This window comes from Lactococcus muris, assembly GCF_042849115.1.
GTDB lineage: Bacteria > Bacillota > Bacilli > Lactobacillales > Streptococcaceae > Lactococcus > Lactococcus muris.
In genome coordinates this window covers 1-47,522 of sequence record NZ_BAAFQO010000016.1, presented here as the reverse complement: position 1 = coordinate 47,522, position 47,522 = coordinate 1, and the positions used below count along the sequence as shown (strand labels likewise).

Here is a 47,522-nt window from a genome sequence, read left to right as displayed (position 1 = left end):
ATGGATGAAGTACCTTCTGAAACCATTGATAAATATATTGAAAAACTTAATCTAAGACCAAAAAAGGTCTTGGGCTGGAAAACACCTTATGAAATCTTTTTTGAAGAGGTGTTGCACTTAACTTGACTATTCAAGAATGAAAAATTGGAAAAAAGTAACACTTTTCGGCACAGCAGCCTTAGCTGCACTAACATTGGCGGCTTGTGGTAAGGGAACGAGCTCTGCAGAAGAAGGTAAAAAGCTAACCATTGGTTATTGGAAAGGTTCTGATACCGAAAATGCAACCCTCGATAAGATGATTAAACAATTTGAAGAGGAAAATGATGTGGATGTTATCCCTAAAGTTTATACAGATATCACCACACAGTTACCAACAGATCTTTCGGGCGGTACAGCACCAGATGCTTTCTATATTGACTCAGCTTTCTTTCCCTACTTATAAGAGCAAGGTGTGTTGAATGATCTGTCAGATGTCATTAATAAAGATGAGTTCTATCCAACGATTGCAAGTGCTTTTGAAGCGGATGGCAAGCCTTATGCTGCAGCAAAAGATGTTTCCACATTGGCGCTTTATATTAATAAAGATATTTTTGCAAAAGCGGGGATTGATCAAGCCAGCATTCCAAAATCCTACGAAGAACTGGTCAAATGGGCACCGGAAGCCCAAGCTAAAATTGATGCGGCATACGGTAAAGGTAAAGTCTATCTGATTAACCAAAATGCCGATTTGGCACGCACATGGCCGTTCCAAACAGCGCGAGGTACAGCACCGATCACGAAAGATGGAAAATCTGATTTGGCTAATCCAGATTCGATAGCAGGTCTTCAAACGATTGTTGATTTGTTTAATGCGGGTGCAGCAGCAACGCCACAACAGGTTGGGGCTGGCGATGAAGGCGCTGGGTTTGCGACAGGGAAATTTGCGATGACCCTGACTGGAAACTGGAATTACAAGGTTTATTTGGATGAATATAAGGATCTGAACTTTGATATTATCCCTAACCTGACTTATCAAGGCAAACCGAGGACTATGCAATTTACTGTTGGATGGGGCGAATATAAAAATACCAAGTCTAAAGAATTGGCGGATAAATGGATTCAGTTTGTGACCGGTAAAGAAGGAATGACAACATGGACAAATGGTGTTGGAACCTTGGCGACTCGTCCAGATATAGCTGAAGGATCAGCTTTCTTGAAAGAGAATCCGCGCTTACAAGTTCACCAAGATTCGATCAAATTTGCAACAGCATGGCAGTCAGGTACTAACTTAACAACCGTTCAAAATGCTTTTGGAAACTTTGTACCGACAGCTTTTAAAAAAGGTGCAACTGCAGATGATTTAAAAACATCAATGGAAAAAGCAGATAAAGAAGCCAACAGTAAAATTAGTCACTAATTAATATTTGGACAGTCAGTAGAAAATTTGAGAGTATCAGAGTTCTGGTACTTTCATAAGATTTACTGACTGGAGGAAAAACTATGGAAAAACAAAAACGTACCAAGAGCCAGATTTCAGAAATGATTCAGGGCTATGGCTTTATCACACCCGCATTGTTAATCATTTTAGTCTTCTTTGTTTTGGCAATTCTTTTCGCTGTATATTTATCCTTCAATGATGTTAATCTCATCATGCACACTTATGAGTGGAACGGCTTTAGAAATTATCAAAATTTATTTCAAGACAAGCAGCTGCTCCGTGCTCTGCAGAATACAGGATTCTTTGCTCTTGTCGTTGTGCCTGTGCAAACCATCATTGCCTTAGTCATTGCTTATATTTTAGCTTCTAAAGGGATCAAAGCTAAGAAAATGTTTCGGCTCATTTATTTCTTACCCACTTTGACTTCAAGCGCCGCCTTGACACTGATTTTCATGTTTGTCTTCAACCTCAATGGGCCGGTTAATGGCTTTCTCGAAAGCCTCCACTTGATTGATGGACCGATTAACTTTATCAATGATACAGACTGGACATTGAAAGTGATTATGGTGATGAATATTTGGTCTACTGTGCCTTACTTTATGACCATCTACCTCGCTTCACTGGTTGATTTACCAGAGGTCATGTACGAAGCTGCTGAAATTGATGGAGCCAATGCCTTCCAAAAATTACGTTATATCACGATTCCTTATTTGCGCCCGATTACGACTTTTGTCTTGCTCACGGGTATTATTGGAACCTTCCAAATGTTTGACCAAGCTTATATCTTCTCTGGAGGTACAGGAGGACCCGAGAATTCAACCTTGACAGTTAGTCTCTTGATTTTCCAATACGCTTTTGGTCAACAGAATCAAATGGGATATGCGGCTGTCATTGCGATTATGCTTGCGATAATCATCTTCGTGGTTTCACGAATCGCTGAAAAATTGAATGGGGGAAATGGGCATGAGAAAAACTAAGAAGCAAAAAGCTCTGAAAATCTTACTTTATACTATCTTGATTATCTATGCTTTCATCACTTTCTATCCATTCATGTGGGCAGTAGCGGCATCATTTAAACCCTTAGCCGAAATCACATCAGGAAATTTATCGCTCTGGTCTGATAATTTTACCTTGGAACAGTACCAATATCTCTTTGATCCTATTTCAGGTTCTCTCTTCCCACAGTGGTTGATGAATTCCATTATTATTTCTGTTATAGGTACAACGGTGAATCTTTTCTTAAATACAATGGCTGGTTATGCCTTAGCGCGTCTCCAATTTCCCGGACGTCAACGCATTTACTATGGCATTTTAGCGATGATGATGGTTCCAACGCAAGTCCTCCTAATTCCGAACTATTTGATTATCCACAACTTGGGCATGATGGATTCCTTTGCTGCTTTGATTTTACCTATGGCAATCAATATTTCCAATATTTTTATGATGCGTCAGTTTTTCTTGAATTTTCCTAAAGATGTTGAAGAAGCTGCACGTATTGATGGCTTGTCACGGGTAGGAACTTTCTTTCGCATTGTTATGCCCTTGGCCAAACCATCCATTGCAACACAGGGTGTTTTCGTCTTCATGGGCTTTTGGAACAATTTCCTCTCGCCAATGCTTTATTTGAAAACACAGAGTAAATTTACGCTAACTGTAGGTCTTCAAATGTTACAATCTGCCGACCAAGGGGGACAGATGTGGAACCGCGTGATGGCAGCTTCAATCCTCACGATTTTACCCATTATCCTCCTCTACATCATCTTTAACCGTTACTTCTTACAAGGGGTACGTATGGATGGGGAGAAATAAAAACGAGGATGAATAAATAATGAAAAACTTTGAATTACGACTTGAGGACTTGGGCAACCATTCTTCAGGAAATATTGAAACACTCTTCGCACAAGCTAATGGTTTTATGGGGATACGTGCCAGTGAACCTATAGCTACAGCACAAGCTACGCCTGGTGTATTCGTTAATGGGTTTTATGAAACACATGAAATCATCTATGGAGAGAACGCTTATGGTTATGCTAAACATCATGAAACAATGATAAAACTGTTTGATTTACGTCGAATTGATATCGAAATAGATGGCGAAGAACTTGAAGTTTTAAAACATCAGGAGCGCTGCCTAGATATGCAAACAGGTTTACTTCATGAAAAGTTTGTCTATGAAACAGCATCAGGGAAACAGATTATGCTGACTTTGGAATCTTTTGCAAGTCATGCAGATCGACAGGTTTATGCCCAACACTGGACGATATCAGCACTGAATTTTTCTGGTCAGGCTAAGATTACGAAAAAGGCACGGTTGATTCAACCTCAAGCAGATAAAGTGTTTGATCCACGTGTGCGTGAAGCCAGTACAAAAATGCGCCAAGAAGGGAATTGCTATCAAACTTTAAACAGTCAATTGAAAATATATGTTAAATTCGATGCCTTTGAAGGGACAGTTGACTTAAGAGAAGGTCAGGATGTTACACTGACACAGCTTTACCAAATTTCGAAGACCAATCATTTTGAGCCTCACTCTTATGAGGCATTGAAAAAGCAACAAGTTGAAATCTTTGCTGCTTTTTGGGAGAGTTCCGATATTGAAATTAATGGGGATGATATGTTGCAAAAAGGCATTCGAGTGAATCTTTTTCATCTGTTTAATTCTGCTGGGCGTGATGGAAAGACAAACTTTGGAGCGAAAGGTCTGACAGGTGAGGGATACGAGGGGCATTATTTCTGGGATACTGAAATGTACCTGCTGCCTTTCTTTATTCATACGCAGCCAGAACTAGCTAAGCAACTCCTAGCCTATCGTCTACATATCCTGCCTGCCGCACAAGCGCGAGCAGCAGAACTTGATTTTAAAGGTGCTTTATATCCTTGGCGGACAATTTCAGGTCAAGAAACCTCAGCCTATTTTCCAGCAGGAACGGGACAAGTTCATATCAATGCAGATATTGCACACGCTTTTAAACTTTATCACGAAGTCACGGGCGATGATGCCTTTATGGAAACAGCCAAATCAGTTATTTATGAAACAGCCAACTTTTGGTTATCTTACGGTTTCTTTTCAAACCGAGGTTTTGAAATTCATGAAGTGACTGGGCCGGATGAGTATACAGCCCTAGTTAATAATAATTACTATACGAATAAGATGGCCCAACAAAATTTGAAATACGCAGCCGAACTTGCTCGAAAATTTGGTGATGAGGACGAGAACAGTCAACTTTGGGATGAAGCTGCTCAAAAGATGTATTTCGTACCTGTCAATGAAGCTGGGATTACGCCGCAAGATGAATCTTTCCTGACGAAAGAAATCTGGAATTTTGAAGATACGCCTTCAGAAAAGTATCCTCTCCTCCTCCACTACCATCCGATGAAAATCTATAAGCATCAAGTCTTAAAGCAGGCAGATACTTTACTTGCGCATATGATTTTTGCCAACGAGACAAAGAGTGAACAAATGGGGCGTGACTTTGATTACTATGAACCTCTGACCACCCATGACAGTAGCCTGTCCCGTGCGGTTTATGGCGTTGTTGCGAGCCATTTGGGTCGTCATGATTTAGCTTATGAATTCTTTAAAGATGCTGCTACAATGGATTTGACTGACCTACAGGGAAATGCGAGTCATGGCATTCATGCTGCCAATATGGGTGGCTCTTGGCTAGGCTTAATCTATGGCTTTGCAGGTTTGCATCGTACATCTGAGGGTTTTTCAGTTAAAAATAATCTCCCACAGGCGATAAAAGGGCTGAGATTTAAGATTAAGTTCAAAGGCCAAACTAAAATATTTGAGATTGGAGAAATCGCGCATGTTTAAAGCAGTTTTATTTGATCTTGATGGAGTGATTACAGATACTGCAGAACACCATTATCAAGCATGGAGAACTTTAGCGGAAGAACTGGGGATTGAAGGGGTCAATCGCACATTTAATGAGCAACTCAAAGGCGTTTCACGTGAGGATTCATTGAGAAAAATATTGTCTTTAGGGAAGCGAGAAAATGACTTCTCTGTGGAAGAATTTGCCAGACTAACGAAACGGAAAAATGACAACTATTTACAGATGATTCAAAAAGTCAGTCCAGCAGATGTTTATCCAGGGATTTTAGAGTTGCTGCAAGAATTAAAGGACAGCGGCATTAAAATTTCCTTGGCTTCAGCTTCTAAAAATGGTCCGATTCTTTTGGAGCGCATGGCATTAACCCCTTATTTTGATTTTATAGCAAATCCAAAAGAAGTTGCAGCCTCAAAACCAGCACCAGATATTTTTCAAGCAGCAGCAGCGGGAGTGGGTGTTTCCACAGATGAAGCCATTGGAATTGAGGATGCCCAAGCAGGAATTTCAGCCATTAAAGCAGCGGGAAGTTTGCCTGTTGGCGTAGGATGCAAAGAGGAGCTAGGTTCTGACATTGCTTTAGTTCCCAGGACAGACTTTTTAACGTTAGCCTATTTAATGGAGATTTGGGAGAAAAATAAAATACTTAATTAAAAGTATCACAGACTGTAGACAAAGTGGATTTCGCTTTGTCTATTTTTATGGGCAAAAGTGATAAAAAGGAGGTAAATAAGCCTTTTGGGGGGTGTCTTAATGCCTTACTGACAAGATAATACTGCTCAAACTGTATTTAGTCTTTTAAGCCTTGTTGAGTCAAGGCCGCTATTTACAAGCGATTCCCAACAAGGTGGACTTCAATTTTATTCATGATTTAGTCCAACCTCACGGCTACTTGATTAAAAGTATCTTTTTATTTGTATTTTGCTTTAATTTGTCAAAAGTATTTGACATTCATTAGCAATGGTGACAATAGTTAAAAGTGTTAAAATAGTAGTAGTCAAAAATTTAAGCGTAAGAGCTCTTGATTTTTCGGGAAAATGTCCACATCAGGAACAAATGACACCGTTTCTGCTGATGGGAAATCAAATAAATGCTTTTACATAAGGACTTTTATCATGAAAAAAACTATGGATGGGAACATGGCCGCAGCCCATGTGGCGTATGCTTTCTCTGAGATTGCAATGATTTACCCCATTACTCCAAGTTCGCCAATGGCAGATTATACAGATGCTTGGTCGATATCAGGACGAAAAAATATTTGGGGACAGACTGTAAAATTAAGTGAGATGCAGTCAGAGGCAGGAGCTGCTGGAGCTCTGCATGGTGCCATAAAGGCGGGAGCCTTGGCAACGACATTTACGTCTTCTCAAGGCCTTTTGCTCATGTTGCCCAATATGTACAAAATGGCGGGAGAACTCCTTCCAGGAGTTATTCATGTCGCTGCGCGTGCTATAGCTACTGGGGCACTTAATATTTCGGGAGATCATTCGGATGTCATGGCCGCACGTTCGACAGGTTTTGCCATGCTGGCGGCCTCCAGTGTTCAGGAAGTTATGGATTTATCAGCTGTGTCACATTTGACAAGCATTGAGGCTTCCCTGCCTTTCCTGAACTTTTTTGATGGCTTCCGCACCTCACACGAAATACAAAAAATTGATGTGCTAGACTATGAAGATTTAGCAAAATTGATCAATCAGGAGAAGCTTGCAGCCTTTCGTGACCGTGCAATGAATCCCGATCATCCCACTGTTTCAGGAACCAATCAGAATGCGGATATCTATTTCCAACAACGTGAAACAGTTAACCCTTATTACGATGAACTTCCGTTTCTTGTCCAAAAGTATATGAAAGCAATCAACAGGTTGCGGGGGACAGATTATGATTTGGTTGACTACTATGGTGTACCAGATGCAGAGGAAGTCATTGTAAGCATGGGGTCTGTTGCAGGTACAATTAAGCAAACAGTTGATTATCTCAATGCTCAAGGGAGAAAAGTCGGTTTTCTTAATATACACCTTTACCGTCCTTTCCCTTCGGAAAACTTCTTGGAAAAATTACCTCAAACAGTAGAGTCAATCGCAGTGCTTGACCGTACTAAAGAAGCGGGAAGTAATGCTGAACCTCTCCTACTGGATGTTAGGGATGTACTTTTTGATTATGATATCTCAGTAAGCGGTGGACGATATGGTATTGGGGGGAAAGATACGCGGCCCGAGCATATTTTAGCTGTTTTTGAACATTTGCGAAATAAAAAAGTCACCAAGAGCTTCACCATTGGTATAGAAGATGATGTAACAAAGCTGTCTTTACCTATCCAAGATAGTCTTGATCTTACCTCACCATCTACCTATCAAGCAAAATTTTGGGGATTTGGTTCAGACGGTACTGTAGGAGCAAATAAGGCTGCAATCAAGATTATCGGAGACAACACAGATAAATATGTTCAAGGTGCTTTTGAATATGATTCAAAAAAATCCGGCGGACTCACAGTAAGTCATTTACGCTTTGGTGATCACCCGATTCAGTCAGAGTACATGATTTCCCATCCTGACTTCGTTGCATGCCATAATACAACATACGTCCGCCAATATGACTTGCTAAAAGGCTTACGAAAAGGCGGTATTTTCCTTCTCAATACAGGCTGGACAGATGAGCAACTTGACCGTAATTTGCCAAGCAAGTTAAAACATTATATTGCAGAAAATAATATCCAGTTTTATAGCATTGATGCGGCAAAGATTGCCCAAATGACAGGACTAGGGCGGCGCATCAATACAATCATGCAAGTGGCTTTCTTTAAGCTTGCAGAGATAATGCCTTTTGATAAGGTTTATGAGATTCTTAAACAAGATGCACAAAAATATGCGCGAAAATCACCTGAAATTGTAGCGCAAAATCTACAAGCCATGGAAGAAGCCTTGACGCATCTTCACAGGGTAAAAGTACCAGAAACTTGGGGCTCAGTCGAAGTGGCAGAAGCAAAGGCAGTCCAAGCAGAAACTGCGCGTAAGCGATATGTTTTTAATTTCCTAGATAAGGTCAATGCCTTTGAGGGAGAGCAGCTGACTGTGCAGGATGTAGCTACTAATGTCACTGCTGGAAGTAGTCCCTTAGGCATCTCGGCCTTTGAAAAACGTGGTATAGCTCTGGAAGTTCCTGAGTGGAATGGGGAGGCTTGCATCCAATGTAATGAGTGCTCCTTTGTTTGTCCACATGCGGCTATTCGTCCTTTCCTTGCAGACGAAGATGAATGGAATGTAGCTCCAGAAGGCTTTCAGGTTATGGATTATCGGGGTAAAGACGGCCTCAAGTATCGGATTCAGGTTTCAATTGAAGATTGTACCGGTTGTGGCCTTTGTGTAGAAGCTTGTCCTAAAAAGGGAGAAGCACTTAAGATGGTATCTTATGAGAGTCAAAAAGAGCAAGCTGTAAACTGGGCTTTTGGAATGACACTCAAGCAAAAGGAAAACCCAGCTCGTCCCGGTACGGTCGCAGGTACGCAGTTTAATCAACCGCTCTTTGAATTCTCAGGGGCTTGTTCAGGTTGTGGTGAAACACCTTATATCAAACTTTTGACTCAGATGTTTGGGGATCGCATGATGATTTCCAATGCTACAGGATGTTCATCAATTTACGGTGGAACGCAGGCTGCGCCCTATACAACTAATGATGAGGGGCAAGGTCCCGCTTGGTCCAACTCCCTTTTTGAAGACAATGCGGAGTATGGTTATGGCATGTGGTTTGCCAGTCAAACCCGGCGTCAAAAACTTGCTGAGACCGTTAAATCTGCCTTGCCAGAAATGTCTGAAAACTTAACGGTTCTAGCTAAAGATTGGCTTACACATTTGGATGACTCTGAAGGAACGCGCGCGCGTGCTGAAAAATTCAAGGCTTTATTAAAAGAGGAAAAAGAAAAATCAGAAGTCCTGCAAGAAATTTATAAAGAGAAAGACCAGTTTGTTAAACCTACACAATGGATATTTGGTGGTGATGGCTGGGCCTATGACATTGGTTTTGGTGGCTTAGATCACGTTATTGCAAGTGGTGCAGATGTGAATATTCTGGTCATGGACAATGAAGTTTATGCTAATACTGGGGGACAAGTTTCCAAGGGCACGCCAGCTAGTGCTATCGCACAGTTTGCTTCTGGCGGGAAAGTTGCCGCTAAGAAGGATCTAGGATTTATGGCTATGACTTACGGCAATGTCTACGTTGCTCAAATAGCCAGCGGTGCCAATATGATGCAGACCATCAAGGCTTTCGATGAGGCAGAAAAACATAAAGGACCTTCACTAATCATTGCCTATACACCTTGTATCGCACACGGCAACTATGAAGGAATGAGTAAAGTTCTTGATGAGGCAAAAGCGGCAGTAAATAGTGGTTACTGGCAGCTTTATCGCTATAATCCAGTACTTGAGGAAGCAGGAAAAAATCCACTCACTTTAGATTTCAAACGCCCAGACTTTACAAAAGTAAGAGAAGTTCTCATGAAACAATCGCGTTTTGCAAACCTTATGAAAGTCAATGCAGAGCAGGCAGAACTGCTCTATGCAAAAGCAGCAAGTGATGCAAGGAAAAAATTCCTAAGGTATGCACGTGTATCAGGGGACTATGATAAATTTATAGAACGGGAAAGCAAGAGCTCTGGTACGAAAGTTGAGAGACCCGTGCGTGAAAAAAGAGAACGTAAAATGCGTCCCGTGGATCCTGAACGTGAAGCAAGACGTGTGGCAAGAAAGGCGGCACGTCTTGCTCAGGAGTCGAAATAAAAAGAGGAACAGCGACAGTAGGGCGCTGTTTTTTCGTGAGATGTTGAAGAGGGGAGAGAATTATAGAAGGGGGAGCACTAATTTATTTGGAAAAGTTTGAAACTCCTAATATATCAGATAAGAGCCGCTTTTCTGCTTTTTTTGTTATAATAGAAAAGAATAATTCAGTAAGGAGGGTAGTATGTGAGTGATTTTAGTCAAATCTTTAATCTTGATTTTTGGCAAAAAATACTGGAACTCAATCAGTCGCCTTTGCGCGTCATCATTTCGATTATTGACATCGCCATTGTTAGCTTTTTCCTTTATTTAGCTATGCGTTTTGTCCAAGGAACGAAGCTGGTTAGTCTGGTACGCGGTGTTATCATTTTTGTGCTTATAAGAATAGTCGCAGGTCTAATAGGACTGACCACACTGGAGTGGCTACTGAACCAAGTGATTACTTACGGAGCCATTGCCGGTGTTATTATCTTCCAGCCAGAAATTCGCAGAGCTCTAGAAGGCTTAGGGCGCACACCAAATCGTCTATCTGCAGGTCGTGCTAAGTCAATAAACAGTTACATCGATGCCTATGAAAAGTCTTTTTCCTATATGTCCGAACGTAAAATCGGTGCACTGATTGCCATTGAGCGGACACAAACTTTGAGTGAATATGCCTCGACAGGAATCAGATTGGATGCGGATATCTCTAGCGAACTGATTATCAATATCTTTATTCCTAATACGCCTTTACATGATGGAGCTGTCATCATTCAAGACGACAAAATTGCTGTAACTAGCGCCTATCTCCCCCTAACTGAAAAAATGGGTATTTCGAAAGAATTTGGTACACGTCACCGAGCAGCTATCGGTCTTTCAGAGGCTTCAGATGCTCTAGTGCTTGTAGTGTCAGAGGAAACCGGAGGAATATCAATTGCCTATAATGGTGAATTGTATGCAGATATTTCAAAAGAAGTATTCCATGAAAAACTCACTGCTATTTTAGGACCAGAAGAAACAGGAGGCAAAAAATAATGAAAAATAATTTTTTCGCTTCAAAGCTTTTTACAATATTAGCATCAATTTTCTTTGCAGTTATTTTGTTTTTTAATGCTAGTTCCGTTGCCTTGAGAAATCAAGGAAATTCGACTACCGGAGAGGTTTATGCGACGACCATTTCCAATGTTCCCATTGAGCTTAAGTATAATACGGACGAATACTTTGCTAGTGGTTACAATAATACAGCAAATGTCTATTTGACCAGCTACAATCGCGTGCAAATCAGTACGGAAGAAAATCCAGATTCGCGCAATTTCTATCTTGTCGTGGATTTATCCAATGCCAGAGAAGGAACGGTCACAATGCCTGTTCGGATTCAGCAGCTTCCCAATGGGATCAATGCACAGATTGAACCGACGACCTTGACGGTTCGCTTAGAGAAAAAAGCCAGTGCAGAGTTTAACGTTACACCTGTGATTGAGGAAGCTCAACTGCCAGAAGGTTTTAAAGTTAACGATATAAATCTGAGTCAAGAAAAAGTTAAAGTAACAGCGGGAGAGAGCAGCATTAAGCAAATTCATGCTATTCAGGCGGCCTTGCCAAGTGATGCTTACCTGAACGATGATTACTCTGGTACAGTGACATTGCACGCTGTTGATGCTGATGGCAAATTACTTCCTGCACAAATCAGTCCTGCCACAGTTCAGATGAAAGTAAGTGTAGAGAAGCCTTCGAAAACAGTTCCTGTTCATGTGAAAAAAACAGGGACCATGGATCAAAGTCTCTCGGATATAAAAACGTCACTTTCGCATAAAACAGTGACGATTTCAGGAGAACAAAGTGCTCTGGATAAAGTTGATAGCGTAGATGCGACAGTAAGCATATCTGGCGTTACGCAGAAAGAAACAGTGAATGTTGATATCCAAGCAGATGGAGTAAGTGTTAAACCGAGTCAAGTAGAAGTCACATTGACTCCGGTAAAAAAATAGTTGAGTGAAAAGGAAAGAAAAATAAAATGGGTAAATATTTTGGAACAGATGGTGTTCGTGGAGAAGCAAATGTGGAATTGACGCCAGAGCTGGCTTTTAAGCTTGGGCGGTTTGGAGGCTATGTTCTTAGTCAGCATGAAGTTGGAACGCCTAAGGTGTATGTTGCGCGTGATCCACGTATCTCTGGGCAAATGCTTTCTACAAGTCTAATATCTGGGCTTTTATCTGTGGGGATTGAAGTCTATGACTTAGGCGTTATTGCCACACCAGGTGTTGCCTATTTAGTCCGTAAAGAAGAGGCTTCTGCAGGAGTAATGATTTCTGCGAGTCATAACCCAGCTTTGGACAATGGGATTAAATTCTTTGGATCAGATGGTTTTAAACTTGACGATGACAAAGAACTAGAAATTGAAGCGCTAATTGATGCAGAAGAAGACAAGTTGCCTCGACCATCTGCTGAAGGGCTTGGTATTTTACATGACTACAATGAAGCTGTTCGTAAATATCAGGCATTTCTGAAAGCAACAGCTGAGGGTGATTTTGAGGGCTACAAGGTTGTATTGGATACAGCCAATGGTGCTGCATATACATCAGCTCGTGCCGTTTTTGCGGACTTAAATGCAGAGTTAACAGTGATTGGTGAAAATCCAAATGGTCTCAACATTAATGAAGGTGTTGGCTCTACTCATCCAGAAAAAACAGCAGATACAGTGCTGGAAACGGGGAGCGACATTGGTCTGGCTTTCGATGGAGATGCAGATCGCCTCATTGCAGTTGATGAAAAAGGTCAAGTAGTAGATGGCGATAAGATCATGTTTATTGTCGGGAAATACTTGCTTGAGCGAGGACGATTGGTAAAAGATACCGTTGTAACAACTGTAATGTCTAACCTCGGTTTTCACTTAGCGCTTGAAGAATCTGGTATGAACTCTGTTGTGACTGCTGTAGGTGACCGTTATGTTGTTGAAGAAATGCGTAAAAACAATTACAATTTTGGAGGAGAGCAGTCAGGTCACATGGTCTTCTTGGATTATAATACAACAGGAGACGGTCAACTTTCAGCCATTCAACTTTTAAAGGTAATGCGTGAAACAGGGAAAAAGTTATCAGAATTAGCCGCCGAAGTAGCTATCTATCCACAAAAATTGGTGAATGTCCGTGTGGCAAATAATGCTGCCAAAGAAGGGGCAATGGATATCCCAGCCATTCGCGAAGTGATTGCAAGGATGGAAGAAAAAATGAATGGCAAAGGCCGTATCTTAGTGCGTCCAAGTGGGACAGAACCTCTTCTTCGCGTTATGGCAGAAGCTCCAACCGATGAAGAAGTGAACGATGTTGTTGATACAATTGTTGATGTCGTGAAAGAAGAAATTGGTGTAAAACTATAATGAGATGTTTTCACCGTGTGTAAAGTTAAACGATTTATAGCGTAGAGACTCCTAGCGGGTCTCTTTTTTATAAACTGTGGTATGATGTCTAACTTCTTTCACGCAAGAAGATAGGCTATGGGGCTATTATTAAATACTGTAACCACGCTGTTGACTAAATTACTTAATGTGACTAGTGAAGTTAAATGTGTTACAATTAAGATAAATGAAATAATAGGATGATATTTTAAGCGTAAATATTGATGAGCCATAACAAAACGTAAAAGAGGAAAAATGATGTTTGGTAACAGCCGCAGAGAGAAAGTGCCCCTTGAAGACAGTAAACTTTATGCACCTATGGATGGTGAAGTCTTTGAACTAACAAAAGTTTCCGAAAATATTTTTGCTCAAAAACTAATGGGTGAGGGCTATGCTATTGAACCAACAGCTACAAGTACGACAGCGAAAATATACAGTCCTGTAAGTGGAAGAGTGACTATTAGCCAGGGGCATGCGGTAGGATTGCGCCGAACAGATGGTCTTGATATTTTCCTACATATCGGCATTGATACTGTGAGTTTAAATGGTGAACCTTTTGACATAAACCTGAAAATTGGTGATTTTGTCAAAGGGGGTGAAAAAATTGGGAGTGTGAAGTGGTCCGAGATACAAAAGGCTAACCTCCCCTTGACGACCACTGTTTTGATCACAAATACGGCTAAAGCTTTGGAAGATTTGAGTATGAACTATGGCTTCGCATCTGGGGCAGAAGTTGTGGGGGAAGCCAAGGCTAAACAACCTTAGAGCTTGGTATAGGTGCTCTTTGTTTGTGAGAAAAAGGATAGCTTCGAAGAAAGATGAAGCATGTAGGCGATGCATGGGATATGCAAGAGATTGAGGGGCTCTTGCATTTTTTGATTTTACAAGATTACTGAATCCCTGCTTTCTCATCAAACACTCATTTCATTTGACTTTTTTTTTTTTTTAATACTATAGACTCAGAAAGTAAACGTAACATTAGAAATGTATTTGTAACGAAAAAACAAAAGAATAGGTTACGTCAAAGGAGGAGTTTATGACACCAGAAAAGAAAAAACAGCGGCGGCTGCGCAACCTTGCACTCCTGTCGCTCTTGTTACTCGCAGTAGGCGGCACCTTCGCCTTCCAAGCCTTCAACCAGCGGGCCATCAATGACCGGCTGAATGACGTTCAAGTTAATGTCGGTGGTCGTGTCCACGACTACTACAACCGGGAGACAGAAAACAAGGATGTCTTCGTAGAAAACTATGGCGAACGGCCAATCATGGCACGGATACGTCTATCCGAGTTCCTAGAAACCCGACAAACGGGTGAGATGGACTTCACGCCCTTAGTTTCTGGCAGTCAGCGCGACCAACTTGACAGCTGGACCACCTGGATTCCAAGCTCAGACAATATAAATGTCCGTGCAAATGTTGGAAACTCTGATGCCTTCAACCGTTACTCACGCTTGACCTTTGGCTGGAGTCGTGAAGGAGAATTCGCTCCTTGGTATATGCCCACCTTCAACCGTGATAACTTGGACCTGATGACAGCTGCTGCAGGTCATGCCCGAGACTATATTGCAGGTGGCGGAGCGACAGATGGCGTTACGGATGGTGCCACTCATCCCGGTGCTGGAACTGATGCTTACTGGTCTGAAAATGATGAATACGAGAATGGCAGCCAAGGAACGACTTGGCCAGGAGTCATAGCTACCCATACTGCAGCTCAGAACTTGCAGCAACAGCGGGCACCTATGACTATCGAGCAGTGGAACAATCTACAAGACTATCAAAAAATTGGTGATTTCTGAGTTATTGACCATGAAACAGGTTGGGCCTATTGGGCCTCTCTACTAGAGCCAGGTCAAGCGACTTCTTACTTGTTAGATGCGGCAGAAATGCTGGATGCCATTGAAGATACTGTCTTTAACGGCTCTTACTACTACGGTATCCATGTGGACAGCGAACTTATCAGTCCGGGCGAAGAATTTACAGATGAGGCAGGTGCTTCGGGTAACTTGGCTGACTTCCTCACAGGTATCAGAAACAACGCGATGGACGGCGAGGGTTCTAATCCCCGTGCTGATGTAGACTCTCCACCATCAGCCTTTAACTTTGATGCTATGCTTCCTGGTCGTGTCTTCACTATGGAAGGGGAGCAGTACCGTTACTTAGAAGATATGGGTAATGGCAATCACATGATTATTCGCAATGAAGCAATTCGTTATGTTTCTTGGGAAGAGCAGAATGATGAGCTGGTTTCTTGGTACGCGGGACTTGATGATGAGGTGAAGGCTATGGTTCGTCCTGTCAATGTTCCTGCGCCAGAGAGTGTCCCTGATGTCGCGGATGGAGCTGTTCAGTGGAATCCAGACTATGGCCTACGTTTCCTGCCTTCCAACTTTAATGAAGCAGCATTAGGCGCTGTGGTCAATGATGTGACGACTATTGCGAGCACTGGTTCAGGCCGTGCCTTTGCCCTTTCTTTGGCAGATGTGGTGCGCTTATCAGGTCCTGAACAAGGCTTCCAAAATCATGCAGGACGTGTAGGAGCTAGAAGCAGTTTCTGGTGGTTACGTACTCCTGCAACATTAGATCTTGCTTGGAACGTGCGCCAACGTCAGATGGGACAACTCATTCCTTCTCCTGTTACAGATTTCCCAGGCACAGGAGGCGTTCGTCCTGCTTTAATCATCAACCAATAACATTAACAGCAAAAACACTCTTTTCGACATAGAAAAAGAGTGTTTTTTATGGTGCATCAATTTTGAGAATTAAGTGAAACTATAAGGAAATGCAAACTAGGTGAAAAGGCTATTTTGTATAAGCTTGACAAGCAAAAATGTCAAGTAGAACTTATTGTTCTATTGCAGAGAACCCGCGCTGAAATCAACTAGGTCAGCAATTTTTTGTTTTGTACATTTTTTAGAATAAGTCCGTAGTGAGCTTTTTATTTGATTTTGAGATATTTAGAGTTGCTGATAGAGTAGAAAACAAAATGATGAAATAAGAATGTGAGAAAAGAAACCTTTAGTATCAATGGGTATTTTAATTGCTGTACGCATTGTTATTATTTTAGAGATTGGAGGGAAGCTTTATATGGATAAGAAACAATTTTAGGATGAAATGCTAAGCGTGGTGACGAGTGAGGAAGCCAAAAAGGAGATAGAGTGAGGACTGAAGAATCTATAGCAAAAGGCCTTAATACCAGAAGGGATAATTAAATCGTATGAGATTGATTATGAAAGTATCGGGCATAATCCTATGGGGGATTATGTCTGATGTGATTGTAAATAATGATGATAAACTTAGAGTCTATAATACGTTAGTCAAAGAGTGTCTACTGGAAATTTGGCAACTGCTGGTGGTGGAAATAGATCTGCCTTAGAGGAGTTGCTAACAGATAAGAAGAAATAAATTGACATATTCAGAACTATGTTATAATGAATACTATGAAATTAAAAGTAAATGAAGAGGAGATGCTAGCCTTTGCCGAGCATTTGGGCAGCTTCTTTCAAGCACAGGATGTTCTTGTGCTGACAGGTGAACTTGGTGCGGGAAAAACGACCTTTGTAAAAGGCTTAGCGATAGGTCTGGGCATTCACCAGATGATTAAGAGTCCAACTTACACCATTGTCCGTGAATATGATGAAGGGAAACTTCCCCTGTATCATATGGATGTTTATCGTGCAGGTGATGATCCCGATAGCTTTGATCTTGATGACTATCTTTTTGGTGATGGTGTTTCAGTTATTGAGTGGGGGGAACTTCTGGGTTCAGCTTTGCCGGACCATTATTTGGAAGTAAGGCTGGATAAATATGTGGACGGCTTTGCTACAGATGCGGTACGTGAGTTAGAACTTATCCCGCACGGGCAACGCTACGAAGGGCTTTTAAGACAGTTATGAGTACAGAGTTACTTATTCGTGAGGCAAGGAAGAAAGACAGCTCAAAATTGATTGCTTTTCTTGATCAGGTTGGTAGGGAGAGCCATTTTTTGACCTTGGATGAGGCAGGAGTACTGATGACCGAGTCTCAGATGGAAGAATATTTGGAACAACTTTTCCAGAAGGATAACAATGCTTATTTCCTTGCCTTTTTAGGAGAAGAAATTGCGGGAGTTTTGCATATTACTGCTGATTTTCATTATCGTGTCCGCCATATTGGAGATATTTTTATTGCGGTCGCCTCAAAGTTTCAAGGTTATGGCATAGGGACGTTTCTTTTTGAAGATGCTCTCGAATGGGTGGAGGAAATAGGAGTATTAAAGCGTTTAGAACTCACAGTCCAAAAACGAAATAAAGCAGCCATCCACTTGTATGAAAAATTTGGTTTTACGATAGAGGCCATTCAAAAATACGGTGCACGTGATGAGCATGGAAATTTGATAGATGTCTATGTTATGGTGAAGTTTTTCTAGTGATTTTTGCAGATAACAAAGACTTATTCAGCACATTTTTGTGAGATAATGGATGCACGCAGTCTTTGCTGGAATTTTTATTTTTTTTTACAGTGTTTTAACGAGTTTTTTACTCATTTTAGGAAGAAATAGGTCTGGGACGTTTGTTATTCTTACGCCTTTTTTGTGGATTTGCCATGGAGCTTTTTGCATCTCTTGTTGTTTATTCGTAAAAATTTGATATAATCTTACTATGAAACTTTGGAAAAAATCGCTGCTGATGATTATGGGAATCATCGCCTTAACGGCAGGAGCAGCTACTGTCTATGTATCGACAGTCTTAAATAGCACAACACAAGCCTTCTCAAAGACTTATGCTGAAGCAGGTAATGCAGATGCAGAAAACATTATCAAAGCTACAGAGCCTTTAACTATTTTACTTATGGGTGTTGATACAGGCGGAGCTGGTCGTGGAGGATCAACCAGTTGGGATGGCAACTCTGACTCCCAAATTGTCATGACGCTTAATCCAAAAACGAATACAACGACAATGGTATCTATTGAACGAGATATCATGTCTAACATTCTGGATGAAAAAGGAAATGCTGTTTCGACACAGAAAGTGAATGCCGCCTATCCAATGGGATATAATGCTGGCGGGCTGGAAACAGGCGTTGAGTATGCTTTGAAAACCATTGGTGATCAAGCGGGAATCCCTGTTGATAACTTCTTGATGATTAACTTTGATGGGCTTGTCAATTTGGTGAACGATGTTGGGGGTATTGATATTGACAATACAACAGGGCAGACGCTCTACATCTCCGATACCGAACCAGAATATACGGAGCAAGTTCCACCAGGGAAACAGCACATTGATGGAAGACAAGCGCTTGTTTATGCACGTGATCGCCATCATTTACCTAATGGCGACTATGGACGTGCAGCGCATCAGCGAGAAGTTATTTCTGCAGTCATGAAAAAATTATTGGCGCTGAATAATATTACACAGTATCAAAAATTCTTAAATGATATTAGTAAGGACATCAAGACAAATATTCCAATCAATAGCTCTACCTTGACCTCTTTATTGGGCTACAAGGATTGCTTTAATAAAGTTGTTTCGATTCAGTATCAAGCTATTGGTTATACAAATCCAGCGGATGGTGGTTCTTACCAACTCTTGGCTAATAATACAGCACTTGCCGTTCAAAATGCTCTCCGTTCTTCTTTACAAAAAGAGACTGGAAACCGTTTAAGCGACAACTTGATTACTTATGAAACTTTGACTGGAAATGCACCAAGTTCATATTTTATGCCCTCTGCAACAGTAACAGAACATGGTAAATCAACAGTTTATGGTATTGATGTCGACGGATCATTTGTAAAACTAGACAGCAGCAACTCAACTGCCTATGTGTCAACAGATGGCAGCGCTGCAACAAGCGATAAGCCGGCATCTTCTGATGAGACAAAGAGTAGTGCAGAGCAGTCAAGCTCCCCTAGCGTTCCCTACAGTGGTGCAGCAGATGATGGAACGGGTTATTATGGAGATGGAACTACAGTTCCAGGATCTGGAGGAGCGGTGGCAGACGACACAACCACCTATGCGAATCCTTATGCAGGTCAATAATTGCTTCAATTAGAAAAATATGATAGACTAGACGGGTAGTGAAAAATTCTACTTGTTTACTTTGGTCCGATAGCTCAGCTGGATAGAGCATTCGCCTTCTAAGCGAACGGTCGAGGGTTCGAATCCCCCTCGGATCATGATGCCAAACCTCGCTCCGCCTTTGTGGCGGGGCTTTTTTATGTTTTGTACCTAACCTATTTTTATTTTTCTTAAAAATTGCTTGTATAGCTTGTAATTGATGATTTATTCATATATAATGACTTTAAATAAAGATAGCGCTTTCGATACGGCGTTGGAATCCAAAATAAAGTAAAGGCGGTGATACTGTCATGGAAAGTGAGAAGCAATAGCAGTGACTACATTTTCATCGGTATGGTCAGATAATGACAAAAATATTTGTCTAGAAATCAAAGAAAGTTACTATGAAAGAGTTAATAAGTAAAATTCTTTCATCAAGTGCGTCATTATTGTTATTATCTGGAGCCGTAGGCCCCACTGTATCTGTGTTTGCAGAAGAATTATCACCTCATAAGATAGAAAGTAGAGGGATTTCTACAACTGCTTATTTTTGGAAAGTTGATAGCAAAACCACTAATAAATATTATTATGGCGGGTGGCGGACTGGTCTAATTGGTAAAGGGCCGGCGACGCTAATTGTTAATCAATCTTCAAGTTTAAGTCGCTCGGTTAGCGCTTCCATATGTGGCTCTTATCCTGCTGGTCAGGCTACAATTGGAGGCTCGCTAGGTGTGACTATTGGGAAGAGCTATACTTATGGAACAAATTATTCAATAACTGTTCCTAAAAGTAAAAGGTATCAAATTATAGTTCGTCCATATTTTAAACAGGTTAAAGTAGTTCAGCGCCAATGGATTAAAACAGGAACCGTTAGTTCTAAAACTCCAAAGACAGCTGTTGCATATGTAAATATATTCCAGTATTGGGATTTATAGTTATAAAGTAGTTTAAGGAGGAGAATATGAAAACTTATATTCCTGTTGATATCGGCTTAGTTTTATTCTTTGCCTTGTATGTTTTTAGTTATTGTGTTTATTATTGGGTTCCTAATGATGGTTTTACAACTAAGTATGCTCTACTTGGAACTCCGTTAATTTTTATTCCTCTTGTTTTTATCGCTTGGGGAATCGTAAATTTATTCCGTGAATATGTTTCAAATATTAGTTCAGAAGAATGATTTACATAATGAATTGACTCTCTGTTAGGGCAGAGAGTTTTTTGTTAAATAGTAAATATGTTATGACATAATGGGCTATTCTTATAGGTGAATCTCTATGTCTATAGGGGGCTTGTGCCAAATTTTGTGCCAAATCTATTTTAAATAATCAGTATAGTTAGGGTACAAGAAGTTAATATAGAGCGAATTATTTTTCGGGTTCATAGGGAGAATAAAAGGAAAGTGAACATAGTACTGATGGTTGAAGTAGACGCGCTAAGTACCAGCAACATTGCTTTTCAAATGAAGTATTTTGGATAGAGAGAAGGAAGCTGGCTTTAGTCAAAATGTAAAAACAAAGGTATTAATCATAGTATTCTTGTCTACTTGGTCAAGTATTTTTTTCATTTTTGGGAGTTTTATCTTCAAGCACGTTTACCGTCCTTTATCTTTCTGATATAAAAAACGACATGGGCATTTTTGACTCTTCTCTAGACTGATGTCAATGTTTTGATTAAACAGTTTCTGTTTCAATTATTATACGGTGTAAAGAGGGGAAAGGAAGTTTTGGAGGGGGTAAAAAAGAATGGAAATGAATGGGAATTTTAGATTCGCTTGGACAAATATATACTTGATTTTTTGCTATAATATAAGCATGACTAGATATATGGCAACGATTGCTTATGATGGCACAAATTTTGCAGGATTTCAAACGCAAAACAATCAGCGGACAGTGCAGGAAGAGATTGAAAAAGTCTTGACAAAATTAAATTCTCATCAGTCCGTAATATTGCAAGCTTCAGGCCGAACAGATTCAGGTGTCCATGCGCATGGTCAGCGGATTCATTTTGATTTGCAAGGGCAGCGAGATGAGGAACGTTTACGTTTTGCTTTGGACACGCAAACTCCATCGGATATTGCCTTTCATGAAGTCACACAAGTTGAAGAGGACTTCCATGTTCGCTTTAACAAGCATGAAAAGATTTATGAGTATTTTCTGGAAAACAGTAAAGTTCGGAGTCCCTTTTACCGCCTTTATCGTGCACATTTTCGCTACAATCTGGATGAAGATTTGATGCGGCAAGCCCTAGCGGATTTGATAGGAACGCATGATTTTACTGGCTTTACAGCAGCTGGTGCTACGGTTGAAGACAAGGTGCGGACGATTACTCAGGCTGAACTTGTGAAGCTTGACGAAGAAAATTACAAGTTTATTTTTCGTGGTAACGGTTTCCTTTATAAGCAGGTTCGTAATATGATGGGAACTGTTATCAAAATAGGAAACGGGCGGATGCCTGTTTCACAGATTAAAAAGATTTTAGAAAGTAAAAATCGTGACCTAGCAGGTCCGACTGCGGCCCCAGAAGGGCTCTATCTCAAGGAGGTAATCTATCTTGACTAAAAACGTTGTTGCTGTTCATGACATTTCTTGCGTAGGGCGCTGTTCATTAACAGTCGCACTCCCCATTATAAGCGCTTACGGTATTGAATGCCGTCTTTTACCAACTGCGCTTTTGTCAACACACACAGGAGGTTTTACGAACTTTACTTATCTTGATTTGACAGATGAAATGCGCAATATTATCAAAGCTTGGAAAGAACTAAATCTCCATATGGATGGGATTTACAGTGGTTTTATGGCCTCTGCCGAACAAATTGACGTGCTCAAAGAGTTGATCGATATATATAAAGATGCGAATAATCTTGCCATAATCGATCCTGTTATGGCCGATCACGGGGAACTTTATAGTGTGTTTGACATGCATTTTGTAGAGAAAATGGGCGAACTCTTGCCTTATGCGGATGTTCTTTTACCAAATATTACAGAAGCCTGCCTCCTAACGGGAACACCCTATCAAGAAGGGGTGCAGACAGAAGCCTTCATTGAAATGCTCATCGAAAAATTACAAGCACGAGGGGCAAAAAATGTCGTTTTGACTGGTGTCATGCTTGATGAAAAATATGTTGGAGCTGCTGCCGCAAGAAGCACTGGACAGATTGACTATGTTTTTGCAGAAAAATTACCTGGCGCTTATCATGGTACAGGAGATATTTTCGGCTCTGTTTTATCCGCAGAGTTGACCAATGGCAAAACGTTAACCGCAGCAACACGAGAAGCTGTTGACTTTGTAGTCAAATCAATAAAAAATACACCAAAGTCTGCCGACAAGCGCTATGGTGTAGAGTTTGAACAAACATTGAAAAGCAAAAGGAAGCAGGATAAATGAAGTACTCAACTAAAAGATTAACCCTCTTGGCGCTGTTAGCTGCATTGACATTTGTACTAGGCTATTTCACGAAAATACCTATTCCTGGTGGTTATTTTACCTTACTTGATGCGGGTATTTTCACGACAGCGATGCTTCTTGGAAAACGTGAAGGTTTAATCGTTGGGGCCCTGGCAGGCTTTCTCAATGACTTTATTGCTGGATATACTGCATATATGTTTTTCACCTTAGTCATTCATGGGCTACAAGGTTATTTGGGTGTAGCAACAAAAAACAAGGCACTTAATTACTTGCTGGCTACTCTGGTTATGGTCGGTGGTTATTTTGTGGCGGATATGTTTATTGTCGGAAGCTTAGCAGTGGCCTTGCCAGATATGGCAATTAATGCTGTGCAAACCAGTGTAGGCTTTGTCGTTGCCTTACTCCTCACAGAAATTCTTAAGAAATCAGGTGCGCTTCATGGACTTAAAACAAATTAAAGAAGAAACAAAAATTATTATTGAAGATGTTATTGAAAAGACAGAGATAAAACCCGGACAAATTTTTGTCCTGGGATTATCCAGTTCCGAAGTCAATGGTGGTAGGATTGGCAAGAATTCATCAGCAGAGATTGGCGAAGTAATTGTCGGAACAATTTATGAGGCGCTTAAGACGCGGGGGATTTATTTAGCTGTCCAAGCTTGTGAACACCTTAACCGTGCCTTACTTGTAGAGCAAGAATTGGCAGACAAAAAAGACTTGGAAATCGTTTCTGTTGTTCCGCAGCTCCATGCAGGAGGCAGTGGGCAAGTGGCAGCTTATAAGCTTTTTAAGGCACCGGTCGAAGTTGAGCATATCACGGCATATGCTGGTCTTGATATTGGAGACACAGCTATTGGAATGCACGTGAAGCATGTTCAAATCCCTGTGCGACCTGTCCTAAAAGAACTTGGGGGCGCGCATGTCACCGCTCTTAAATCACGCCCTAAGCTTATAGGTGGAGAACGTGCAAGCTACCAGTAAAATACCTGTATTTGCATATCAGTTGGTAATGAAGGTAAAGTGTGAGAAAATGAACTTAACAATAAAGAGGGAGGTGCAGATGACAAATAAAGTCGAAGTAGATGACCTCAGAGAGAAACCAGTTGCTCGCGAGTCCTACTGATATTCACTAATTTCTAAAAGGAGGGGAGATATTCTTACCCTCTTTTTTGCTCCCTATAAAATCAAGGACCTTGACAAAAAAACGAAAATCAGATAAAATAATGTTCGGGCACCGCTTTTTGCGGTAAAGTCAGAAGCTCCCTTACGAAAGGGAGCTTATTTTTTTATTTCGCGACTCACATTTGTGGCTAAAACCACTAAATGTTCGATGGCAAGCTCTACGGAGCTTTGCCTAAGCGCCTCGTTAGGAAAAATAAAAAGCAACTATTTTTCCATCATATTTTCCCAGGCTTAATATAGAAAACAGAGGAGATTTCGCATTGGCAACTAAGTATATTTTCGTCACAGGTGGTGGTACATCATCAATGGGTAAAGGTATTGTTGCAGCGTCTTTGGGACGTTTGCTCAAAAACCGAGGCCTTAAAGTAACTGTACAAAAATTTGACCCATATCTTAATATTGACCCAGGGACAATGAGTCCTTATCAACACGGTGAGGTTTTTGTTACAGATGATGGCGCTGAAACAGACCTTGATCTTGGGCACTACGAGCGTTTTATTGATATCAATCTTAATAAATACTCAAATGTAACTTCAGGTAAAGTTTACTCTGAAATTTTACGTAAAGAGCGTAAAGGGGAGTATCTTGGAGCGACAGTTCAAATGGTGCCTCACGTTACAGATACACTAAAAGAAAAAATTAAGCGTGCGGCGACAATGACAGATGCAGATGTTATCATCACTGAGGTAGGTGGAACAGTAGGTGATATGGAATCCCTGCCATTCATTGAAGCCTTGCGCCAAATGAAAGCGGAAGTTGGTTCAGATAATGTAATGTACATTCACACTGTCCCAATCCTTCACTTGCGTGCAGCTGGTGAGTTAAAAACCAAAATTGCACAAAATGCGACAAAAACATTGCGTGAATATGGTATCCAAGCCAATATGTTGGTGCTTCGTACAGAAGTCCCAATCACACGTGAAATGCGCGACAAAGTAGCCATGTACTGTGACGTTGATCCTGAAGCAGTTATCCAGTCTCTTGATGTGGAACATCTCTATCAAATCCCGTTAAACTTGCAAGAGCAAAACATGGATCAAATCGTTTGTGATCACTTGAAACTTGATGCTCCTGCAGCTGATATGACAGAATGGGCAGCAATGGTTGACCACGTGATGAACCTTAAGAAAAAGGTCAAAATTGCTTTGGTTGGTAAATATGTAGAACTGCCAGATGCTTACATCTCGGTGACAGAAGCGCTGAAACATGCCGGATATCCAGTAGACAGTGATATCGAATTAGACTGGGTAAATGCAAATGACTTGGATGACAGCAATGCTGCTGCGCGCTTGAAAGATGCACATGGTATCATCGTTCCTGGAGGATTTGGTCAACGTGGTTCAGAAGGTAAAATTTCAGCCATCCGTTATGCACGTGAAAATGATGTACCAATGTTGGGAATCTGTCTTGGTATGCAAATGACTTGCGTGGAGTTTGCACGTAATGTTTTAGGCATGGAAGGGGCACATTCTTACGAATTAAATCCAGAAACACCGTATCCAATCATTGATATTATGCGTGACCAAGTCGATGTTGAAGACATGGGCGGAACTTTACGTTTGGGTCTTTACCCATCAAAACTAAAAGCAAACACTAAAGCACGTGCGGCTTATAACGATGTTGATGTTGTACAACGTCGTCACCGTCACCGCTATGAGTTTAACAATAAGTACCGTGAACAGTTTGAAGCTGCTGGCTTCACATTCTCCGGTGTTTCCCCAGATAACCGTCTGGTCGAAATTGTTGAGTTGACAGACAAGAAATTCTTCGTTGCTTGTCAATATCACCCAGAATTACAATCACGTCCAAACCGTCCAGAAGAGCTCTACCAAGCCTTTGTTAAAGCTGCTGTTGAAAACATGTAAAAATAAAAATCCCTACCTATAGTTGGGGATTTTTTGTGTATAGTTTTTAATATTGTTTCCCATCATAATTTGATATACTGGTTTTATTATTGAGGGAGGGGGGGAACCATGTCAGAATATCAACGTATGATTTCAGGTCAACTTTACAGTGCAGCTAAGATTGAAAAAGAGTATAATCCACAAACATCAAGGGCACTTGCTCAAAAGATAAATCAAATCAGCCTACTGGAACAGGAAAAAATTATTGCCTTAGAAAAACAACTGTTTGGAAGTACAGGAAAATCTATTTATGTGAATCCGCCACTTCAAGTTGATTATGGTTTTAACACGCATATTGGTGAAAACTTCTATGCCAATGTCGACTGTATCTTTTTGGATGTTGCACCGATTACTATTGGAGATGATGTGATGTTTGGTCCTCGTGTGAGCCTGATTACACCGCTGCATCCTATTGATGCAGATGTCCGTGCTCGTGGCCTTGAATACGCAAAGCCAATCACTATTGGAAATCGTGTATGGCTCGGCGCAGGTGTCATCGTGAATCCTGGTGTTACCATTGGCGAGGGAACGATTGTCGGATCAGGGGCAGTAGTGACAAAAGATCTGCCCGCACATGTTATTGCAGTGGGAAATCCTGCCCGTGTCTTAAGAGAAATTAGCGAGGAAGATAAACATTACTGGGAAAAGCAGGAAAGTGATTATCATGAAACAAAAAAAGCAGACTAAAAGCTGCTTTTTTATATATCAGTCATTTAAGAGAGATTATTTCTTTGGTTGAACCACTCCGACTTCACTAATAAGTAAAACGAAAAGTCCGAATACAAGTGAGACAATCAAAGTGCTCAATGGCTCGTCAGGTACTCCAGCAAGTGCAGTTATAATGTAACCTACAACTTCGCCAATAACAGCCGACCAGAAAAGAGTTACAAGTACTTTCATAATGATTCTTCTTTCGATTTTTCTTCAAAATAAAGTATAATACTATTAGAACTAAAATTCAAGAATAATGCGAAAAATAGTGTAAAAAATAAACAGAAAGGGGCCATATGTTCGCACAACTCAATACCAAAACGGAATATAGTTTTCTCGATAGTGTTGTTCGAGTCCAAGACTATCTGCGGATAGCAGAAAAACAGGGCTACAAACAACTGGGCATTTGTGATGTGGGAAATCTTCATGGAGCCTATCGCTTTGCGATAGAAGCGCAAAAAAGAAACTTACAGCCTATTATAGGAATAGAGCTGGTTTTTGAGTTGGAAAACTTGCCTGTTTCAGTTAGCTTTATCGCGAAAAATACTGAAGGATATAAAAATCTTTTAAAAATTTCTTCGAGTCATAACTATGGTCGACGTCGCTTTTCAGATATTGAAGGCTTACTAAATAATGTGGCTTTAGTTGTCTCAGAATCCTATGCCAATCTATCTGTCCTGTCTCAGATTCAAGCAGAAATATATGTTGGGATTTCTACTCATACGACAGGGAAAATGTCGTTCAAGCTTCCTGCCTTGCCTTTTCAGCCGGTGCGCTATCTCACTTTGTCAGATAATGAGAGCTTAGAAGTTTTGCATGCGATTCGTGATCTTAGACCCTATGATCAGAGTTTGACCTTATCAAACGACCAGCTTTTACAAAGACCAGAATTTTACGAAAATTTCTATAGGCAAAATAACCCACAGGCTTTGGCAAATCTTGAGCATTTGGTTCAAGATATTTCTTATGATTTTAGTGAAAAATTAGAGCTGCCTCAATTTGATAGGAGAAGAAATGCGGCAGAACTTCTTCGCGAAACAGCAGAAGTAAACTTACCAGAGGGGAAAGTTTATCGTGAGCGCTTAGATCATGAGCTTTCGGTTATCCATCAGATGGGTTTCGACGACTATTTCCTCATCGTTGCAGATCTACTTCGCTATGCGAGTGATAATAACATCTATTGCGGAATGGGCAGAGGTTCAGCTGCGGGTTCCCTTGTTGCTTATACCTTAGGCATCACACATGTTGACCCTGTGGCTAACAATCTTTTCTTTGAGCGCTTTTTAAATCCAGAGCGTGTCGCCATGCCCGATATTGACATCGACATGCCTGATACAAAGCGTGCGGAACTTTTGGCCTATATGAAACGCCGCTATGGTAGCGATCATGTTGCGCAGATTGTGACTTTCTCTACCTTAGGAAAGCGCCAAGCCCTACGTGATGTAGGAAAAGTATTTGGCATGAACGAGGCAGAGTTGTCTAACTTGACACGCATGCTTGTAAACCGATTTGGTTCTCTTCGTGACGAATATGAAGAAAATCCTAAGCTAAAGTCCGAAATTTTGCGAGACGGCAGGCTGCAAAAAGTTTACGAGATAGCTACGCGTATTGAAGGTTTACCCCGCCAGACATCGACACACGCTTCTGGTGTGGTGCTCAGTCAAGAGTCACTTGTCAACTATGTTCCCTTAAAGCCCTCGGATGATCTCGCTTTGACACAATATGAGGCTCCCGATATAGAGGAGATTGGTCTTCTAAAAATAGATTTCTTGGGTTTGCGTAACCTTACTATCGTTGAGCGTTTGTGTGAGCTGGTGGAAAAACGGAAAAGCATTAGGATTAATCCTCTGAAGATTAATCTAGAGGATGAAGAAACTCTGGCGCTTTTTCGTGCAGGCAATACGCTAGGAATTTTTCAGTTTGAAAATCCTCAAATGAGACGCTTCCTCCGAAATCTTACTCCGACTAAATTTGAGGATATTGTGGATGCGACTTCAATCTTTCGCCCTGGTCCGTCTCAGTTTATCCCTGAATTTGTGGCGCGGCGACACGGGCAAGAAGAGATAGAAGTCATTGACGATACGCTGACGGATATTTTAGCACCGACCTATGGGATTATGATTTATCAAGAACAGATAATGCAGGTAGCCCAACGTTTTGCAGGTTTTTCTTTAGGAAAAGCGGATGTGTTACGTCGCGCGATTTCAAAGAAAAAAGGTAAGGAATTTGAAGAACTGCAAGCAGAGTTTTTGGCTGGCAGTTTAAAAATGGGTCATACAGAAGAAAAAGCCTTAGAGATATACCGTTTGATTGAACGTTTTGCAAACTATGGGTTTAATCGCTCACACGCTTATGCTTATGCTGCTCTGGCTTTTCAGATTGCCTATTTTAAGGCGAATTATCCAGATGAATTTTACGAAGTGCAACTGCGCGACCGTAAAAGAGAAATGATGATTCAAGATGCTCTAGACAATGCCTTTCAGATGGAGCGCCCTGTGATTAATCGGATGCCTTATCATGATCGTGTGGAAAACAAGAAAATTGCTCTCGGCTTGGCAAATGTTAGAACTGTTCCTAGAGATATGGCTTTCTGGATAGTTGAAAATAGACCTTTTGCTGACTTGTCGGATTTGGTGAAAAAATTACCGCAGAACTTCCAGAAGCAAGAATATCTTTTGCCCTTGATTCAGATTGGGGCATTTGATGATCAAGAAAAAAATAGAGGAAAATTGGCGAAAAACTTGCCTACTTTGATTGACTACACTCAAAATATACAGTTGGACCTCTTTGGGGACTCGGCTTTGAAGTTTTCTTATCAAGAGGCTGAGGATTACTTGCAGTCAGAGAAGTATGAGTTTGAAAAACATTTCATGGGTGTTGGCATTACTCCGCATCCATTGCAAACGCTGGCGCTCAAACTAAAGGGACATTTTACTTATATCCAAGATTTGCAGAAGAATAAAAGAGCGGTTATTTTAGTAGAACTGCTTTCCATTCGAACGCATCGGACGAAAAACGGTGAAACGATGGCTTTCTTGGCAGGAACAGACAGTAAAGAAAATTTTGATATCACTCTTTTTCCGGAAAATTATCGGCGCTACATGGCTGATTTGGAAAAAGGGAAGTTTTATCTGATTTCTGGAAAAATTTCCGAAAGAAATGAAAACTTGCAAATGATCGCAGACAGGATTACAGAAGTCGAAGATACTCAACGCAAACTTTGGCTAAATCTTGCCGATACACGCCACAATAAAAATGTCTCTCGGATATTGCGAGATTTTCCGGGAGCAATACAAGTTATTTTACATTTTGCAGACACTAAAAAAACCACACAGACACAAGTCTATGTGGAAGAAAGCGAGTTACTTTTGAAGAAATTGGAAGCTTATGTCTTAAACGCTGTTTATAAATAGCGTTTTTTAATACGCTGCGGTTATTGTAGTTAAAGACTTATTGGTATTTTCGAATGAGGGGGAAACTTCACACTAACCCACATAGCCATAAATAGAAAACCACATTAATAGAGCTGCCCCTAAAACAAAAAGATGCCAAATGACGTGCGCAAAGGGAAATTTGTAGCGATAGATAATAGCACCGACAGAATAAATGATGCCGCCCCCTACCAAGAACCAGAAGCCATAAGCAGGCAGCAGTTGCCACAAGGGATAGATGGCAAAAAGAATAATCCACCCCATAACGATGTAGAGGATTGTCGAACCTCTGGGTACCGTGTTCCACCGTGGCAAATAGATGGCTGTTATAACAATTCCTGAAATAGCACATATCCACACAAGAGCAAGCATGCTCCAGCCCATCCAGTTTCCAAGTGTGATGAGACAGTAAGGAGTATAAGTTCCTGCAATAAGCAAGAAGATTCCACTATGATCAAAAACTTGAAAGACTTTTTGAGCACGTGTAAAGTGCAGGCTGTGTGCCAGTGTCGAAAAAAGAAAAAGCAGAACAAGCGAAGCACCATAGATTGAAAAGGCGACAATCTGCAGAGGGGAATTATTGGAAACGCCTTTAAGTATAAGCAAAACGAGTCCAGCAATCGCAAGGCCGGTTCCTATCCCATGTGTGACAGCATTAAAGACTTCATTAACAATTTGATAAGCACGAGAAGCTTGCTTTTCCATTGATATCCTTCTTTCTATGAGATTTTTCTTTCTAAAATCAAAAAAATTTCAAATTTAAATAAGAGCATTAGCGAAAATGGAGTTCATTTGATATAATATTAATATATCTTAACATAGATTGTTTAGAAAAGAAATCGAAGTCTTTTTATTTTGATTTGGAGAAAATATGGCAATTAAAATTGTGACAGATTCATCAATAACTGTTGAACCAGAATTAGTAGAAAAATATGACATTACTGTGGTTCCGCTGTCTGTAACCATCGAGGGAACAACTTACCTTGATTCAGATTTATCATTGAACGCTTTCGTGGAAAAAATGAAAGGTTCAAAAGCTTTACCTAAAACAAGTCAACCACCTGTTGGTGTCTTTGCAGAAACATATGAAAAGCTTGCAAGTACAGAGGATGAGATTATTTCCATCCACATTACCGAGAGTCTGAGTGGAACTGTGCAAGCAGCGCGTCAAGGTGCAATGCTTTCTGGACGCAATGTTACCGTTTTAGACAGTGATTTTACGGACCAAGGCTTAAAGTTTCAAGTTATTGAAGCTGCGCGCTTAGCCAAAGAGGGCTTGAGCAAAGAAGAAATCCTGCAGAGCATCAACCATGTTCGCGAAAATACAGAACTTTTCATCGGTATCTCAACATTGGAAAATTTGGTAAAAGGTGGTCGTGTTAGCCGTACAAAAGGTATTGTCGGAAGTCTTTTGCACGTCCGCATTGTCATGGAACTTAAGGACCGTGAACTAGGTGTGATGATGCGTGGGCGTGGAAATAAAACTTTCACAAAATGGTTGGATGAAACAGTAGAACATGTAGCATCATCTGGACGAAAAATTCGTGAAATTGGTATTTCTCATGTAGAAGCACTTGATTTTTCACTTAAAGCCAAGGAAGCACTACAAAAATTTGTCGAAAAACCAATTTCTATTTTGGATACAAACTCTACGATTGCAACACATACAGGACCTGGTGCTTGGGCTGTTATGATTGATTATGAGTAAGAAACTGAAAATTCTTCTTGAACTTGCTGGCTTCTTGTTAGCAAGTTTACTTGTATTTTCCGTACTCTCGATGATGTTTGCACCAGCTGGAAATCGTTTAAAAAATCAAGCACAAAAACAAGATAAAACGATAAATTATGTTGCGCTGGGCGACTCGTTAACAGAAGGTGTTGGAGATGCGACTGGTCAAGGAGGTTTTGTTCCGCTTTTGGCTAAAGAGATAGAAAATCGATATACTGTCAAAGTGGCAGCGCAAAATTTTGGACATGCGGGAGATACCAGTACTCAGATTTATAACAAAATGCAGAGTGATGACATCCAGAAAGCTCTAAAGCATGCGGATTTTATCACGCTTACTGTTGGTGGAAATGATGTTATGAAGGTGATTCGTGATAATGTTTCTAACCTATCAAAGTTAGGAGAAAAAGACTTTGAGCAACCCGCAAAGGATTATCAAAAACAGTTAAAAAAGATATTTGAGAATATCCGTCAGACTAATCCCAAGGCGCATGTCTATGTGCTGGGCATCTATAATCCTTTTTATCTAAATTTTCCTAATATCACAGCCTTGCAAAATATCATTAATAACTGGAACACTGCCACAGAAGCACTCGTGAGAGAAGAAAACAATGCTAGCTTTGTAGCTATCAATGACTTGCTTTATAAGGGAATTGATGGAGAGTCAGGAATTTCTGAAAGCAAGGGTCAAACAAATGATTTACTCTATGCAGCAGACAGTTTCCATCCTAATAATATAGGCTATCAAATCATGGCTAATGCAGTGTTCAAAGAATATCAGGTGAACAATGAAAAATAAAAAAACAATTTGGAAATGGCTTTTTCTTGCCTTACTTGCTATAAATCTAGGAGGCGTAGCTTTTGTTGCCAGTCGAATATTTAATGTAAGAGATCAAGCAAGCTTAACAAATGTCCCTACAGTTTCTGAGGCGACAGAAGTGGGCAAAGTAAGTACAAATAGAGATCAGTTGAATCAGTTGATTAACACCTATCTTCAGGATTTTCAAACACCAGAGATGAGTTATAAGTTTTACCTGTCTAATCAGGCTGTTTTAGAAGCTTCTTATCAACTTTTCGGTCAAAAAATTCCTCTTTATATATACTTTGAACCCTTAGCTTTAAACGATGGTTCCATTGCGCTTCAAGTAACAAGTGTGTCTGCAGGAACGCTTGACCTTCCAACGAGTGCTATACTGAGTTATGTGAAGTCAAGCATCAAGCTTCCAAGTTTCGTTGAGGTCTTGCCAGCAAAGGATCAAGTTGTGGTTCATTTGCCACGACTTGCCTTAGCAGATAACCTGTATTTAAAGGCAGATCAGCTAGATTTAGTCAGTGGAAATTTCATTTTTAATTTGATGATTAAATCTTAAAATCACTTAAAAACCGCAGAAAAACGCTGTTTAGGCTTGCAAAGGTCCACAACATTTGATAAAATGAAAAGTGCCTAATAAGAACAGGTAAAACAAAATATGGAGGACATTTTTAAAATGGCTAACAAACAAGATCTTATCGCTGAAGTTGCAGCAAAAGCTGGATTAACTAAAAAAGATGCTGAAAAAGCAGTTAACGCTTTCGGTGAATCAGTGACTGAATTCCTCGCAAAAGGAGAAAAAGTTCAACTTATCGGTTTCGGTACTTTCGAAACTCGTGAACGTGCTGCTCGCGAAGGTCGCAACCCACAAACTGGTGCAGCTATCAAAATCGCAGCAACTACAGTTCCTGCATTTAAAGCTGGTAAAGCTTTGAAAGACGCTGTTAAATAATCTAGCGTAGAAATACTGATACCGTGGAGAACCATGGTATTTTTTTGTTTGGAAAAAATAAGAGCAGAAGCTGAAAGGAGCAACAGAAAAGTTTCTTCTTTTTATCTAAGGCATGACTTTATCTTGCGTAGAGAAAGATGAATATCCAGATTTTTCAGTCCGATCAGTTTTCGGTTTTTAAGCTGTAAAAAGCAAGAAAAAAGTGATAGAATGAAAGGATGAGAAATGCCTTATTTCTCTAGTAGAAAGGCATTGAACGATATTCAGAAATGAGGACGAAAAGATCATTTATTTTGATAATTCAGCCACGACAGCTATCCATCCAGAAGTATTACGCACCTATACAGATGTTGCCACTAAAATTATGGGGAATCCTTCAAGTTTGCACAACTTAGGCTCAACAGCGACACGTCTTTTAGAGGCTTCACGCCGTCAAATTGCCGAATTACTCCATGTGCACTCGGACGAGATCTTTTTTACAAGTGGGGGAACAGAAGGTGATAACTGGGTACTCAAAGGTGTTGCTTTTGAAAAGGAAAAATTTGGCAAGCATATTATTATTTCTGCTGTAGAGCATCCAGCAGTTAAGAACACAGCAGCTTGGTTAGCTGCACAAGGCTTTGAGGTTGAGCTAGCCCCTGTTGATGAAAAGGGCTTCGTCAAATTGCCAGAACTGGAAGCCCTCATTCGTGAGGACACGATTTTGATATCTGTAATGGCGGTTAATAATGAAGTAGGCGCTATTCAGCCCATCAAGGGAATTGCAAAACTTCTAGAAGACAGGCCAACGATTTCTTTTCATATCGATGCAGTACAAGCCATTGGGAAAATTGCTGTTGAAGATTTTATGTTGGAACGTGTTGACTTTGCGACCTTTTCTGCTCATAAGTTTCATGGCCCACGTGGTGTAGGTTTTCTTTATGTTAAATCAGGAAAACGTTTAACCCCTCTGCTGCATGGAGGAGGTCAAGAGAACAATAAACGTTCGACAACGGAAAACTTAGCAGGGATTGCAGCAACAGCTAAGGCGCTTCGTCTTAATCTAGAAAACTTTGAGCAGAAGACTGAAAAAATTCGCCAAATGAAGGCCGTTATTTTTGAGGAATTTTCCAAACAAGAGAAGGTCATCCTATTTTCGGGAATGGAGAACTTTGCGCCGAATATTCTCACTTTTGGAATACGCGGTGTCCGAGGAGAAGTGGTTGTCCACGCTTTCGAAAAGCATGAGATTTATATTTCAACAACTTCAGCATGTTCCTCAAAGAAAAATGCAGCTGCTGGTACACTCATGGCAATGCATGTCAAGCCAGACCTCGCAACAAGCGCAGTGCGCATTAGTTTAGACCATACCAACAATATGTTAGAAGTTGAGACTTTCCTTACCATTTTCCGAAACATTTATCAGGAAATGCTTAAAGTTGCAGGATGATTGTTAACTGTTATCACTGTTTTAGGTGAAAGGCATTTCTAAAAGGTTTTGGCAAAGGAGAGAGTCAAAAACTTTTGAAGAAACTAGGGAGGAAGCTTGTAGACTTGGAAAGCCAAGAAGCTTAGACCAGTTCGACCCTGAGAAAAGAAATTGGACCAATATCCCAAAAATGAAAAAAAGTAGTTAATCCTCTGTACAAGAATGCAAGGGTTAAGTGCTTTTTTTGTTTGAGTGTTTTATTGGTAACTATTCTCCACACCATCATTTTTATGATATCACTTTGAATTTGGTAAGAAAAAAGATTACAATAACATTATATAATATGTATATTGTGTTACTTAATGTGTACAATATACTTGACGAGGAAAAAGCCATGCTCTATAATCAGACAGCACAGCACAGCACAGCACAGCACAGCACAGCACAGCACAGCACAGCACAGCACAGCACAGCACAGCACAGCACAGCACAGCACAGCACAGCACAGCACAGCACAGCACAGCACAGCACAGCACATAAACAGGCGGTAGATTGCCGTTCTTTTCTCTATGCACCAAAACGTTCCGGATGACTGGGACGTTTTTTGCCGTGTGCTGCTGGTCATATACCTGAGAGTACTCCTATTCGACATCACTGCCAACCGAAAAAATTAAAAAAAGAGGAAAAATAAAATGCACGTAAAAAACAAGAGAAAACTGGGGATTGCCCTAGTTCTGTTCACACTCCTTCTGCTGATTGCAGGGACATTCGCCTTTACCGCCTTCAACCAACGCGCCATTAACGACCGCCTAAGAGATAATGCATTCGAAGTTGGTGGCCGTGTTCATGATTACTATAATCGTGACACCGAAAACAAGGATGTCTTTGTCGAAAATTATGGGGAGGAACCTGTCATGGCACGGATTCGTCTGTCTGAGTTTATGGCGATTCGAGCCCGTGGAGAAGAGGAGTTCAACTCCATAGTGCCAACTGCCGTTCGGGAGAGCGTAGAGACCTGGACGACCTACATCCCCTCAACAGAAAGCCTCAGTATCCGCACGGGGGACTCTGCCGTCTTTAACCAATATAGTAACTTGACCTTTGGTTGGACCCGTCAAGGAGAACGTGCGCCTTGGTACTTGCCCACCTTCAACCGCGATTCAGAAGATTTGATGACGGCTGCAGCGGGGCATGCGCGAGACTACATCGCTGGCGATAGTGCCACAGACGGTGAGACAGATGGGGCCACTCATCCGGGTACGGGTGAGGATGCCTACTGGCAAGAAGGAGAGAGTTATACGAATGGTCAGGGGCCAACAAGTACAGTTTGGCCGGGAGCATCGGATGGTACAGAACGTACAACAGCCCAACACTTGGCGCAAGACCATGCACCAATAGACCTAGAAGAATGGGCAACACTTTCCAACGAAGAGAAAATCGGCAACTTCTGGGTTATCGACCATGAAACAGGCTGGGCTTACTGGGCAAATCAACTCAATGAAGGCCAAGCCAGCTCATATCTGCTTGATGCAGCGGAGATGACAGAGGCGGCACATGATATCCGTGGTTCTTATTACTACGCTATCCATGTGGACAGTCAGTTGATTACGCCGGACAGTGATTTTGAAGATGAACCGACATCAGGAGAGGTGAGCAACCTTCTTGAAGTTATTAGAAGTCATGGAGATGGGAATCCTTCCTCTGATGCTCCTGTATCTGCTTTTAACTTTAGTTCCATGGAGCCAGGGCGTATCTTTACCATGGCTGGAGAAGAATACCGTTATCTTGATGATATGAGTGAGGGGAATCATATGATTATAAAAAATGAAGGTATCTTTGCGGGCGTACCTATAAATACAGATTTCCATGCTCATCAAGATTGGTATGATGCCCTTAATGATATGGTCAAGGCTATTGTTCAGCCTGTGGCAAATCCACTTATGACACCTACGTTTTCTGCCAGTGAGCTCATATGGGAACAAAAAGAGAGCAATAATTGGATACCTACTAATCTAGAAGATTTCTCAATTCAAGCAGAAGATTTGACGGCAGTGAGTCTTGAAGGGCGAAGAGGAGCATTTTCTCTTTCTTTGGCAGATGTGACCCGTTTGTCACAAAATGGTAGCTTTAGTAACCTTGCGGACCGTACAATTCCCTCTGGTAGCTCATGGTCCACACGTACTCGAGCTAATCCTAATCCAATGGGTAACCCTCCTAGTCAGATTGTAGTAAATGCTTCAGGAGCACTACGAGTTGATAGTGGAACTATACCTCATCGCGCTCGCCCCGCCCTCATCATCCACCAATCCACAACTTAAAAAACAGAAAAACCGCTCACTCTCAGCACATAAGTAGGCTAATAGGGCGGTTTCTTTTTATAAATTTGCGAGAAAGACACTAGCTTTTAGCTTAAGGACTCACTTCCCACTCGAATTTTCCAAACTAAAAATCATACAGTTCTGTCGAAAGATAGCGTTCGCCATTATCTGCGGACAGAACCAGCACTTTTTTACCTTTACCCAGTTTCTTAGCGACCTCCAGTGCAGCCCAGATAGCCGCACCACTAGAGATACCCACAAGGAAACCTTGATTAAAACCGATTTCGCGAGCAGTGCTAAAAGCTTCTTCGATAGGAACATCGATGACTTCATCGTAAGAAGAAGTGTCCAGAGCTTTAGGGATGAAGGGCACTCCAATACCTTGAATTTTATGAGGTTGGGGTTGTCCGCCATTTAAAAGTGGGGAAGTGGCTGGCTCAACAGCATAACTTCTAAGTGCAGGATTGGCTTTTTTCAGAGCATGCGAAACACCTGAAATTGTCCCACCAGTCCCAACGCCTGCAACAAAGGCATCTAAACCAGTTTTACCAAAAGTTTCGAGTATTTCCACAGCAGTGCTTGCTTCATGAGCAGCTGGATTAGCTGGATTTTCAAACTGAAGGGGAAGGAACCAGCCGTTTTCCTTTGCGAGGCGTTCTGCTGTAGCAATGGCTTCATTCATTCCGCCAGCTGCTGGTGTCAAGACAAGCTCAGCACCGTAAGCTTGAATCAACTTACGGCGTTCCACAGAGAAAGTTTCAGGCATAACGATAACAACCTTGTATCCCAGAGCAGCACCTACAAAAGCAAGGCCGATGCCTGTATTGCCAGATGTGGGTTCGACGATAGTGCCGCCAGCTTGTAAAAGACCATCAATTTCAGCCTGACGAATCATATTGAGCGCGATACGATCTTTTACAGAACCACCGGGATTAAAGGCTTCAAGCTTGACATAAACTTCTGCACTATCTGCAGGAAGATTTCTAAGCTTAATAACGGGTGTTTGCCCGATAAGTTCCGTGATATTTTCATAAATTTTAGACATAAAATTCTCCTTTTTATCCCTAAGGACTCTTTTCTCTATTATAAAACTTACTCTACCACTTTTACATAAAAAAAGCGAATAAAGATTATAAAATTATCATATAACAAATTGTATAGGTTTACATTGACTAGCAAATAGTATATACTTAGAATTAATAAATATTTTATTTATGGAGTTTTTGTAGAATGAGAACAAAGCACAAATTTTTATTTGGTGCAGCAGCAGTTGCACTCACCAGTCTTGGAGCGGTAAAAGCACAAGCAATGTCTGTACAGGAGTTAGCAGAAGCAGCGACGCCTGTTGCTAACGAATACGGTCTTTATCCGTCTGTGATGATTGCGCAGGGAATTTTAGAGAGCAGTGCAGGCCAAAGTGCTCTGGCTGTCAATTATAACAATATCTTTGGTGTAAAATATACATCGGGAACTCCTGTTTACCTTCCAACACAAGAGTTTATTGATGGGCAGATGCAAAATGTTGTTGAGCCCTTCCAAGCTTATGGTTCAGTTGCTGAAGCTTGTGTAGCTCAAGCGCAACTTTTGCGAGGTTCATTCTTGTATTCTGGTGTTTGGCGTGAAAACACGAGCTCTTACCAAGATGCAACGGCTTGGTTGCAAGGCCGTTATGCAACAGACCCAAATTATGCCGCAAAACTCAATGCTTTAATTGCAGAGTATGGCTTGACGGCCTATGATGGAGGTGGTGTTGCTGCGCCTTCAACCACAAGTTACGCTACCGCATCACCTACATCAACGCCTGCTAGCAGTGCTTATGGTTTGCAGTCCTACACTGTGAAAAAAGGTGATACTGTCTATGACATTGCAGCGCAATATGGTGTAACCATGGATGCCATCCTCGCTCAAAATGGACTTCAAGCTACAGACCATATCATGATAGGTCAAGTTCTTCAGATTCCTTTAGCAGCTGCCTCTACCACGGTTTCAACTTCTGCCTCAGCAGTTTCTCGTACATACACTGTTCAGTCTGGTGACACTTTAACTTCGATTGCTTCGGTCTATGGGTTGACGGCAGATGAACTTGCAGCTATGAACGGTATCACAGGAAATATCTATCCAGGGCAAACTTTATCTGTCTAATATATCCTATCGTGAAGCTTTATTAGCTTCACGATTTTTTTATTCTAGTTAAAAATAGAGTAATATCGTATCTATTTGTTTTGTCCCAGTTGATGTATGGAACGCAAAAATAAAGTGGTGAGCACAAAAGAACATTATAAAAAGACCTCATGCTGATAGGACCACCAAAAGTTAGACTGAAAAAACTAGCCTTTGGAGTGCGTATCCGTGTGAGGACTTTTATATTAAAAAAATGGATTATACAGTTTTTCTTTTCCAATAGTAGTATTTGGACCATGACCAGGATAAACAATATAGTCATCTGGCAGAGAGAAAAGCTCTTGTTTAATAGAGTGAAGGAGCTGTTCATGATTTCCACCGATCAAGTCTGTTCTGCCAATTGAACCTGAAAAAAGAGCATCTCCAGAAAAAACGATTCCTTCTTGTTCAAAGACAAAACTTACTCCACCGGGAGAGTGACCGGGTGTATGCTGAACAGAGAACTCTAACCCTGAAAAATTATAAGGTGTATTGCAGCTATAATATTCATCCACGATTGTTTTACAAGTTACGGGTTTACCCATCATTGAAGCGGAAGCGTTAAGCTCGGGATGCGTAAGCCAATCTTTTTCGCTTTCATGCAGCAGAACTAAAGCTTTGGGATAGGCTTCCTTGATGGTGTCCAGTCCCATGATATGGTCAAAATGAGCATGAGTGAGTAAAATAGCAGCAAGAGGTTTATTGATTTCTTTGAGTTTCTCAAGGATTTTATCAGGCTGACTGCCTGGGTCAATAAGTAAGCTAAAAGTAGAATTACTCAGGATATAAGCATTTTCCTGAGCAATTTCACTGACGATTTTATTGATTTTCATAGATTAATTTCCTGTTGCAGCAAGTTCAGAACCTTGTTTTATAACGTCAGTAGGCATCTGCCAGTCTTCAACAGATGTTGGATCGGGATAAAGATCATTCATCATTGCTTTGAAAACTTTGGCGGCAATGTACATATTTTCGCCATAAATAGGCTGGAGCTTGTTCTTGTAACCTGTCCATACAGCCATTGCATACTGAGGCGTGTAGCCGACAAAGTTTTCATCAGGTGCCATGGATCCACCTTGGAGTTGTGCTTGGGTAATACCAGCAGTTTCTAATGCTTGTTGATATTCACTGGCATCATAGTTTGAAGTCCCCGTTTTTCCAGCTTCTGGGAGTCCAGGAGTTTGGGCGTAAAGACCTGTAGAAAGTGCCGGTATTGCTCCGTCATTACCTTTGATTACTCCTTTGAGAATATCAGTAATAATATAGGCTGTAGAAGGCTTCATAGCACGTGTGCGCTCCGGTTCGTAAGTTTTTGTCGAACCATCAGGCATGATGATTTTTGAAACATAGTAAGGTTTAGTATAAATACCATCATTAGCTAAGGCAGCATAAGCAGCAGCCATACGTTCAGAGCTGGCACCATATTGAGTATCCTTACTTCTTGAATTACTTGAAATACCGTTTGAGTATGTCATCGTGCCTGGTTCAAAAGTTGCTTCACCATTGGCATTTGTTCCTGTTTCTACGGCATATTTAAAGCCCAACTTGTTCGCAAACTCGGTAGCTTTGTCAAGTCCAACTGCATTTAATGTTTTGATGGCTGGAATGTTACGTGAAAGGGCTAAAGCCTGTCGCACAGTGATATTTCCGAGATAGCGGTTGTCCCAGTTGTTCAACTGAATGTTCGGAGAGTCTGGATAAAAGTAAGGTCCAGAGTCCGAGATAGTTTGAGCAGTACTTGTGTAAATACCATTATCGAAAGCTGGGGCATAGTCAACCAAAGGTTTTACTGTTGAGCCCCAGTCGCGGTCTACCGCAGTAGCCTGATTGAAACCAAAAGGAGTAATTTCGCGCTTACGACTGCCGATTTGAGCAGCTACACCACCTGTTTGTGTGTCAATGAGGGTTGAAGCGACTTGGAGCTCGTCATCTGTGAAAGGAACAGAATCATTAGTATTGACAATGTTGAAGAGGTCATTTTGAGCTTTACTGTCAAGTGTTGTATATATCTTTAAGCCAGCATTTGGAGCATCTAGCCCTGTTTCTTGATTGGCCTGTTTGATGGCTTCTGTGATAAAGTCATTAGCGTACTCAGGAATATTTGCGCCGCCTTTTAATGTTTGAAGACCATCATCAATGGGCGTGTTAAGCGCTTCATCTCTTTGTTTTTCCGTAATTTTACCAAAGCGATACATGGAATTGATAACCAGATCACGACGATACTTCGCAGCTTCTGGATTTTTATAAGGGTTGTAGGTATTTGGTGCTTGAGGCATCCCTGCCAGCAATGCAAGTTGCGCAATAGATAACTGGGTTAACGGCTTGTTATAGTAAGCCTTGGAAGCAGTTCCCATACCATAATAGCCATTAGCCATGTTGACTTTATTGACATAAGCGGTAAAAATTTGCTCCTTAGACCACTTTTGATCAAGCTGTAAAGCAAGCCAAGCTTCTTGAATCTTTACACGCATGGTTTGATCGGAAGAGTCCGTAGAATAAAAAGAGAGCTTAATCAACTGCATGTCTAGGGTAGAACCACCCTGAATATGTCCGCCACGTAAGTTATTTAATAAAGAGCCGACAATACGTATCGGATCAACACCTCGTGTATTAAAAAAGCGGTGGTCTTCAATTGAGGTAACGGCATTGACAAGCATAACAGGAATATTGTCTGTTTGTACTAAGTCGCGTTGTTCTGCCCCAAGTGTTGCAATAATGTTTTCATCCTTGTCGTAAACAACTGTTGAAGGAGGGGACTCAAGCTTGCTCATATCTAATTTAGGAGCATCTTTTGCATAGTATATAAAAAGTGCACCTGCAGCAACAAAAGTAAAGATGACAGCCGAAAAAATCAGAATTAAAGCCCATTTCAATGTGGAAATGAGTGATCTTTTAACAGCCGTATTTTTCTTTTGACTCGCTTTTGATTTTTTTCGTTTGTTCGTAGAAATTTTAATTCACCTCACAAAGTTTATTAACGATTTCCAAATAGGGAATTCTAGGAATTTGATTGGATGAAAGCGGGTAAGCATGCTTTTTAATATAATCAAGTGGAATGGACTTTAGCCCGTTCTTTTCATGATAAAAGTGAATCAAATTCTCAGAAGGCAAGTAGTAGGTTTCGTCTAAAGAAGCAAAATGTAAAAGAACAAAAGCGATACCTTTTTGCTCAATCACCTTTTTCATATGAACAATTTGATGTTCATGGAAATTTTTCAGAGGAAAACTTGTTTTCTGATGTGTTTCTTTAGCCTCAAAGTCAATATATCTCCCTTGGTAGACTCCGGAATAATCAGTGGTAGAAGCTTGTCTAAAGTAAGCTTCAGTGATTTTTGCCCGGCTACGTTTGGGGTAGTCGACTTTTACGATTTGGATGGGTGTGGGTTTTTTATGAATTACAGCGATATCGTGTGCCAGATAGTAATCATTGGTGGCATTAATCTCGGCTTCAAAGTTCATCCCACGCTTTCCAAATTTTACTGCCGGTTTAGATTTTATCATATTCAGGGAACTTTTCGCAGCGTTATGCACTATTTTTTTCCCAGATGTTTTTTCTGAAAAAGCTTTTCCTTGTTTGTTTAAACCTTGGGGATATTTCAACATAAGTATTTTTCCGTTTATTAAATTGTCACCTCTATTGTATAATGTAATTATAGCATATTTTTTACAGGGAAGTGTCAGTTATGAAAACTTTACTTATCACAGGTTACACAGCTTTTGACTTAGGGATTTTTGATGAAAAGGATATAAAAATAAGTATTATCAAAAAAGCTTTAAAAATGCGCTTGGAAGCTTATTTGGACAATGGTCTTAATTGGGTTATTTTTACTGGTAGTCTGGGTTTTGAATATTGGGCTTTACAGGTTTCCAAAGAGTTGCAGAAGGATTATGATTTTTTCATAGCCAGTATCTTTCCTTTTGAAACGCATGGAAAAAACTGGAATCAAGCCAATCAGGCTAAATTGCAGGAGTTTAAAAATGTAGATTATGTCAAGTATGCCTACGAAAGTTACGAAAATCCCAGTCAATTTCGTCAGTATAACGACTTCTTACTTGAAAATTCGGAAGGCGCCTTAGTTTTATACGATGAAGAAAACGAAACAAAACTGCGTTATATTACAAACAAGATGCAAAAGATACCAAACTATAATATGGACTGGATTAGATTTGAAGATTTGCAAGAAATTTGTGAGGATATGAACAATGTGTGACATAGACATAAATTCTCACACAATAGTAAAAAAACACGCTTTTATTAAACCCTAAATTTTGTTATAATGATTAGCGAAATGATAGCGCTGCTCAAGTTTTAGAATTGTTCACAGCCTAGATAGAATGGGGAAAGAAAGTGGTTGATTTATACTTGTCTCCGTCATGCACAAGTTGTCGTAAGGCGCGTGCATGGTTGGATAAACACGGTGTCCCTTATAAGGAGCACAATATTTTGACACAGCCGATGACGAGTGATGACTTGCGTAAAATTTTGTCAAAAACGGAAAATGGTACGGAAGACATTATCTCGATTCGATCAAAAATATTTCAAAAGCTTGATTTGGACCTTGATGAGTTAACAATTAACGAGTTAATTGATCTTGTGACAAAGTATCCAAATCTTTTGCGTCGTCCGATTATTACAGATGATCGTTTGTTACAAATTGGTTTTAATGAAGATGAGATACGTGCCTTTTTACCTCGTCACTATCGCCGTGCTGAGATGAGGCAAGCTGTGAACGAATTTTAAATGAGATAAAAGGAGAGTGGAAAATTATGAAAACAAATTATCAATATCCACTTGATTTGAGTTGGAGTACTGCTGAAATGACTGCAGTGCTCTCTTTTTTCAATCAAGTTGAAAAATTTTATGAAAGCAAAGTCAATCGGGAAGAATTTTTAGAAAACTACAAAGAGTTTAAACGAATTGTTCCTTCAAAGATGCAAGAAAAGCAACTGGGGCGAGAATTTGAGGAGAACAGTGGTTATTCGCTTTATCGTGCCCTAAAGGAGGTACAGGCTAGTGAAAGACAATACGTTCGCTTTGAAAAAGCTTGAGCAAGCGAAAGTTTGGATCAGAGAAGCGGGCATTTTTCTTCGAGATAATATTCATCAGAGGCTGGAAATTTCTCACAAAAGTAGCTTCAGTGATTTAGTGACAAATTTTGATAAAAAAGTCCAAGAAATTATTATTGAAGAAATTCTCAAAGCCTATCCTGAAGATAAAATTTTGGCGGAAGAGTCAGGAAAGAACCTTGTATCCTTTGACCAATCTCAAGAAAATTTTTGGATTTTAGATCCCATTGATGGAACCATTAACTTCGTTGTACAGCAAGACAACTTTGCTGTGATGCTGGCATATTATGAGCAAGGACAAGCGCAATTTGGCTTAATACTTAACGTAATGGAAGATAAGCTTTACTGGAACAATGCGCACCACGTATTTTGTAACAACAGGAAGCTGGCCTATAAACCTAAAGAGTTGTCAGAAAGTTTACTGGCTATAAATTCCATGATTTACCGTAAAAATTTTTATAAACTGACAGACTTTAGTCTGAAAACTTTAGGTGTGAGAATGTTAGGAAGTGCTGGGATAGCTTACGCAGACTTGCTTGAAGGAAAAATTGTGGGATATTTTAGTCGCTTACAACCATGGGACTATGCTGCAGGAAGTATTTTGGCTGGAAAACTTGGTTTTGTGACCAAGACCTTTGAGGGAGAAGAGCCAAATCTTACAGACTGTCAGTATATTTATAGCCTGCCGCGACATTTAGTGGAACAGTTGATACAAGAAACGGACGTAATCCTGTAAAGTTGACGAAATGATTCATTGTGCTATAATTTAGGTTGTCTTTTAGAATAAAGAAGTTATAAGAATGAACAAATGGATAAAATAATTGTCAAGGGCGGTAATACACGCCTTAAAGGAACTGTAGAAATCGAAGGTGCAAAAAATGCCGTTCTACCTTTGCTTGCAGCAACGCTTTTGCCAAGCGAGGGAGAAATTGTTCTTCGGAATGTTCCTATTCTGAGCGATGTCTATATGATGAATAACTTAGTGGATCATCTTGGAGTAGATTTGGAGTTTTCAGAAGAAAACAAAGCAGTTAAAGCACAAGCAGCTGCAAAGGTAAAAATAAAGGCACCTTATGAATTTGTAAGTAAGATGCGTGCCTCCATTGTCGTAATGGGGCCTATCCTTGCGCGCAATGGTCATGCTCGTGTTTCGATGCCGGGCGGCTGTTCTATCGGTTCACGTCCCATTGATTTACACCTGCGAGGCTTTGAATTGATGGGAGCTGAAATCACTCAAGAAGCTGGCTATATTGAAGCCAAGGCTGAGAAACTTCGTGGGGCTTACATTTATCTAGATTTTCCATCGGTTGGGGCTACACAAAACTTGATGATGGCAGCAACTTTGGCAGAAGGCACAACAACTTTGGAAAACGCTGCACGTGAACCTGAGATTGTTGATTTGGCCAACTGGCTCAATAAGATGGGAGCAAATGTCAAAGGTGCGGGAACGGATACCATCATCATCAAAGGGGTTGAAAAAATGCATGGGGCCAACCACGCAGTAGTCCAAGACCGTATCGAAGCTGGAACCTTCATGGTAGCAGCTGCAATGACACAAGGTGATGTCCTAATCAAAGATGCTGTTCGTGAGCATAACCGACCGCTGATTTCAAAATTGATTGAGATGGGGGTGGAATTCGTCCAAGAAGCTGAAGGGCTCCGTGTTATCGGTCCTAAAGTTTTAAAACCAACCAATGTCAAAACTTTGCCACATCCAGGTTTTCCAACAGATATGCAATCACAGATGACTGCTGTGCAAGCTATTGCAAATGGTGAATCAACGATGATTGAAACAGTCTTTGAAAACCGTTTCCAGCACTTGGAAGAAATGCGCCGTATGGGATTGACTGTCGATATCACGCGAAACACAGCCATTATCCAAGGGACACGTAAGTTGCAAGGTGCCCAAGTTAAGTCAACAGATTTACGCGCGAGTGCAGCTTTGATTTTGTTAGGAATGGTAGCCCAAGGGCAAACTACCGTTCGTAAATTAAATCACCTTGATCGTGGTTACTATCGATTTCATGAAAAATTAAAATCACTTGGAGCAGATATTGAACGTGTTCCAGAACTTGAGGAAATAGATGATTAAAAAAACGATTAAAGTCTTAGGGATTCGCCTTTCTTTGCTCCTCTTAGTCCTTGTTCTTGTAGTTGTAGCAGTAGCAACAGGCCTAATGCTAGGTTATGGTGTGCTTGGAGGAGGACAAGCAACTCGCGTTTTCAGCGGAAACTTATGGCAAGAGGTACTACAACGTTTAAATCCGTAAAAAGAGTTTTGGTTCTGTATAATCTGTGGTGGTAGATTAAAATCTACTGCCCTTTTTTTATCTTGAATTTATAATTTAAGTGCAACAGAAAAAAGACTATTCATAAATCCAGTATAATAAGTTTGTCGAGAACATTATTAAGCTGGAGGAAATATGAATAGTCCCTATACTCATCTTACAATATTTGAACGAGAAAGTATATTTTTGTGGTCATCACAAAAGGTTTCTGTGCGTGAAATCGCTAGACGCTTAAATCGGAGTGTCTCCACAATTTCAAGGGAGCTTAAAAGAAATAGTGTTAATCAGGACTACTCTCCAACGGTTGCCCAAAGCAAATACCGGAGCAGAAAAAGTCATTGTGGAAGAAAAGCAATCTTCAGCAATCGTCAATATTGGGAGAAAGTGAGACACTTATTCGTTGATTTACAATGGTCTCCTGAACAAATCTCTGCACGATTAAAGCATGAAGATTCGGAAGTACAGGTCAGTTATACAACCATCTATAGGGCAATCTATAATGGCCTATTTGAGCTTGAAAAATTAAGTCATGGTAATCGTGGGTTAATTCGTTCACTGCGTCATAAAGGGAAAACTAGGCACACGAAAGGACATCAAGAAAAGAGAGGGAAAATCCCTATCTCCCATACCATTCATGAACGTCCAGAAAGTGCCAATCAAGGTCTGGAGATTGGACATTGGGAAGCCGATACTGTAGCTGGAAAGGCTGGTGGTTCATGCTTGGTTACGCTCA

General features: G+C 40.7%; 46 protein-coding genes, 1 tRNA gene and 1 pseudogene. 42 read left to right on the top strand and 6 right to left on the bottom strand.

Going from position 1 to position 47,522, the window contains the following annotated elements; all coding sequences use genetic code 11:
- The 26 genes and pseudogenes from ACGHCK_RS09585 to ACGHCK_RS09460 all read left to right on the top strand — a co-directional run.
- Positions 1 to 126 (top strand): annotated as a pseudogene (locus ACGHCK_RS09585) (IS30 family transposase); the annotation flags it as partial.
- A 10-nt stretch (positions 127 to 136) separates the two neighbouring features.
- A complete protein-coding gene (locus ACGHCK_RS09580; RefSeq protein WP_251422553.1) occupies positions 137 to 442 on the top strand; it encodes a type 2 periplasmic-binding domain-containing protein in 306 nt (101 codons plus the stop codon).
- 12 nt (positions 443 to 454) lie between these two features.
- Positions 455 to 1,396: an extracellular solute-binding protein gene (locus ACGHCK_RS09575; RefSeq protein ID WP_251422556.1), complete on the top strand. Its 942-nt coding sequence runs from the start codon at positions 455 to 457 to the stop codon at positions 1,394 to 1,396.
- Positions 1,397 to 1,479: 83 nt separating this feature from the next.
- Entirely contained in the window at positions 1,480 to 2,394 is a 915-nt protein-coding gene (locus ACGHCK_RS09570) for a carbohydrate ABC transporter permease (RefSeq protein ID WP_202230145.1), read from the top strand.
- The gene (locus ACGHCK_RS09565) at positions 2,381 to 3,226 is read left to right on the top strand and encodes a carbohydrate ABC transporter permease (RefSeq protein ID WP_251422559.1); all 846 of its coding nucleotides are present in this window, start codon (positions 2,381 to 2,383) and stop codon (positions 3,224 to 3,226) included. Before ACGHCK_RS09570 ends, ACGHCK_RS09565 begins: the two co-directional genes overlap by 14 nt.
- Positions 3,227 to 3,245: 19 nt before the next feature.
- Positions 3,246 to 5,237, top strand: a complete 1,992-nt coding sequence (locus ACGHCK_RS09560; RefSeq protein ID WP_251422562.1) for a glycoside hydrolase family 65 protein — start codon at positions 3,246 to 3,248, stop codon at positions 5,235 to 5,237.
- Positions 5,230 to 5,907 carry a beta-phosphoglucomutase gene (gene pgmB / locus ACGHCK_RS09555; protein WP_251422565.1) on the top strand — a complete coding sequence of 226 codons (678 nt, stop codon included), beginning with the start codon at positions 5,230 to 5,232 and terminating at the stop codon, positions 5,905 to 5,907. The genes ACGHCK_RS09560 and pgmB overlap by 8 nt, the downstream gene beginning before the upstream one ends.
- A 461-nt stretch (positions 5,908 to 6,368) precedes the next feature.
- Positions 6,369 to 10,025, top strand: a complete 3,657-nt coding sequence (gene nifJ, locus ACGHCK_RS09550; RefSeq protein WP_271328377.1) for a pyruvate:ferredoxin (flavodoxin) oxidoreductase — start codon at positions 6,369 to 6,371, stop codon at positions 10,023 to 10,025.
- A gap of 183 nt (positions 10,026 to 10,208) precedes the next feature.
- Positions 10,209 to 11,036, top strand: a complete 828-nt coding sequence (cdaA, locus tag ACGHCK_RS09545) for a diadenylate cyclase CdaA (protein ID WP_202230150.1) — start codon at positions 10,209 to 10,211, stop codon at positions 11,034 to 11,036.
- The gene (locus tag ACGHCK_RS09540) at positions 11,036 to 11,989 is read left to right on the top strand and encodes a CdaR family protein (protein ID WP_251422571.1); all 954 of its coding nucleotides are present in this window, start codon (positions 11,036 to 11,038) and stop codon (positions 11,987 to 11,989) included. The genes cdaA and ACGHCK_RS09540 overlap by 1 nt, the downstream gene beginning before the upstream one ends.
- 26 nt (positions 11,990 to 12,015) lie before the next feature.
- Positions 12,016 to 13,377 (top strand): phosphoglucosamine mutase, encoded by a 1,362-nt coding sequence (gene glmM / locus ACGHCK_RS09535; RefSeq protein ID WP_202230152.1) that lies wholly within the window; start codon positions 12,016 to 12,018, stop codon positions 13,375 to 13,377.
- A gap of 276 nt (positions 13,378 to 13,653) precedes the next feature.
- Positions 13,654 to 14,160 carry a PTS sugar transporter subunit IIA gene (locus ACGHCK_RS09530; protein ID WP_251422613.1) on the top strand — a complete coding sequence of 169 codons (507 nt, stop codon included), beginning with the start codon at positions 13,654 to 13,656 and terminating at the stop codon, positions 14,158 to 14,160.
- 271 nt (positions 14,161 to 14,431) lie between these two features.
- Positions 14,432 to 15,190: a hypothetical protein gene (locus ACGHCK_RS09525; RefSeq protein WP_394304542.1), complete on the top strand. Its 759-nt coding sequence runs from the start codon at positions 14,432 to 14,434 to the stop codon at positions 15,188 to 15,190.
- A gap of 69 nt (positions 15,191 to 15,259) precedes the next feature.
- Positions 15,260 to 16,084: a hypothetical protein gene (locus ACGHCK_RS09520; protein ID WP_394304541.1), complete on the top strand. Its 825-nt coding sequence runs from the start codon at positions 15,260 to 15,262 to the stop codon at positions 16,082 to 16,084.
- A 747-nt stretch (positions 16,085 to 16,831) separates the two neighbouring features.
- Positions 16,832 to 17,287, top strand: coding sequence for a tRNA (adenosine(37)-N6)-threonylcarbamoyltransferase complex ATPase subunit type 1 TsaE (gene tsaE / locus ACGHCK_RS09515; RefSeq protein WP_202230153.1), 456 nt, complete (start codon positions 16,832 to 16,834; stop codon positions 17,285 to 17,287).
- The gene (locus tag ACGHCK_RS09510) at positions 17,284 to 17,799 is read left to right on the top strand and encodes a GNAT family N-acetyltransferase (RefSeq protein ID WP_271328282.1); all 516 of its coding nucleotides are present in this window, start codon (positions 17,284 to 17,286) and stop codon (positions 17,797 to 17,799) included. Before tsaE ends, ACGHCK_RS09510 begins: the two co-directional genes overlap by 4 nt.
- A 232-nt stretch (positions 17,800 to 18,031) precedes the next feature.
- On the top strand, positions 18,032 to 19,408 hold the full coding sequence (locus ACGHCK_RS09505; RefSeq protein WP_271328283.1) for an LCP family protein: 1,377 nt from the start codon (positions 18,032 to 18,034) through the stop codon (positions 19,406 to 19,408).
- A gap of 63 nt (positions 19,409 to 19,471) precedes the next feature.
- A tRNA-Arg gene (locus ACGHCK_RS09500) sits at positions 19,472 to 19,545 on the top strand.
- 285 nt (positions 19,546 to 19,830) lie between these two features.
- Positions 19,831 to 20,361, top strand: coding sequence for a hypothetical protein (locus ACGHCK_RS09495; RefSeq protein ID WP_271328284.1), 531 nt, complete (start codon positions 19,831 to 19,833; stop codon positions 20,359 to 20,361).
- Positions 20,362 to 20,387: 26 nt separating this feature from the next.
- Positions 20,388 to 20,603, top strand: coding sequence for a hypothetical protein (locus tag ACGHCK_RS09490; RefSeq protein ID WP_251422586.1), 216 nt, complete (start codon positions 20,388 to 20,390; stop codon positions 20,601 to 20,603).
- A gap of 634 nt (positions 20,604 to 21,237) precedes the next feature.
- Complete coding sequence (gene truA, locus ACGHCK_RS09485) at positions 21,238 to 21,984, top strand: tRNA pseudouridine(38-40) synthase TruA (RefSeq protein ID WP_251422588.1); 747 nt, start codon at positions 21,238 to 21,240, stop codon at positions 21,982 to 21,984.
- The gene (locus tag ACGHCK_RS09480; protein WP_251422591.1) at positions 21,977 to 22,810 is read left to right on the top strand and encodes a pyridoxamine kinase; all 834 of its coding nucleotides are present in this window, start codon (positions 21,977 to 21,979) and stop codon (positions 22,808 to 22,810) included. Before truA ends, ACGHCK_RS09480 begins: the two co-directional genes overlap by 8 nt.
- Positions 22,807 to 23,289 carry an ECF transporter S component gene (locus ACGHCK_RS09475; protein ID WP_202230160.1) on the top strand — a complete coding sequence of 161 codons (483 nt, stop codon included), beginning with the start codon at positions 22,807 to 22,809 and terminating at the stop codon, positions 23,287 to 23,289. The genes ACGHCK_RS09480 and ACGHCK_RS09475 overlap by 4 nt, the downstream gene beginning before the upstream one ends.
- Positions 23,270 to 23,812 (top strand): TIGR01440 family protein, encoded by a 543-nt coding sequence (locus tag ACGHCK_RS09470; protein WP_202230161.1) that lies wholly within the window; start codon positions 23,270 to 23,272, stop codon positions 23,810 to 23,812. Before ACGHCK_RS09475 ends, ACGHCK_RS09470 begins: the two co-directional genes overlap by 20 nt.
- A gap of 461 nt (positions 23,813 to 24,273) precedes the next feature.
- Positions 24,274 to 25,878: a CTP synthase gene (locus ACGHCK_RS09465; protein ID WP_202230162.1), complete on the top strand. Its 1,605-nt coding sequence runs from the start codon at positions 24,274 to 24,276 to the stop codon at positions 25,876 to 25,878.
- Positions 25,879 to 25,986: 108 nt separating this feature from the next.
- Positions 25,987 to 26,604 (top strand): sugar O-acetyltransferase, encoded by a 618-nt coding sequence (locus ACGHCK_RS09460; protein WP_251422594.1) that lies wholly within the window; start codon positions 25,987 to 25,989, stop codon positions 26,602 to 26,604.
- Between the two features lie 36 nt (positions 26,605 to 26,640).
- On the opposite strand, the gene ACGHCK_RS09455 is transcribed toward ACGHCK_RS09460, so the two are convergent.
- Positions 26,641 to 26,817, bottom strand: coding sequence for a DUF2929 family protein (locus ACGHCK_RS09455; RefSeq protein WP_202230164.1), 177 nt, complete (start codon positions 26,815 to 26,817; stop codon positions 26,641 to 26,643).
- A 107-nt stretch (positions 26,818 to 26,924) separates the two neighbouring features.
- Between ACGHCK_RS09455 and ACGHCK_RS09450 the strand changes: the two genes are divergently transcribed.
- Positions 26,925 to 30,041, top strand: coding sequence for a DNA polymerase III subunit alpha (locus ACGHCK_RS09450; protein ID WP_251422597.1), 3,117 nt, complete (start codon positions 26,925 to 26,927; stop codon positions 30,039 to 30,041).
- Positions 30,042 to 30,113: 72 nt separating this feature from the next.
- On the opposite strand, the gene trhA is transcribed toward ACGHCK_RS09450, so the two are convergent.
- Entirely contained in the window at positions 30,114 to 30,764 is a 651-nt protein-coding gene (trhA, locus tag ACGHCK_RS09445; RefSeq protein WP_251422600.1) for a PAQR family membrane homeostasis protein TrhA, read from the bottom strand.
- A gap of 166 nt (positions 30,765 to 30,930) precedes the next feature.
- Between trhA and ACGHCK_RS09440 the strand changes: the two genes are divergently transcribed.
- The 7 genes from ACGHCK_RS09440 to ACGHCK_RS09410 all read left to right on the top strand — a co-directional run bounded on the left by ACGHCK_RS09440 (position 30,931) and on the right by ACGHCK_RS09410 (position 37,274).
- Positions 30,931 to 31,767 carry a DegV family protein gene (locus ACGHCK_RS09440; protein ID WP_251422604.1) on the top strand — a complete coding sequence of 279 codons (837 nt, stop codon included), beginning with the start codon at positions 30,931 to 30,933 and terminating at the stop codon, positions 31,765 to 31,767.
- Positions 31,760 to 32,584, top strand: coding sequence for an SGNH/GDSL hydrolase family protein (locus tag ACGHCK_RS09435; RefSeq protein ID WP_271328285.1), 825 nt, complete (start codon positions 31,760 to 31,762; stop codon positions 32,582 to 32,584). The genes ACGHCK_RS09440 and ACGHCK_RS09435 overlap by 8 nt, the downstream gene beginning before the upstream one ends.
- On the top strand, positions 32,574 to 33,155 hold the full coding sequence (locus tag ACGHCK_RS09430) for a YpmS family protein (RefSeq protein ID WP_202230169.1): 582 nt from the start codon (positions 32,574 to 32,576) through the stop codon (positions 33,153 to 33,155). Before ACGHCK_RS09435 ends, ACGHCK_RS09430 begins: the two co-directional genes overlap by 11 nt.
- A 117-nt stretch (positions 33,156 to 33,272) precedes the next feature.
- Positions 33,273 to 33,548: an HU family DNA-binding protein gene (locus ACGHCK_RS09425; RefSeq protein ID WP_202230170.1), complete on the top strand. Its 276-nt coding sequence runs from the start codon at positions 33,273 to 33,275 to the stop codon at positions 33,546 to 33,548.
- A gap of 283 nt (positions 33,549 to 33,831) precedes the next feature.
- Positions 33,832 to 34,977 (top strand): cysteine desulfurase family protein, encoded by a 1,146-nt coding sequence (locus ACGHCK_RS09420; protein ID WP_251422616.1) that lies wholly within the window; start codon positions 33,832 to 33,834, stop codon positions 34,975 to 34,977.
- 322 nt (positions 34,978 to 35,299) lie between these two features.
- Positions 35,300 to 35,548, top strand: coding sequence for an adenine methyltransferase (locus ACGHCK_RS09415; RefSeq protein WP_394304540.1), 249 nt, complete (start codon positions 35,300 to 35,302; stop codon positions 35,546 to 35,548).
- Positions 35,549 to 35,648: 100 nt separating this feature from the next.
- Positions 35,649 to 37,274, top strand: coding sequence for a hypothetical protein (locus ACGHCK_RS09410; RefSeq protein WP_394304539.1), 1,626 nt, complete (start codon positions 35,649 to 35,651; stop codon positions 37,272 to 37,274).
- A 124-nt stretch (positions 37,275 to 37,398) separates the two neighbouring features.
- On the opposite strand, the gene cysK is transcribed toward ACGHCK_RS09410, so the two are convergent.
- A complete protein-coding gene (gene cysK / locus ACGHCK_RS09405) occupies positions 37,399 to 38,319 on the bottom strand; it encodes a cysteine synthase A (RefSeq protein ID WP_251423788.1) in 921 nt (306 codons plus the stop codon).
- 185 nt (positions 38,320 to 38,504) lie between these two features.
- Between cysK and ACGHCK_RS09400 the strand changes: the two genes are divergently transcribed.
- A complete protein-coding gene (locus tag ACGHCK_RS09400; protein WP_251423791.1) occupies positions 38,505 to 39,416 on the top strand; it encodes a LysM peptidoglycan-binding domain-containing protein in 912 nt (303 codons plus the stop codon).
- 224 nt (positions 39,417 to 39,640) lie between these two features.
- Here ACGHCK_RS09400 and ACGHCK_RS09395 read toward each other — a convergent pair whose 3' ends face one another.
- The 3 genes from ACGHCK_RS09395 to recU all read right to left on the bottom strand — a co-directional run bounded on the left by ACGHCK_RS09395 (position 39,641) and on the right by recU (position 43,037).
- A complete protein-coding gene (locus ACGHCK_RS09395) occupies positions 39,641 to 40,267 on the bottom strand; it encodes an MBL fold metallo-hydrolase (RefSeq protein ID WP_251423794.1) in 627 nt (208 codons plus the stop codon).
- 3 nt (positions 40,268 to 40,270) lie between these two features.
- The gene (locus ACGHCK_RS09390) at positions 40,271 to 42,307 is read right to left on the bottom strand and encodes a transglycosylase domain-containing protein (RefSeq protein WP_271328448.1); all 2,037 of its coding nucleotides are present in this window, start codon (positions 42,305 to 42,307) and stop codon (positions 40,271 to 40,273) included.
- 79 nt (positions 42,308 to 42,386) lie between these two features.
- Positions 42,387 to 43,037: a Holliday junction resolvase RecU gene (gene recU, locus ACGHCK_RS09385; protein WP_202230752.1), complete on the bottom strand. Its 651-nt coding sequence runs from the start codon at positions 43,035 to 43,037 to the stop codon at positions 42,387 to 42,389.
- A gap of 80 nt (positions 43,038 to 43,117) precedes the next feature.
- Here recU and ACGHCK_RS09380 point away from each other — a divergent pair, with 80 nt between their 5' ends.
- From ACGHCK_RS09380 to ACGHCK_RS09350, 7 genes are all read left to right on the top strand, one after another.
- Positions 43,118 to 43,645, top strand: a complete 528-nt coding sequence (locus ACGHCK_RS09380) for an SLOG family protein (RefSeq protein ID WP_251423800.1) — start codon at positions 43,118 to 43,120, stop codon at positions 43,643 to 43,645.
- A 137-nt stretch (positions 43,646 to 43,782) separates the two neighbouring features.
- Positions 43,783 to 44,175: a transcriptional regulator Spx gene (gene spx / locus ACGHCK_RS09375; protein ID WP_202230748.1), complete on the top strand. Its 393-nt coding sequence runs from the start codon at positions 43,783 to 43,785 to the stop codon at positions 44,173 to 44,175.
- 26 nt (positions 44,176 to 44,201) lie between these two features.
- A complete protein-coding gene (locus ACGHCK_RS09370; RefSeq protein ID WP_251423803.1) occupies positions 44,202 to 44,483 on the top strand; it encodes a UPF0223 family protein in 282 nt (93 codons plus the stop codon).
- Positions 44,449 to 45,237, top strand: a complete 789-nt coding sequence (locus ACGHCK_RS09365; RefSeq protein ID WP_251423806.1) for an inositol monophosphatase family protein — start codon at positions 44,449 to 44,451, stop codon at positions 45,235 to 45,237. Before ACGHCK_RS09370 ends, ACGHCK_RS09365 begins: the two co-directional genes overlap by 35 nt.
- A 72-nt stretch (positions 45,238 to 45,309) precedes the next feature.
- Positions 45,310 to 46,593, top strand: a complete 1,284-nt coding sequence (gene murA / locus ACGHCK_RS09360; protein ID WP_202230742.1) for a UDP-N-acetylglucosamine 1-carboxyvinyltransferase — start codon at positions 45,310 to 45,312, stop codon at positions 46,591 to 46,593.
- Positions 46,586 to 46,771 carry a DNA-directed RNA polymerase subunit beta gene (locus tag ACGHCK_RS09355; protein WP_202230740.1) on the top strand — a complete coding sequence of 62 codons (186 nt, stop codon included), beginning with the start codon at positions 46,586 to 46,588 and terminating at the stop codon, positions 46,769 to 46,771. Before murA ends, ACGHCK_RS09355 begins: the two co-directional genes overlap by 8 nt.
- Before the next feature lie 153 nt (positions 46,772 to 46,924).
- On the top strand, positions 46,925 to 47,522 hold a 598-nt coding region (locus ACGHCK_RS09350; protein ID WP_394304538.1), incomplete at its 3' end, for an IS30 family transposase.

Excerpts from the sequence above, each read along its gene's own strand:
- ACGHCK_RS09580 (WP_251422553.1), top strand. The coding sequence starts at position 137 with ATGAAAAATTGGAAAAAAGTAACACTTTTCGGCACAGCAGCCTTAGCT.
- ACGHCK_RS09570 (WP_202230145.1), top strand. The coding sequence starts at position 1,480 with ATGGAAAAACAAAAACGTACCAAGAGCCAGATTTCAGAAATGATTCAG.
- ACGHCK_RS09565 (WP_251422559.1), top strand. The coding sequence starts at position 2,381 with ATGAGAAAAACTAAGAAGCAAAAAGCTCTGAAAATCTTACTTTATACT.
- ACGHCK_RS09560 (WP_251422562.1), top strand. The coding sequence starts at position 3,246 with ATGAAAAACTTTGAATTACGACTTGAGGACTTGGGCAACCATTCTTCA.
- pgmB (WP_251422565.1), top strand. The coding sequence starts at position 5,230 with ATGTTTAAAGCAGTTTTATTTGATCTTGATGGAGTGATTACAGATACT.
- nifJ (WP_271328377.1), top strand. The coding sequence starts at position 6,369 with ATGAAAAAAACTATGGATGGGAACATGGCCGCAGCCCATGTGGCGTAT.
- ACGHCK_RS09540 (WP_251422571.1), top strand. The coding sequence starts at position 11,036 with ATGAAAAATAATTTTTTCGCTTCAAAGCTTTTTACAATATTAGCATCA.
- glmM (WP_202230152.1), top strand. The coding sequence starts at position 12,016 with ATGGGTAAATATTTTGGAACAGATGGTGTTCGTGGAGAAGCAAATGTG.
- ACGHCK_RS09530 (WP_251422613.1), top strand. The coding sequence starts at position 13,654 with ATGTTTGGTAACAGCCGCAGAGAGAAAGTGCCCCTTGAAGACAGTAAA.
- ACGHCK_RS09525 (WP_394304542.1), top strand. The coding sequence starts at position 14,432 with ATGACACCAGAAAAGAAAAAACAGCGGCGGCTGCGCAACCTTGCACTC.
- tsaE (WP_202230153.1), top strand. The coding sequence starts at position 16,832 with ATGAAATTAAAAGTAAATGAAGAGGAGATGCTAGCCTTTGCCGAGCAT.
- ACGHCK_RS09510 (WP_271328282.1), top strand. The coding sequence starts at position 17,284 with ATGAGTACAGAGTTACTTATTCGTGAGGCAAGGAAGAAAGACAGCTCA.
- ACGHCK_RS09505 (WP_271328283.1), top strand. The coding sequence starts at position 18,032 with ATGAAACTTTGGAAAAAATCGCTGCTGATGATTATGGGAATCATCGCC.
- ACGHCK_RS09495 (WP_271328284.1), top strand. The coding sequence starts at position 19,831 with ATGAAAGAGTTAATAAGTAAAATTCTTTCATCAAGTGCGTCATTATTG.
- ACGHCK_RS09490 (WP_251422586.1), top strand. The coding sequence starts at position 20,388 with ATGAAAACTTATATTCCTGTTGATATCGGCTTAGTTTTATTCTTTGCC.
- truA (WP_251422588.1), top strand. The coding sequence starts at position 21,238 with ATGACTAGATATATGGCAACGATTGCTTATGATGGCACAAATTTTGCA.
- ACGHCK_RS09475 (WP_202230160.1), top strand. The coding sequence starts at position 22,807 with ATGAAGTACTCAACTAAAAGATTAACCCTCTTGGCGCTGTTAGCTGCA.
- ACGHCK_RS09470 (WP_202230161.1), top strand. The coding sequence starts at position 23,270 with ATGGACTTAAAACAAATTAAAGAAGAAACAAAAATTATTATTGAAGAT.
- ACGHCK_RS09460 (WP_251422594.1), top strand. The coding sequence starts at position 25,987 with ATGTCAGAATATCAACGTATGATTTCAGGTCAACTTTACAGTGCAGCT.
- ACGHCK_RS09455 (WP_202230164.1), bottom strand. The coding sequence starts at position 26,817 with ATGAAAGTACTTGTAACTCTTTTCTGGTCGGCTGTTATTGGCGAAGTT.
- ACGHCK_RS09450 (WP_251422597.1), top strand. The coding sequence starts at position 26,925 with ATGTTCGCACAACTCAATACCAAAACGGAATATAGTTTTCTCGATAGT.
- trhA (WP_251422600.1), bottom strand. The coding sequence starts at position 30,764 with ATGGAAAAGCAAGCTTCTCGTGCTTATCAAATTGTTAATGAAGTCTTT.
- ACGHCK_RS09440 (WP_251422604.1), top strand. The coding sequence starts at position 30,931 with ATGGCAATTAAAATTGTGACAGATTCATCAATAACTGTTGAACCAGAA.
- ACGHCK_RS09435 (WP_271328285.1), top strand. The coding sequence starts at position 31,760 with ATGAGTAAGAAACTGAAAATTCTTCTTGAACTTGCTGGCTTCTTGTTA.
- ACGHCK_RS09430 (WP_202230169.1), top strand. The coding sequence starts at position 32,574 with ATGAAAAATAAAAAAACAATTTGGAAATGGCTTTTTCTTGCCTTACTT.
- ACGHCK_RS09425 (WP_202230170.1), top strand. The coding sequence starts at position 33,273 with ATGGCTAACAAACAAGATCTTATCGCTGAAGTTGCAGCAAAAGCTGGA.
- ACGHCK_RS09415 (WP_394304540.1), top strand. The coding sequence starts at position 35,300 with ATGTATATTGTGTTACTTAATGTGTACAATATACTTGACGAGGAAAAA.
- ACGHCK_RS09410 (WP_394304539.1), top strand. The coding sequence starts at position 35,649 with ATGCACGTAAAAAACAAGAGAAAACTGGGGATTGCCCTAGTTCTGTTC.
- cysK (WP_251423788.1), bottom strand. The coding sequence starts at position 38,319 with ATGTCTAAAATTTATGAAAATATCACGGAACTTATCGGGCAAACACCC.
- ACGHCK_RS09400 (WP_251423791.1), top strand. The coding sequence starts at position 38,505 with ATGAGAACAAAGCACAAATTTTTATTTGGTGCAGCAGCAGTTGCACTC.
- ACGHCK_RS09395 (WP_251423794.1), bottom strand. The coding sequence starts at position 40,267 with ATGAAAATCAATAAAATCGTCAGTGAAATTGCTCAGGAAAATGCTTAT.
- recU (WP_202230752.1), bottom strand. The coding sequence starts at position 43,037 with ATGTTGAAATATCCCCAAGGTTTAAACAAACAAGGAAAAGCTTTTTCA.
- ACGHCK_RS09380 (WP_251423800.1), top strand. The coding sequence starts at position 43,118 with ATGAAAACTTTACTTATCACAGGTTACACAGCTTTTGACTTAGGGATT.
- ACGHCK_RS09370 (WP_251423803.1), top strand. The coding sequence starts at position 44,202 with ATGAAAACAAATTATCAATATCCACTTGATTTGAGTTGGAGTACTGCT.
- murA (WP_202230742.1), top strand. The coding sequence starts at position 45,310 with ATGGATAAAATAATTGTCAAGGGCGGTAATACACGCCTTAAAGGAACT.
- ACGHCK_RS09355 (WP_202230740.1), top strand. The coding sequence starts at position 46,586 with ATGATTAAAAAAACGATTAAAGTCTTAGGGATTCGCCTTTCTTTGCTC.